Consider the following 57,671-nt stretch of genomic DNA (forward strand, 5'->3'; position numbering starts at 1 on the left):
CTTCGATAAAATAAGCAAGCGGTCCTAGTTTCGTTTTTTGATCCGTGCTCACCTTGTAAGAGGCTTCTGCAATCGCCCCAACTGCAAGAACATTGGCAAAATAAGATTCATTAACCTTTCCAATATCGACAGGACGAAGATTTTGGTGTTCTAAAATAGAAATGGCTTCATATGGTTCCAAAGGAATATGAAGTGCCCTGGCAAAATCATTGACAGTTCCGAGGGGAATGATTCCTAGTTTGGGCCGGTGAGCCTGATCGGCTAGTCCATTTATCACTTCATTGATCGTTCCGTCCCCACCCATAGCGATAACCGCATCAAAAAAAGAAACGCTTGCTTCCGCTGCAAATGCAGCTGCATCCCCCTCTTTTGCGGTTGTTCTAAACTGTATGTCTTTATATTTGTTTCGCAAGGTTACATCTATTTTTTCTGCGTATTCCTCCGCTTTTTCCTTGCCCGAAGAAGGATTTAAGATAATCATTGTTTTCATGCGAACAACCTCCAATCTATGATAACTTATCTCAGTTATTTACCTTTGATATTCTATTAATAAACCATTTAGAAAAAATTAATGTGAATTACAGGAATAGCAGTCTGTGTTTGAAAAAAACGCTGTATTTCAACCCGACTCCTGTTTACAACCTAGATGAGAAGGAGGTATGATAACAACAGTTTCAGTATTCTGGTGCTGTAGGGCTTTCACATAGCAAAATCATTTCAACCTTTCAGCGATAACAAAGAATAAAGGTCATTCTGATGATCGGGTAGGAGGATACTAGTATGGCAAATCAATATGCAGTCATTGGGATGGGGCGCTTTGGTTCGAGTGTTGCCACCACCTTGTATAATGAAGGAAATGAAGTACTGGCGTTGGACAAAAATGAGGAACATATCGAGGACTATAAAGAGTTTGTTACCCATGCAGTAATCGGGGATTCAACGGATGAGCAAACATTGCGGGCAGTGGGAATCAGAAATTTTGATACGGTGATTGTTGCCATTGGAGATGACATTCAGGCGAGCATTCTTACCGTCCTGATTTTAAAAGAGATGGGAGTTGCTAATGTTGTCGCAAAAGCGCTCAACAAGCACCATGCACAAGTATTGTTCAAGGTTGGCGCGGACAAAGTTATCTTTCCAGAACGGGACATGGGAGAACGGGTTGCTCATCAGCTGATGGCATCGCCAAATGTATTGAATTTCATCGAGCTTTCGGACGATTACAGTATCGAAGAAATCAAGCTGCCAATGAGCATGGCTGGCAAAAATCTGATTGAAATCAATCTTCGTGCCAAATACAATATCACAGTAATTGGCGTTAAAACGGCAGATAGGGTAGATATTTCGCCAGATCCAGAAAAAACACTTCGGGCAGAGGATATTCTGATTGTACTCGGAGAAAATGGCGATCTGAATAAATTCGCCAAACTAAAATAAATAGGAAAGTGGGATGGCAGCGACCAGCCTGCTTTTTTTATTTTAGTTTGAAAATAGAGAAAAAAACTGACCAATGAATAGAATGAATCCGTTTCAATCTTTAAATTTTAGCAATCCTATACAGTTTCCATTATATAAGTCTATAATAAAAAAAAGGAAATAAGCTTGATAGAAAGAGACTGTATAAAAGAAGGTGAAGTTTTGAAGCAAAGGGATTTATTTTTGGCGTTTTTCCGCGTAGGGATCCTCGGATATGGCGGCGGGCCGTCATCGATTCCGCTTGTACATAAGGAAGTAGTCGATAAATATAAATGGATGGACGCAGATGAGTTTGGGGATATTCTTGCTCTGGGAAATGCGCTTCCAGGTCCGATTGCGACAAAAATGGCTGGCTATATCGGCTTTCGAGTGGGGGGAGTTCTTGGCATGGTCAACGCTCTTTGTGCCACGATGATCCCAACCATTATTTTGATGATTTTCCTGCTGACTGCTCTAAACTCATACAAGGACCAACCTTGGGTAAAAGGAATGGCGGAAGCGGTCGTCCCGGTTGTTGCTGTCATGCTTGGCGTCCTGACATGGGATTTTATCAAAAAGTCGGGAAAATCGAAGCTGGGCTGGACATGGACAGGTGTTTCGCTGATTGCCAGTCTCGTGCTGCTTCAGTTCCTACATGTCCATCCGGCAATATTAATTTTGATCTTGCTAGTTGGTGCTTTAGTAAAAAAAGACTCCTCCCCATCTGAACAGAAACAAATGGGAGGAGAGCGAAAATGATCTTTTTCCAAATATTTTTGGCTTTTTTTATTCCGGGTATTTTAGGCTATGGGGGTGGGCCTGCCTCGATCCCTCTGATTGAAAATGAAGTCGTTGACCGATATGACTGGATGACGGTCAACGAATTTAGTGAAGTACTGGCGATGGGCAATGCGCTTCCGGGGCCGATTGCAACCAAGATGGCTGGATACATTGGCTATTCAGAAGGGGGGATTCTCGGTGCCGTTGTCGGCGTGTTTGCAACAGTAGCACCCTCTTTGATATTAATGATCACCCTGCTCGGACTACTGATGAAATTCAAGGACTCTCCGCGTGTCAAAAGACTGACAATTGTCGTTAGACCAGTTATTGCAGTGCTTATGGGAGTGATGACCTATGATTTTGTATTCTCCTCCTATGAAGGGATAGGAGTAACCCAAACTATCCTGATCGGCGGAATTAGCTTCGTTCTGATGGAAAAATGGAAGATTCACCCCGCTTATGTCATCGCTAGTGCGCTCGTTTATGGGGCACTTGTCCTCGTGTAAAGAAAAGTCCTCTCTGAGGGGCTTTTCTTTTTAATAGCTTTCTCCCTGGTCATTTGGGTAAAATAGATGGGAATCAATTAAACAGTAACCGAGGGAGATATATGGAAAAACGAAAGAATACATCTAGACATTTAGCGGCTATTTCGCTGGCGATTATGGGAGTAGGGTTCCTTGCAATGATTCCATTTCAGGAGTCGCTGATCGGGAAATTATTGATGGGGGGCTTTGAAGCCGGTCTTGTTGGCGGGCTAGCCGATTGGTTTGCAGTGACGGCGCTGTTCCGGCATCCTCTCGGCATCCCAATCCCGCATACGGCGCTTTTGCCGAAAAATCGTGATAAGGTAACGGGTGCGTTAATCAATATGCTTGAGAATGATTGGCTCACAAAAGAAAGTATCATGGAAAAGTTCAAGCAAATTCCTATTTTGGAAAAAATCATCGAAACAGCTGAGAAGGAGTTTCATTCTGACGCTGTGAAAAATAGCATTCATCGATTTAGTCTGGAGATGGCTAGAAAAATAGATGTTGAACGGTTCGCCCCGATGATCGAAAAAGAAATCAAAGACATGCTGCTGTCAGCCGATAGTTCCGATTTATTGCAAAAGGCAGGAAGTCATATCCTGGAAAAAGAATATGATTCGGCTGCATTCGACTATGTTTTGCAAGAAACAGAAAAATGGGCAGCTGATGCTGAAGCGAAAATGGTTCTAGGCAAGCTCGGAAAACAGGCCATTGATACAACCGAAGCTGATGGTCTCTTGAAATTTGCCATTCAATCATTCAGCAATATGATTACCGAAGAAAAAGTAGGAACGATTTTACAATCCTTCATTTTAAAAAGAATGAAAAATCTGCAGCAGGATGATAATCGATACCGCCATATGATCCTGGATAAACTCCGCAAAGAATTGGGAAGCATTAGTGAACGGGATGCTCTGATGGCTGAAATTCAGTCCTGGAAAGATAAGATGATCGAGGAAATGAATATGACCGGACAAATTAAGGGAGTCCTGGCAAAATCAAAGGAACGCCTAGTAGCGGAAATCGAAAAGGATCGTTTTATGGATGACATGGTGATCCCAGTAGTGAATAGGTTTTTCGACGAAATCAAAGCAGATGAAGGAAAGGTAACTGCAATCGAAGGCTGGCTACATGGAAAAATTGCAGAACAGATTGACAGGAACCATTCGAAAATTGGAAAGTTGGTCAAGGAAAATTTGGATCAGCTTGATACCGAAACACTCATTGACATGATGGAAAATAATGTAGGCAAAGACTTGCAATGGATCAGGGTCAACGGTGCGGTGTGCGGCTTCCTGATTGGAATAGGCTTAACCATATTCAAATTTATTGTTCTGTAAGTAGTGATCAAAAATAATCGGAAACACGTTGACGTCGTAGATATAGTCAGAAAGGATGAAAGACATGAATCAACCAGCAAAAGAGGCTCAACAGCATCACGGCACTGAGAAAATTTGGAGCAAGGATTTTCTGCTTATTTTTTTAGCGAATTTCTTTATCTTCATGGGATTTCAAATGACATTGCCAACCATTCCGCTGTTCGTCGAGCAGTTAGGTGGTAATGACCAATTAATCGGCTTCGTCGTTGGTGTTTTTACATTTTCCGCATTACTCGTGCGGCCATTTGTCGGCAGGATGCTGGAAACGAAAGGGCGAGGAATCATCTACCTGACAGGACTTGCCATCTTCGTTGTATCTGTTGGTTCATTTGGATTTGCTTCGGGAATGGCTTTGCTATTTTTCATGCGAATCATCCAAGGAGTTGGCTGGGGATTTTCAACAACCGCGTCTGGCACAATCGCAACGGACCTCATTCCGCCGAGGCGGAGGGGAGAAGGAATGGGGTTTTTTGGACTCTCCGGGAATGTCGCATTGGCGATGGGACCGATGCTTGGACTTGCTTTAGCTGCCGCTATTTCTTTTAAGCAATTATTTTTAATCAGTGCGGCTCTTGGTCTAGCGGCATTTCTCCTCGCATCAAGGATAACTTATAAAAAGGTGGAGAAAGCCGAAAAGGATCAGGAGAAGCGCAGATGGGATATATATGAGAAGACTGCCCTGCAGCCATCCTTGCTGTTGTTGTTCATAACGATCACCTTTGGAGGAATCGCTTCCTTCCTGCCGCTCTACTCGGCTCAGAAGGGAATCGCTGGGATTGAGTGGTACTTTTTTATTTATGCGGTGACGCTAATGCTATCAAGATCTTTTGCCGGACAACTTTATGATAAAAGAGGCCATGGTGCTGTTTTTCTGCCTGGGACATTTTTGATCATGATCGCGATGATTCTATTGGCTTGGCTTCCAAACAGCCTGGTGATGTTCATTGCGGCCGGCCTATATGGATTCGGTTTTGGATCTGTCCAGCCCGCATTGCAGGCTTGGGCTGTCCAGGAGGCACCGATGAACAGGAAAGGAATGGCGAATGCCACCTTTTTCTCCTTTTTCGATTTAGGTGTCGGAGTTGGGGCAATGGCTTTCGGTCAGATTGGCCACTGGCTTGGATATGGAAGTATCTACATCGCTTCCGCTGTTTCCGTTTTCGTTTCGATTCTGCTCTATATTTTGATGATGAAAAAACCAGCTAGAGCCTAAATTTCTTGTTTTTAAAAAATAGGAAGAGGGGTATAAAGGAATATAGGCACATAAAAATGTAGGGGGAATCTAGATGTATTTCAAGTCATATTTTGATGACCAGCTCGCCCATATGTCATACTTCATAGGCTGTCAGAAGACGGGACAGGCGCTTGTTATCGACCCGGCAAGGAATATTCAGCCTTATTTGGATACAGCCAATAAAGAGGGATTTACGATCACTGCCGCAACGGAAACCCATATTCATGCAGATTATCTGTCAGGTGCAAGAGAGCTCGCCCACCACCATGGAGTTAAGCTGTATGTATCGGATGAAGGGGATAAGGACTGGAAGTATCAATATGTTGACCAGTATGAGCATGAATTAGTTACGGAAGGATCAACCTTCCATATCGGGAATATTTATTTTGAAGTGATCCATACCCCGGGACATACCCCGGAAAGCATCTCCTTCTTATTGACGGATAAAGGTGGCGGTGCCAATGAACCAATGGGCATGTTTACGGGCGACTTCCTGTTTGTCGGCGACGTCGGCCGTCCTGATCTTCTCGAAAAAGCAGCAGGAATCAAAGATACATCCGAGGCTGGCGCTCGCCAGATGTTTGCGTCCCTCCGGAAAGTGGAAAAGCTGTCTGACTTCTTGCAAGTATGGCCAGCACACGGAGCAGGAAGCGCCTGTGGAAAATCACTCGGTGCCGTTCCGATGACCACTTTAGGTTATGAGAAAAAATTTAATTGGGCTTTCCAGATTAAAGAGGAGAATAAATTTGTGGAGGAGCTGCTAGCCGGTCAGCCAGAACCTCCGAAATACTTCGCCCAGATGAAGAAACTGAACAAGGAAGGTCCAGAATTGCTCAGACAGGAAGAGACACCTAAAGTGTCGCCGTCCGACACTAAAGTGTCGCCGTCCGACACTGGGAATGCAGTAGTCGTAGATACCCGGCCGGCAAATGAATTTGCCGCAGGGCACGCGGAAGGAACAATAAACATCCCGTACAATAAATCCTTCACAAACTGGGCTGGCTGGCTATTAAGCTACGATCAGGACATTGTATTGATTGCAGATCCAGAAGAACTAACTGAAGTGAAAAAATCCTTGCAGTCCATCGGGCTTGATCAGGTAACAGCATACATTGATTCGAAAGAATTAGCCGGCAGTCTGGAAGCATACAAGTCCGTCACCGCCAGCGAGGCAAAAAAAATGATGGAGGACGATACCTACTTTGTCATCGACGTCCGCAACCAGAGTGAATGGGATAGCGGCCATATCCCTGGTGCCCATCATATCATGCTCGGAAACCTGACCGACAAGCTTGACGAAGTGCCAAAAGACAAGAAAATCATTGCCCATTGTCAGTCAGGCGCACGCTCCGCGATCGGAACAAGCCTGCTTCTGAAAAATGGTTATAAAGATGTGCTCAATCTCGAAGGCGGCTTCAACGCTTGGGAAGCAGAAGGGCTTCCAGTTAAAAAAGAATAACACGAAAGCCAGCTCATTCTGTGAGCTGGCTTTTCTGTATGATAGACTTTAGATAACTGATTATGTAATAGAGGGGATTGCCGTGAAAATATTAGTGATTGAAGATAATGAGAGTGTGTGTGCAATGATTGAGATGTTTTTTTTAAAAGAGGGAATGGAAGGAGAGTTTGTGAATGATGGCCTCAAGGGGTATGAGGCATATAAGAGGGGGAACTGGGATTTAATGATTGTCGACTGGATGCTGCCTGGGATGGATGGGGTCAGCTTGTGCCGGAAGGTCAGACAGGAGGGCAGTGAGATTCCGATCATTATGCTGACAGCGAAAGATAGCGAGTCGGACCAGGTTCTAGGACTTGAGATGGGGGCGGATGATTATGTGACGAAGCCATTTAGCCCGCTTACTTTGATGGCGAGGATCAAGGCTGTTACGCGCCGGTATCATAAGCAAGATAACAGTGATGTCGGGACGAGCCATTTGAAAATCAACAAAGATACACGGGAGGTAAGCCTCGACGGCAAACCGCTAACGAATTTGACGCCAAAGGAGTTCGACTTGCTCCTCCTCTTCGTCCAGCATCCGCGTCAAGTATTTACTAGAGAACAGCTACTCGAGCGTGTTTGGGGTTATCAATATTACGGAGATGAACGGACGGTGGATGTCCATATTAAGCGGTTAAGGAAGAAGCTGGGTAGTGCTGACCAACCGTTCTTCCACACGGTTTGGGGAGTCGGCTATAAATTCGATGAAAGTGTTGATGTGCATGAAGGTTAAGTATATTTATCAGCAATTCCTCAGCCATATCAGCATCATCATTGTTGCTTTCCTGATCCTGAGTCTTGTTTTTACAAAGTATGTGGAAACATTGGTCTATAAAAACAAGACGGAGGAGCTTGTTTCCTATGGCGAGAATATTCTGCGCGACCTGGATCGGGGTGTGGAACTACCGGATCAGGTGATCAATCAATATGCACGAGTTCTGTTTGGCCGCGATATCCAATTCAGTGTGTTTGATGAAAATATTCAGCTGCTGAATCCCATCAAGTGGAGAGGCCCAGCAATTGAATTAACGGAAAAAGAGTGGAGTCAGCTTACAAACGGGAAGCCAATTGTCAAAAATTATGACTTGGAACGGTATAACCGTGCTGTGACCCTTGTGGTTTTGCCATATTTAGATCGTGGGCGTTTTGTTGGTGGTATTCTCCTGACCTCGCCAATTAGCGGGACACGGGAAACGATTGCCGAAATCAATAAGTATTTGTTTTATACGATGCTGATCGGTCTGTTCGTCTCTTTCTTGCTAAGCTGGATTCTGTCGCGGATTCACGTCAACAGGATCAAAAAGCTTCAGGAAGCTACATCCACAGTCTCAGCTGGGGACTATACGGTAAAAGTACCGAGTTCCGATTTTGATGAGATTGGCGAATTGGCAAAGGATTTTAACAGCATGGTTGACAAGCTGAATGAATCGAAATCGGAAATTGTAAATTTGGAAAATCGGCGCCGCCAGTTCATGTCCGATGTGTCCCATGAATTGAGAACACCGCTTACTACCATTAGCGGAATCGTCGAAGGACTAAGGAATGATATGATTCCCGAGGCGGAAAAAGAACGGGGGATCAATCTTGTCAGCCAGGAAACGAAGCGGTTGATTCGCCTCGTCAATGAGAATCTTGATTATGATAAAATACGCTCCAATCAAGTGCAGCTACATTTAGAGGATATCGAGCTGGTAGAGGTGTTTGAAATCATCCAGGAGCAACTTGAATTGCAGGCGGGGGAGCGCAATAACCAAATTAGAATAGAAGTGGAGGATTCGGCAAAAGTTTATGCAGATTATGACCGCCTTGTCCAAATTTTGATTAACATTACGAAAAATAGTATCCAGTTCACTGAAAACGGGATGATCACGCTACGAGGAAGGATGAAGGAGCAGATGACTGTAATAGAAATTGAGGATACCGGTATCGGCATTGACCCGGCTGAAATTGAAAAAATTTGGCATCGGTTCTACAAAGCAGATCTCTCGAGAACGAGCAATCCCTTCGGGGAATTTGGGCTAGGTTTATCCATCGTCAAGCAGCTAGTACAGATGCATAAAGGAAAAATTAAAGTAGAGAGCGAACACGGCAAAGGGACAAAGTTTGTGATTGAACTACCTTTTCGGTAAGATATAAAACGAGCTGAAGGAGAGGATGAACGAGATGGTGCGATTCGGAGTGGTAGGAACAAATTGGATTACGGAAGCTTTTATAAAAGGGGCAAGCCATCATATGGATTTCAAGTTGGCTGCAGTGTATTCCCGTACGGAGGAACGTGCTGCTAAGTTTGCAGACAAGTTCGGTGTGGAAACTATTTTTACGGATTTGGAAGCGATGGCCAAAAGCGATGCGATCGATGCCGTCTACCTTGCCAGCCCCAATTCTTTGCATGCCAGCCAGGCGATTATCTTTATGAAAAACGGCAAGCATGTTTTATCCGAAAAAGCGATTGCGTCCAACAGCCATGAACTTGGCGATATGATCAAAACGGCAAAAGACAATCAAGTGGTATTGATGGAGGCGCTGAAATCAACCTTAATGCCAAACTTCAAGGCAGTCCAGGAGAATCTGGACAAAATCGGTCCGATCAGAAGGTACTTTGCAAGCTATTGCCAGTACTCCTCTCGCTATGATAAATACAAAGAAGGAATCGTACTGAATGCTTTCAATCCGCAATTCTCTGCTGGTTCGCTGATGGATATCGGAATTTACTGCATATACCCGCTCATAGTGTTGTTTGGAGAGCCCAGGTCCGTTCAGGCGAATGGCTACCTATTAGAGTCTGGTGTCGATGGAGAAGGCAGCCTGTTATTGAAATACGATGAAATGGATGCGGTCATCCTGTTTTCAAAGATCACGGATTCGACGCTCCCTTCAGAAATACACGGAGAGAATGGAAACATCTGCATTGATAAAATCAGCTCGCCTGAAAAGGTGGAAATTTTTTACCGTGATGGCAGAAGAGAAGATCTATCAAGAAAGCAGCTAGCAGATCAGATGTTTTATGAAGCAGAGGAATTCATTACCTTAATTCAGCAAGGGAAAATGGAATCCAAAAACAATTCGCTCGAAAACTCGCGAATCACGATGAAGATTCTCGATGAGGCTAGGCACCAAATGGGAGTCAAATTTCCAAGCGATCACTAAAAAGGTAGGCAGGTTGTTTTAGCACCTGCCTACCTTTTTAGTAATTTAAAAACTTTACGCAAACCGGATCTGGAACCTTTATATCAGACTGTAATAAAGTTAACCTGCCTGTTTCAACATCACGAGAGTAGAGCGCGACATTGCTGGAGTTCTGGTTTGCGGCAATCAGGAAGTTTTCGCTTGGATCAAGCACAAAATCCCTTGGCCAATCTCCTTCTGTTGACGTATCTTCAATAAAAGTAAGCTTAAAGCTTTCTGGATCCACCAGGAAAACAGCAATGCTATTATGCCCACGATTGGCTGCGTAGACGTATCTTCCATCAGTTGAAATATGGATCGCGCTGCCTTGGTTGTTTTCGGTAAAATCTGCTGGCAGGGTGGAGATCGCTTGCATCTGTTCGAAGCTGCCATTTTCCCGCTCGTATGTTAAGACAAGAACCTCTGAACTGAATTCGGTCATCAAATAAGCGATTTTCTTATTTGGATGGAAAACAAGATGTCTTGGACCGCTGCCTGGTTTTACATGCATTCTACTCTTTTCTATCAGCTGGCCATTGTCGAGTTGGTAGGTAATCAACTGGTCGATGCCAAGGTCGATCACGGCAGCGTAATTCCCGTCCGGGGTAAAACCGGCAAAATGGGTGTGCGCTTTTTCCTGGCGCTCATCAGGCCCCGATCCTTCATGGGCCACGCTGGATAAGGTTGCCGAAATCCTTCCTGTTTCAGCGTTCAATAAATAAGAATTTGCAGAACCTTTATGGTAATTGGCGGACAAAAGCAGGGTGTTGTCCGGATTCACGCTCACATGGCAGGGAGATGATCCTGGAGCAAGCTGCGAATTGATGAAAGATAATTTTCCGGATTCGAGAATATCAAAGCCAGCCACTCCCCCGTTACCACCTTCTTTTGCAACGGCGTATAGGAAGCGGTTATCCTCGCTTATGGTCAGGTAAGTAGGATTTTCCAGCGCAGCTGCTGGTGTTACATTAAGAATCTTTTGATTTGCTACATCCAGTGTAAAAGAGTAGATGCCTTCACTGTCCCCTTTTGTATACGTACCGAAATATCCTTTAAATGTTTCGTGATTCGTCATTATGGATTGCCTCCCGTTCTTTCAAATAGTTGTATGTATTCTAGTCTAGCAAAAAACAGGCAACAGACAAAATGTTACGTTCCTAAACCGGAAGGGTAAAATGAGTCTAGATGTCAGATTTTCTGACTAACATCTAGACTTTGAACTTTAAATTGGATATGCTACGGTTAAATAGTTTCACGTGATTTTCGAGGAGGGTTATCATGAGTTTGCAAAAACAGATCATTGCGGCTTTGAATGTGAAGCCACAAATTGATCCCCAGCTAGAAATCAGGAACAGAATTGACTTTTTAAAAAAATATTTGCTTACAGCACAGGCAAAAGGATTCGTACTTGGAATCAGCGGCGGCCAGGACTCCACTCTCGGTGGAAGACTGGCCCAGATGGCTGCAGAGGAATTGCGGTCGGAAGGCAAGGAGGCAAAGTTCGTGGCTGTCAGACTTCCATATGCTGTCCAAAAGGATGAGGATGATGCCCAGAAAGCATTGGAATTTATTCGACCTGACCAAACAATCACCTTCAATATCCAGCCTGCTGTCGATACTTTCAATTCACAATTCGAAGCAGCGATCGGCGGCAAGATGACGGATTTCAATAAAGGGAATGCAAAGGCAAGGATGAGAATGATTACCCAGTATGCTATTGCCGGACAGGAAGGCATGCTGGTAGTTGGGACAGATCATGCTGCCGAGGCAGTAACCGGTTTTTACACGAAATACGGTGACGGAGGGGCCGACTTGCTGCCACTATCGGGCTTGAATAAGCGACAGGGCCGGGAGTTGCTCAAGGCATTGAACGCTGGCCCGGAACTTTACTTAAAAGAGCCGACTGCGGACCTTTTGGACAATAAACCGCTTCAGTCAGATGAGACGGAGCTTGGTGTCAGCTATGAAGCAATTGATGATTACTTGGAAGGAAAGCAAATAGAGGAAGCAGCCGCTGCGAAAATTGAAGGCAGATACCTTGCTTCAGAACATAAACGGCAGATGCCCGCAACCATGTTTGACTCCTGGTGGCAGAAATAACAAGGAACAAGCAAGCTGCGCTGGTCGAAAAAAGCGTAGCTATTATGCATGAAAAGATAGAAGATAAAAAAAGGACGGATGAATTGGCTAACGGGTTCGTTTGATGGAGAGAAAAATGCAAATAACACTGTAAATATCATGCTAAGTAGCATAGATATTTACAGTGAATTGGCAATATAAATGGTAAGTAAAAACGCTCAGATTTCTGAGCGTTTTTTGATGTAGTTTTTTACTATACTTATTGAGCTAACGCACCCGTTAGTTTAAGTGCACTTATTCACAAACTTAACTTTAAATAATATGCTCAATGCATGGTAGCAATCTGAGAAGATCCATAACCTGTATAAAGCCCACTCAATGAGGGGGGCTTTTTTACCTAACCTACCATTTTTTTAGTAACCCGCCACCTTCGCACCTAGTATCATTGCCTCCTTCACAGCTCGCAAAAAGGTAATAATAACCTGAAGATGTCACTGTCCAATAACCCCAGTTACCACCTTCCTTTACCGCAAGAAGTTCTTTTGAAACTGGTGCACCAGCTGAGTTATAAACCCTAAACCCTACTTGCATGATTCCAGGTGCATCATTATCCCAAGCGTAATATATGGTTTCACCTTTAGCGAAGTATGCTGTGCCAGTGGCAGCATACTGTTGTTGGCCATAGTACATTCTAACCGCTCTACACTTTATATCATCACTGTAACAAGTTGTATAGGCATACGCTGAATTTATCCCAAAACTAAATACCGATAGGAAAGTCAAGAAACACCATAATATTAACCCGGTTTTCTTCTTCATTACGTACAATCACCTCAACATTATTTTATTAAATGTAATATTTCTCCAAATCAATGTAAATTTCCTGCATAATATTTTAAAAAAATCATAAAATATCTAAATCAAATCAAATTGGGAAGGTATTATTTATGAAAAAATTATCGAAAACCTTATTTTTGTTGGGCTTCCTATTCGCTATTCTTGGTTCTATAGCATTTGCCAAGGATGAAATCATTTCTAAATATGAGGGTTTGGGTTATACTTCATCCAAAGAGGCAATAACAAAGTTTGAGAATAAATATAAACACTTAATATTTGCAGACACCAAACTAATTGCTAATGCACCTTTCAAAATTACTCATAATTTCGGCTCATATCAGTTAAAAGATGAGTTCCTAACTTTGGAGTATTTAAATGTAGATTCAAACTCCCTATTCAAAGTTATGGTTTTCCCTGAAAAGAACGCAATTCCTCTTAGTTCACAAGAACAAATAGGAGCATTCAGTGATGGATCCAATTATTCTTATATGCAAGAAGATGACTTTTTGATATTCAGATTCAGTACAAGCAATTACGCTTATGTTCTTTCGACTAACCATTTTGTACGAGAAAGTAGGCTAGGTATACGTTACTTCACAAATTTAGCTGAAAGCATTAAGAAATCGGAATGACTAAACAGGAAAAGCCCCTCTCTGTTGATAACGTTTTTACTTTTGAGGTGGAAACAGTCAAATATAATATGGAATCTCATAGCTAATCACTGATAAAGCACAGGTTAAATCATACAAAAAAGACCGACTTTGGATAAAGCGGTCTTTTTTATATTACCAATTATTGTCTTATTTAACTAAACTGCTCTTTAGTTTAAGAATAACTCTTCACAAACTCTCTCTATATTAACATAAAATTTCCATTTACTTCAAAAATAGTGTCCTGATTAGCACCAGTTTTAGCACTGATTTTAACAACATCGCATAAATTTATGTGATGTTGTTAATTTGCATGCGTATTTATGTGCTAATTAGTATGCTAAATCTGTTAAATCATTGATATAACAACAAAAAAGAGGACACCAATTCATATGCGAATGATGTCCTCAATTAGGTTGTTATTTAATGTTTTCTCCCCAGTAACCGAACCCGTTATGAATTGGCATCCGTCCTTTTTTAGGAATAAGAAAGTATAAAATTCTTAATTAAATATTTTCAATGATGGTTGCTACGCCCATTCCGCCGCCGATGCAGAGGGTGGCCAGACCATATTTTTGTTCGCGTTTCTTCAGTTCATGAATTAGTGTGACGAGAATTCTTGCGCCGCTTGCACCAATTGGATGACCAAGTGCAATGGCACCACCGTTAACATTGACATTGTCCTCGCTCATGCCCAGTTCCTTCATGACGGATAGAGCTTGTGCAGCAAATGCTTCATTTGCCTCAACTAAATCGATATCTGTTAACTCCATGTCAGCTTTCTTAAGAGCTTTCTTGACAGCCTGAACGGGTCCGATCCCCATGATGGACGGGTCAACGCCTGCGGATGCATTTGCCTTGATTGTTACTAGCGGAGTGATTCCTAGTTCTTTTGCCTTTTTGCCACTCATGACGACAACTGCAGCTGCACCATCATTGATTCCAGAAGCATTGGCAGCAGTGACTGTTCCGTCTTTCTTGAAGGCAGGTCTTAACTTGCTAATCTTCTCCAGCGTACTGCCGAATTTAGGATGCTCATCCTGATCGACGATGATAGGGTCACCTTTTCGCTGTTTTACTTCGATAGGGATAATTTCATCCTTAAAGCGCCCAGACGTTATTGCGGCTTCTGCCCTATTCTGGCTTTTGACTGAGAAAGTGTCCTGTTCGCTGCGTGAGATATCATACTTTTCGGCAAGATTTTCAGCAGTAATTCCCATATGATAATCATTGATTGCACATACGAGTCCATCGCTAAGCAAAGTATCTACAAGCTTTTGGTCGCCCATTTTAAAGCCTTCCCGGGCACCATTGAGAACAAAAGGTGACAGGCTCATGTTTTCCATTCCGCCAGCGACGATGATGTCCGCTTCACCGGCTGCTATTGCCTGATATGCCAAGTGAACAGCTTTCAACCCTGATCCACAAAGTTTATTAATCGTCATCGATGGACATGTGTCAGGCAATCCCGCTCTTAATGCAGCCTGTCGAGCCGGATTTTGACCTAGTCCAGCCTGAAGGACATTTCCCATAATGACTTCATCGACCAAATCAGTGCTTACATTCGCTCTTTCCAATGCCGCTTTAATTGCAGCAGCTCCGAGGTCAACTGCAGCTACCTTCGACAAAGCCCCGCCAAACGTTCCAGTAGCTGTTCTTACCGCACTTGCAATCACTATTGTATTTTCCATTTTTCTTGCCCCTTCCGAATTGAAATTAGAAAGGAGGATCTGCTCCTCCTCTCCTGTTATCATTATACTAGTCCCGTTAACTTGTAAACTGCAATGATGAAGAACACAGCCAAAGTTTTTATGACAGTGATAGCGAAAATATCTTTGTAAGATTGCTTATGAGTCAATCCTGTAACTGCAAGCAATGTGATGACTGCTCCGTTGTGCGGGAGGGTATCCATTCCTCCAGACGCCATTGAAATGACCCGGTGCATAACCTCTGGGGGAATATTAAACTCATTGATTGCTTTCATATATGTTTCTGACATTGCACTCAAAGCAATTCCCATTCCGCCTGAAGCAGATCCAGTCACACCGGCAAGGGTAGTCGTCGTCACTGCTCCGTTAATCAGAGGATCTGTGAAAGTAGTAGAGATACCTTTGCTGACAACCGAGAAGCCAGGCAAAGAGGAAATAACGCCGCCAAAACCATATTCAGCTCCCGTGTTCATTGATGCAAGCAAGGCACCGCCAATTGCTGCGTTGATTCCAACTTTAAAGCCTCCGGTAACCTTTTTCCAGTTATAGAGAAGGGTAGCCAAGATTCCAAGGATTAAGGCTAGCTCAACGGACCAGATTCCGACCACTCCGGACATTTGGACTGTTCCGTATGATTCAAGGCCAATTTTGGAAAAATCAAAACCGTTCGGATACCATTTTGGCAGATTCACTGTGAAGAACTTGTTGGCAACTCCTACAAGGACCAATGGAACGAATGCCAAAACAGCTCTATAGGTGTTTGTTTTAGCTGACATATCAATGGTGCTGCCACCATCCTCCAGTGCATCAGCTTCCGCAGCAGCGGCAGATTCGGCATTATCCATTCCATAGAATCCTTCTCCTTGTCTGGCCGCTTTTTTCCGGAGCGTTTCCAGGTAGAGCATTCCTAATGTAAACACAAGAATTGCTCCAAGGATTCCAAGTACAGGTGCCGCGTAAATATCAGTACCAAAAAAGCTGGTTGGAATTACGTTTTGAATCTGTGGTGTTCCAGGAAGTGCATCCATTGTGAAGGTAAAAGCCCCAAGTGCAATGGTACCTGGGATTAATCTTTTCGGAATGTTCGCCTCTCGGAATAAATTTTTAGCAAATGGATAGATGGCGAAAACGACAACGAACAGGCTGACACCACTGTATGTTAAAATTGCGCCCATTAGAACAATGGCCAGGATAGCGCGCGTGCCGCCGACTAATTTAATGATGGATTTGGCGATTGACTCCGCTATCCCAGACATTTCAACGACTTTACCGAAAATCGCTCCCAGCAGGAATACCGGGAAGTAGCTCTTGATAAATCCGACCATTTTCTCCATGAAGATGTTGCTGAAAAAAGGAAGCACATGGCTTGGGTCCGTCAGCAGTACAGCCAAAAGGGCGGCAATTGGTGCAAAAAGGATAACAGAAAATCCTTTATAAGCCGTAAACATCAGTAAACCCAAGGCCAAAAGGATAATAAATAGCTCCATTGGAAAACTCCTCTCAAATACATCGTTTTTTTTATTAAATTGCTAGATTGTGAAAACCAGAAGTCGTGATATCTTTTAAACCCATTGGCTCATCGGTGAAAATCTTGCTGTCCATCAATTTTAAGCTTTTCGCAATCAATGGCCTGAATCCCATTTGGGACAGAACATCTTTTTCTAAATGGATGCCTGGGGCGATTTCTGTCAGTGTTAATCCCTCAGGCAAAAGTTCAAAGACGGCACGCTCGGTGATATAGATAACCTTTTTGCGATTTTCCCGTGCTACTTCTCCGCTGAACGTAATTTGTTCGACTTCTTCAATGAATTTCTTTGCTTTGCCTTCCTGGAGAATTTCCAGCTTCCCACTGCCTGTCGCTACCTTCAAGCTTCCGGCAGTGAACGTTCCGCAAAATGCAATCGTCCCAGCATTTTGGGTAATATTGATGAATCCGCCGCATCCGGCGATTTTAGGTCCGAACTTTGAAACATTAATATTTCCTTTTGTATCACATTGAGCGAGGCCAAGGAATGCGGCATCAATTCCACCGCCATCGTAATAGTCAAACATGTACGGCTGGTCAATGATGGCCTCTGGTCCGATCGAGCAGCCAAAGTCCAATCCGCCAGCAGCTGTGCCGCCAATCGCACCTGGTTCAAGCGTAGGAGTGAACAGATCATTCATTCCTTCTTCCTGCAGGACATTTGCGATAATTTCAGGAACACCAATTCCATAATTGATTACTTTAATATCTTCGTTCAATAGCATCGCGGCACGGCGGGCAATCACTTTGCGCTCGTTGAGTGGATATTTTTTTGTTGACTGCTTGTGAACGACATCGCTTCGGTAAAAGTCTTCGTTATGCTGCGTGCCAAAGGTTTGCATATGGTTTGCCAGGTTTTCCGCAATGACCACATAATCGACGAGTATCCCTGGTATAGCAACAAGCTTAGGGTCGATCGAACCATTTTTGACCATCTTTTCTACCTGGACAATTACTTTCCCGCCGCTGTTGCGTGCATTCATGGCAATGGAGAGGATTTCCAGGGTAAGCGGTTCCTTTTCGAAGCTGATATTCCCATTTTCATCAGCAACCGAACCTTTCAACAACGCGAAATCAAGTTTCTGAGTTTTATAGGCAAGATAGGGACTACCATCGAAATGTACCTTCTCGACTATTTGTTCGCTGGTGGTTTCATTCAGTTTGCCGCCATCAATATCCGGATCGACAAATGTTCCAAGGCCGACATGTGTAATAGTGCGCGGCTTACCAGCTGCTCCGTCACGGAACATTTGTGAAATTACACCTTGCGGCAGGTTATAGGCTTCGATTTTATTATTTACTACTAGTGGCTGGAACTTTGGAGCGAGACCCATATGTCCGCCAATGATTCTTTTTACTAATCCTTCATGGGCATAATGATTCATGCCGCGATCCACTCCATCACCATTCCCGGCTGCATAAACCAGGGTAAGGTTTTTAGGGGAGTGGTTTTCAAGGAATCTTTTTTCTACTTCTATATAAATCTCTTCTGCAACTCCTACGCCGATAAACCCGCCTAAGCCAACAACCGCATTGTCGGTAATCAGATTCGCTGCATCCTGTGATGAAATGATTTTAACAGAAGACATATTCAACACCTCATTGTCGTTTTCTCATTCTGTCTAAAAGTATGATTAAAGCCTTAAACCGCCATTTACTTCAAGAACGTGTCCATTAACATAGCTCGACTCGTCACTAGCTAGGAACAATACAGCATTCGCAATTTCCTGCGGCTGCCCAAGACGTCCGAGCGGAGTTTTATCCCTGATTGGCTGAAGGACTTTATCAGGTACAGTAGCCATCATTTCTGTTTCTACATAACCTGGTGCAATCGCATTGGAGCGTACTGCAGCACCTTTGCGCGTGAATTCTTTCGCCCATGTATAGGTCATGCCGATTACACCGGCTTTTGTGGCTGCATAATTCGTCTGACCAACGTTTCCATAAACGCCAACAACGGAGGAAATGCTAATGATGGAGCCTTTGCCATTTTCCATTATGATTGGAGCGACTGCCTGAGTCAGGTTGAAGACACCTTTTAGATTCACATCTATAACTGCATCCCACATATCCTCCGTCATTTTTTGAATTAGCGCATCTCGAGTGATACCGGCATTATTTACAAGAACATCCACTTTCCCTACTTCATTTTTCACATTTTCGACAAATTTCGCTACCTGGTCACGATTCGTCACGTTTACTTGAACTTGCTGTACATTCGGCAAATCATATTCGCCGATTCCCATATCGAGTGAATAGATTCGTCTAGCTCCTTCGCGCGAAAGCGTTTCCACAATCTGGCGACCGATGCCACGTGCTCCTCCTGTAACAATAGCAACTTTATCTTCCATTCTGTTCATAATGTAAGCCCCCTACGTAAATTAATATGAGTACACTAATAATGTAAGCGGTAACACAAATAAAAGAAAATACATATAAATCATAGTATGAATAACTTTTGGTTATGGAATAAAAAAAGAGTGAAGGTTGGGGATCCTTGCACTCCTGCGGAAATAATGACTTATTGCTTTGCTATATTTTCTTTAATATATTCAATGAATTTCCTTGCGGCAAAAGAGATGTATCGCTGCTTTTTTACAATGACGGCAATCCGCCATTTCATTTCCGGATGATCGATTCGGATTTGCTTAATATTTTTGCTGTTGAATCTTGCGAGGATGGGCCGCGGCAAAATCGAAATTCCCTGGTTAAGACAGACCAACTCCGTAAGAAAGTCCCACTGCGAGCTTTTAAAATAAATATTCGGTTCAAAGCCGGCTTCCCGGCAAGCTTTAATGACATGATGGTGGAGAAGAAAGGTGTCATCCAGGAGAGCAAAGGTTTCATCCTTCAAGTCCTCGAATACTACTGTCTCCTTTTCAGCCAGCGGATGATCGTTATGGACGATTAAAACAATCTCATCCACCGTCACAGGAATGTATTCAATTTGGTCAGAAAGCTTAGGCAAAATCACAAGCCCAAGGTCGACAAAGCCTTTTTCCACCATTTCATACACGGTCACAGCCCCGTTTTCAATGATTGAAAGATTGATACCAGGATATTTTTTTCTGAAATTCGCAATCAGTGGAGGGAAATAGCTTGTCCCGATGACAGGAGGAATGCCAACACTCACATTTCCGGTCCTTAAATTTTTAGTATCCTGAATCGCTTCCGTGATGGAATCCATCTCCAGGAGCAGTTTTTGGCCCTCTTCGAAAAGCTTTTCTCCTACATCAGTTAATGCCATTTTATGCTCGGAACGATCAAAGAGCTGGACTCCGAGTTCCTCTTCCAGTTTTTTTATCATTTTGCTTAAAGCAGGCTGAGAGAGATGCAGATTCTTCGCTGCAACTGTAAAACTGTTATCCTTTGCGACTTGCACAAAATAAGCCAATTGCCGTGTATCCATCTTGACTCCTCCGTATCATTCCATGCTATCGTTATTGTACCATACGCTGTCCGCTGCTTTTGAAGAAAAAAACAAAAAGCCCTCTGCCGGTTTGGCAGAGGGCTTTCTATATATGAAATGGTTAAACTGCTTTATGCGCTGCTTCTGGTGTTTGTTTGAAGACAGCCTTGCGAATGAAAGGAACGACCCAGCGGTCCAAGCCATATTTGCCAGCATTGAAGCCTGCAAACAGGAGGATAAATCCGAAGAAGATGTCCGTTGGGTTATGGGATACAGTGCCGGCCAGGAAGAAACTGAAGTTCATCACAAGCCCGAAGAACATTGCTGCAGTTGTTAAACAACCTAATATCAGTCCAAGACCGATAAGGAACTCTCCAAGCGGCACGATAAAGTTGAATAAATCAACGTTTGGAATTGCAAAGTTTTCCAAGAAATTCACATACCATCCATACACCATATGTCCATCTGGACCTTTCACTGGATTGGCGACAGCGCCTTTCAAAAATCCAGTTGCGTCAAAACCTTCACCAGTCAATTTTCCCCATCCAGCAGTCATCCAGTTGTAACCGAGCCAAACACGAATCACAGTCAACAGGCCAGCAGCAATATTGTTTTCTCTTAACCAATTAGCGAACATCTAAATCGCTTCCCTTCACAATATAATGATTACACTTATAAAATATCAAAGTAATGAAGGGAAATCTGTGAAAAAAGTGTGAAGTCACACATCATCCATAATGTTTTGAACATTTTTTGACAACTATTTCCCTTTTTTGGATAATATACCCTAAAGGGTATAAGGTCTTTTTCTTGTCACGTAGATAGGGAATGGATAAAATAATCATTAGCAACCAGGAAAGGGGAAAATAATGAGCGAACTATTGTTTAAACAATTTGCTTTAACGAGACAAAAATTTTTGCAGGAGATTGAAGGATTAAACCGTGAGCAGGTGAGTTTTCAACCGGAGGGCTTCAATAATAATATCCACTGGAATACAGGCCACGTGCTGACGGTGACAGAACAGTTCATGATGGGTTATCCAGAAAAATCGAATCATCTTCCGGGAAGTTACATAGAGCTTTTTGGCAATGGAACACGTCCGTCAGACTGGACTGGGAATGTTCCATCCGTTGAGGAATTGGCTAATCAATTGAAAGCGCAGCTCGAAAGAATCAATGAGGTACCGTCATCCATGCTCGATCAAAAACTGGAACAGCCAATTTTCGGATTGGAGACGCTTGGGGAGCTAGCTAATAGGAGCTTGTTTCACGAAACCTATCACCTTGGCCAAATTCATGCGATGAAAAGACTAATAAAATAATCACAGTTAGATGGCAATGTGAGAATTGTCCATAAAGAAAATGGCTCTGCTTATGCAGCGCCATTTTTAAGTTGTGCTCTCGTTCCAATCAGAATATAATCCACTTCCATTGCAACCTGGACATTCATACGGTGCCGTGTAATAAACAAATTCATTCGCGGAAAAAGCGTAGTAACCCTTGCCATGGCAGTCAGGGCATTTATTTTGATCCTTCATATTGGTCAGGTGGTTTTCGTATCTAGTATTTCTCCATTGATTAAGCGCATTGAATAAACTCAAAATCATACACCTCCAGTTCTATGCATAGTTTGGCGAAAATTACTTATTTTTATGTATAGTTTATGGAGAAATTTAGTTTTTGCCCCGGGTACGAGCACATAGTGTTACTGAAAAGGGTCTGGAAAAAAGCTATTCATAGAGAAAATAGGTAAAATTCCGAAAAAGGTCTTACTGAGCGAATTAATTGACCAGTATAAAAAGACGTATTAATATCTCGAAGTGGACTATTTTCATTTCGAGACATATTTTAATCGAAATGCCAAAAATAAGATAGATAGGTGGAATTACATCATGGCAAAAGTTTTATACATCACAGCACATCCACTGACTGAAGAACAGTCATTCAGTTTGTCAGCTGGCAAAGCCTTTATTAACACATACAAGGAACAAAATCAGCTTGATGAAGTCTTTCATCTGGATCTATTCAAAGAAAACATCCCATACATTGATGCCGATGTTTTAGGCGGCTGGGGCAAACTGCAAAAAGGCACTGAATTATCCGCACTAACTGCAGAAGAACAGGCCAAAATCGGCCGTCTTGCAGAGCTGGTTGACCAGTTCACAGCAGCAGACAAATTTGTTTTCGTGACACCGCTATGGAACTTCTCATTCCCGCCAGTCATGAAAGCATACCTAGATGCAGTCGCAGTCACAGGCAAAACATTCAGATATACACAAGAAGGCCCTATTGGTTTAATGACCGATAAAAAAGCCCTTCACATCCAGGCTCGCGGCGGATATTACTCAGAAGGACCAGCTGCGGACATAGAAATGGGACACCGGTACATCGAAACAATCATGAACTTCTTCGGCGTACCATCAATTGAATCCCTGATTCTTGAAGGTCACAACGCAACCCCTGAAAAAGCACAGGAAATCAAAGAAAACGGAATTGCGCGTGCGAAGGATTTAGCCCATACATTCTAATAAAAGATTGACAAGAACAAGCTTAGACATCCAAAAACAAAAGTGTTGATAGTAACCAGAAAAAGCTGTGCAGATTCTCCTGTACAGCTTTTTCTCATTTAGGATGGTTTTCTAGTAGAAAAAGCTTGTTAAATATTCGAATAAAACATACTAATTAATTGCAATACAATATGAATGGAGGAATGTTTTTTGATAGTGAAAACCCGTGTGGAATCGTTGGAACTACAGATTCTGAGAATGCTGAATTCCAGAATGAGCCTGACTCCGAAAGAACATAGTAACTATCTTTATTTGGAAAAAGGATATGAAGGCGAAGTGATTTTTGATCATTGGATGGAGGAGGTAGAAAATGGCTTCCTGGTTTTGAATGATTTGCTTTTGGAACATAGAAATACCAAGTTCCAAATCGATTCCCTATTCTTGTCAAAGATTATTCGCATGTTCGAAGTGAAAAACTTTGAGGAGATTATTTTATTGAAGGCGATAGATGGTACACCCACAATGGAGTGGAAATAAGCAATCCGCTCATACTAATGGAACGAGCAGAATCTCTCCTGCGAAGGATGGTCCGAGACCTTGGATACAACATAAAAATTGGATCAACACTAGTCTTCGTGAACCCCCACTTTGCCCTCTATCAAGCACCGCGTAATTTACCAATTATCTTTCCAAACCAGATTCCAAGACTTCTTAAAAATAAATCTGCAAAAACAATTTGCTCCAATAAAAGATACCCACATAAACCTAGCGGAACGGCTGCATTCCCTGCATACCCAAGATTCACCATACTCACGGCTGCCTGAATATAGTTTCAACAAATTGAAAAAGGGAATAACATGTTCTCATTGTCATAGCATCAATACGATCGTTACTCGAAAAACACTATTATGTAGCAATTGTGGGAAACGGGAAAATGTACATGATGCAGTATTGAGAAGTATTAAAGATATCCAATTACTTTTTCCGGAAGAAGCTTTAGTCATTGTCTAGCCTATTTAGCACCATGCAATAGGATGTAATTTTGTGGTTTAATACAGGCTTTTATGAGGGGTACGATAAGGGGGTATGATAAAATATACAAAAGGGGGGTTTTTAGATGGACAGTTTAGAGCCCAACGTACACTCAACTGACTGTGGGGACAGCTGCTGCGCCTCAGTGCGAAAAAGCCATCACTCTGAAAAAACGAAGAAAAATCTCGTTAATAGATTGAATCGGATAGAAGGACAAATTCGCGGTATTAAAGGGTTGATTGAAAGAGATACGTATTGTGATGATGTGATCACGCAAATTTCTGCAACTCAGGCGGCATTGAACAGCGTAGCAAAGCTGCTGCTTGAAGGGCATATGAAGTCTTGCATCGTTGAACGGATTCAGGAAGGTGACAATGAAGTGATTGATGAACTGCTGACGACGATTGAGAAACTGATGAAAAAATAAGAAGCTAGTTTGTTGTGCTTTCCAGAGCATATTCTGTATAATGATGCTAATTGAATATTCCTTCGGGGTCGGGTGAAATTCCCAACCGGCGGTGATGAAGCATTTGCTTCTTAGTCCGTGACCCGGTTAACATTTGTTAAACGGTGGATCTGGTGAAACTCCAGAGCCGACAGTTACAGTCTGGATGGGAGAAGGGAAAAACAAGGATAGCAAAAGGGACGATTATCCCCTTTTATATCCTCTTGTTTGATATTGTCTTTTTACGGACCCCGAAGCCTATTGTTTCGGGGTTTTTTCTTTTAACGAGGAGGAAAAAAGATGAAGCATCAAGATTATATGGCCCTTGCGATCAATCTTGCAAAAGCAGCGGAAGGACAAACCTCCCCAAATCCCCAGGTTGGCGCTGTGCTCGTAAAAGACGGGGAGATCATAGGTTTTGGCGCCCATTTGCGGGCAGGTGAGCCGCATGCCGAGGTTCACGCTATTACAATGGCAGGGGAGAAAGTGAAGGGAGCAAATCTTTACGTGACTCTTGAGCCGTGCAGCCATGTTGGGAAGACACCGCCCTGTTCGAACCTTGTCATAAAGTCGGGCATCAAAAAGGTATTTGTGGCTTCGGTTGATCCAAACCCCCTCGTTGCTGGTGCAGGAATTACCAAAATGCGGGAGGCTGGCATAGAAGTGGAGGTTGGGTTATTAGCGGAAGAAGCCATAGCCCTGAATAACGTATTTTTTCATTACATAAGTACGGGACTCCCATTTGTAACCTTGAAGTCTGCCACGAGCCTTGATGGCAAAATTGCGACAGTGTCGGGAGAGAGTAAATGGATCACAGGTGAGGAAGCGCGAAAGGATGTTCATCACTTTCGCCATACACAGGATGCTATTCTTGTAGGTGTCAACACCGTTATCAAAGATAATCCAAGCCTGACAACAAGGCTGGAAACTGGCGGAAAAAATCCCGTTCGGGTGATTTTGGATTCGACTTTGAGAACACCAATGGAATCAGAGGTAATTCGTGATCACGCAGCTGAGACGATCATCGTCACAGCTGCTGGTGCCAAACCTGAAAGGGCAAAACAATTCGAAGACCAAGGCATCAAAATCATCAAGCTAGAAACTGCGAAAGTCGAAATAAACGAAATGCTGAAAAAATTGGGGGAACGCGGGATCACTTCTCTGTTTGTGGAAGGCGGTGCCGAAGTCCATGGCAGTTTTTTAAAAGAGAAGGCCTTTCAGCAGGTGATTACTTATATTGCCCCTAAGCTGATTGGTGGCAGAAATGCTCCGACAGCCTACGGAGGCGAAGGCATCGTTCGTCTGGAAGAAACAGTTCCCTTGAAAATTACCGATGTAAAACAAATCGGCGAGGATATCAGGATTATTGCTGAGCCGATCTAGAGGGAGGTTTTCATATGTTTACAGGAATTATTGAGGAAATTGGGACAATTGCCAATATCCAGTACAGCGGAGAATCGTTTATGCTGACAATCGACGCAAAAAAAGTACTGACAGATGTACAAGTTGGTGACAGTATTGCAGTGAACGGGGTATGCCTGACGGTCACCTCTTATACAGAAAATAGGTTTACCGTAGATGTGATGCCTGAGACAGTAAAAGCCTCGAGCCTGAAAACCGCCAGGCGGGGTTCAAAGGTAAATCTGGAAAGGGCGATGGCAGCGGGAGGCCGCTTCGGCGGTCACTTTGTCGCCGGACACGTGGATGGCGTCGGGATCATCAAAGGAAAGACCCAAGTTGAAAATGCAGTGTATTATGAAATCCAGGTGGAACCGGATTTGCTGAAATATGTCATCCTAAAAGGCTCCGTCGCTGTTGATGGAACAAGCCTAACCGTTTTTGGAATATCAGAAGACAGTTTGACCTTGTCACTGATCCCGTTGACCCTTGCTGACACGGTACTAGGCTTTAAGGATAAAGGCGATATCGTCAATATTGAATGTGACATGATTGGCAAGTATGTGGGGCACTTCTTGAGTGATCAGCTCGCAGCAGCTCCAAAAAGAGAAAGCAAGATTACAGCCCGATTTTTAGAGGATAACGGGTTTATGTGAGGATGATGAAAATGTTTGATCCAATTGAAGAGGCGATATATGAACTAATGCAAGGCAATGTCGTCATCGTTTGCGATGATGAGGACCGGGAGAATGAAGGAGATTTTATTGCGCTTGCTGAAAAAGCAACACCTGATGTCATTAACTTTATGGCGACGCATGGCCGGGGGCTGATCTGTGTTCCAATTGAAACAGAACTGGCACAAAAGCTTGGCCTGATGCCGATGGTGTCGCACAATACGGATCCTCATGGTACCGCGTTTACGGTTAGTGTTGACCATAAGTTTTCCACGACAGGTATTTCTGCGTTTGAGCGCTCAGCCACTGTGCTTAGTATGCTTGATCCAGAGTCAAAGGCAGCTGATTTCAAACGTCCAGGCCATGTATTTCCGCTTGTTGCCAAAAAGGGTGGCATCTTAAGGCGTGCTGGCCATACAGAGGCGGCGGTCGATCTGGCGAAAATGTGCGGAGCCAAGCCGGCCGGCGTAATTTGCGAAATCATGAATGAAGACGGCACGATGGCACGAGTGCCGCAGCTCCGCAAGATTGCCGACCAATTCGATTTGAAAATGATCACCATCAAGGATCTTATCCAATACCGCAATCGTAAAGACAAGCTGATTCAGCGCGAGGTGGAAATCAATCTTCCGACGGAATTCGGGATATTCAAGGCTATCGGGTATTCGAACGTTGTGGATGACAAGGAGCATATTGCCCTTGTGAAAGGTGATATTGATCCAGATGAGCCGGTATTGGTTAGGGTTCACTCAGAATGCCTTACCGGAGACGTATTTGGTTCCTATCGCTGTGACTGCGGTCCCCAGCTGCATGCTGCACTTACTCAGATTAATGAAGAGGGACGCGGTGTGCTTTTGTATTTGCGCCAAGAAGGCAGGGGCATCGGCTTGCTGAACAAGCTGAGGGCATATAAGCTGCAGGAAGAGGGCTACGATACGGTAGAGGCCAATGAAAAACTCGGCTTTGGTGCTGATCTTCGCGAATATGGGATTGGAGCACAGATATTAAAAGACCTTGGCATCAAGCAAATGAAGCTACTCACGAACAATCCAAGAAAAATCAGAGGGTTAAAGGGTTATGGACTAGAAGTAGTCGACCGAGTGCCCATCCAGATGCCAACAAGGAAAGAAAACGAAAACTACTTAAAAACAAAACACAGCAAACTTGGTCATTTACTTAAATTTTAATAGGGGGATTCAAATATGAACAAAACATTTGAAGGCAATTTAGTCGGAGCAGGTCTTAAGATCGGCATCGTTGTCGGACGTTTCAATGAATTCATCACCTCAAAGCTTTTGGGCGGGGCACAGGATGCTTTAAAAAGACACGGCGTCAATGAAAAGGATGATGTCGAGGTTGCCTGGGTTCCTGGTGCTTTTGAAATTCCATTGGTGGCGCAAAAAATGGCAAAGAGCAATAAATATGATGCAGTCATCACGTTAGGAACCGTCATTCGTGGCTCCACTCCGCATTTTGACTATGTTTCCAATGAAACGGCAAAAGGCGTGTCAGCCGCCGCTATGAACACAGGGATTCCTGTCATCTTTGGTGTCCTGACAACCGACACAATCGAACAGGCTATCGAACGAGCCGGCACAAAAGCAGGCAATAAAGGCTGGGATGCAGCAATGTCTGCAATCGAAATGGCAAATTTGCTGAGGGATATGGATCGCTAATCTCTTTAAAAAAAGCTGCAGACAACGTTGTCTGCAGCTTTTTTCTGCGGGAACGACGAGAAAATGTTTTTAAACATTTAAAATCCTTGCCTCAATTTGTTAATAATTTGTTCATATTTTCTGGTTAAGATGAAAACAAGATAAAAAATGGAGGAGGAAATACCATGAATGAATTCGAGCAGGAATCCCGGAACCATGAAACAGAACCGGTAAACGAGCAGGAATCCCGGAACAAAGAGTGGGAACCGGACAAAGAACAGCAAACCCGAAATCAGAACTTGGAGCAAACGAACGAGCAGCAATCCCGGTACAACGGATCGGAACCGGCCAAAAAGTCTAATAAAATGAAAAGCATTTTATCATCTGTCATGGCTGGAGTAGTTGGTTCGGCCATAACACTTGCGGCTGTGAATTTTACTGAAATGGATGCTGGGCAAAATGTTCAGCCACAGACAGCGGCAGAAAGCAGTTCGAATGTTGTAGCGACCCCAACCTCTGCAAAAAGTACAGGTTCCATTGCGGACATCATTGAAAATTCTTCTAAATCGATTGTAGGCATCAGCAATATCCAGCAGCAAAACAATCCTTTTTCCCGCACTCAGGGAAATGTCGAAACTGGGTCTGGTTCTGGGGTTATTTTTAAAAAGACGGGCAAGGATGCCTTCATTGTCACCAATAACCATGTAATTGAAGGAGCAACCAAAGTAGAAGTTTCCTTGTACAATGGCGAAAAGGTTGAGGCGCAAGTTGTTGGAGCTGATGCGTTAACTGATTTGGCAGTGATTAAAATCGAGGACAACAAGGCAGTGAATGCCCTCGAATTTGGCGATTCTTCCGCCTTAAGGCCTGGTGATCAGGTTCTGGCTATTGGAAATCCACTCGGACTGGACTTATCGCGGACTGTTACTCAAGGAATCGTAAGCGCGGTTGACCGGTCGATCTCCGTTCCGACTTCAGCCGGTGAATGGGTAATGACCGTTATCCAGACCGACGCAGCCATCAATCCGGGGAACAGTGGCGGCGCATTGATCAATACAGATGGAAAAGTGATTGGAATCAATAGCTTAAAAATTTCGCAGAATGGGGTGGAAGGCCTCGGCTTTGCCATTCCGAGCCAGGAAGCTTTGCCAATCGTCAACCAACTTATCGAAAAAGGCAAAGTTGAACGTCCTTATTTAGGTGTTAGCCTTGCTGATTTGGAGCAAATTCCTGAAATGTATCTCGAAAATCTGCCCGCCAATGTCAACTCCGGCACGATGGTGACAAGCGTTGACCCAAATTCTGCAGCAGCCAAAGCGGGCCTTCAGGAACAGGATCTTATTGTCGGCATTAATGATGTACCAGTAAAAAGTGCCAGTGATCTAAGAAAATATATGTATACGAAGCTGAAAAAGGGTGACAGTGCTCAAGTGAAAATTTACCGTGACGGCAAGCAGCAAACTTTAAAGGTTGTGCTGACTGCTTCAAGCATCTAATAATGGAGGGAAATAATGATTGCTTTTATGAAAAAAAACAAATTAATGCTGATTTCTGCTGTAATTACCTTAGGAATTATCCTGATCTTTGCGACAGCTTTTTCAAAAACAGAAACAGCAGCGAGCGTCAATGGGGAAAAAATTACCAAGGATGAACTGAACACAAAATTAACAGAGTTGTATGGCGCAGATACATTGGACTCGATGATCACCAATAAAGTGATTGAAATGGAAGCTGACAAGCAAAAGGTAACAGTAACCGGAAATGAAATAGATGAAGAGCTGACAAAGCTCCAGGAATCCTATGGTGGGGAAGATGCGTTTGCAGCGGCACTTGAGCAGAATAAAGTATCAATCGACAAAATCAGGGCGGATATCCAAACGTATTTGCTCGCTGAAAAAATGATCAAACCTTCCATCAAGGTAACGGAAGAAGAAATGAAAACATATTTTGCGGAAAATAAAGCTAATTTTGACCAAAAGGAACAGGTAAAAGCAAGCCATATTTTAGTCGAGGATGAGGCAACGGCCCAGAAAGTCAAGAAAGAACTGGACAGCGGTAAAGACTTTGCTGCATTAGCCAAAGAATATTCAACGGATGCAAGCAATGCGGATAAAGGTGGAGACCTGGGCTATTTCGGAAAGGGCGAGATGGCGAAGGAATTTGAGGATGCAGCCTTTGCGATGAAAGTGGGAGAAGTCAGTGCCCCGGTAAAAACGGACTTTGGCTACCATATCATCAAAGTTGCCGATAAAAAAGCAGCAAAACCGGCGGTATTTGAAGACCATATGGAAGAAATCAAAGCATCCTTATCCGACCAAAAAATCCAAGCAGAATATCCAAACTGGCTTAATAAAACAAAAGCAGACTATCAAATTCAGACATATTAATTTTCAAAAAAACCTCTTTTAGAGGTTTTTTTGCATTTTAAAATCCAAAACGATATTGGGAAATTTTAAAAATGATTCTTTGTGCATATGACATTTTTTTCACATAGCAATGGACCCTATTCTTAAAAATTCAAAATGATTCATTTAGCATATTGTAGTTATCTAAAAATTTAAAATATAATAAAAATTGTAATACCATATCAATGCCGAGGAGTGGTTGGATGAAAGGAAAAAAAGCAATCGGAGCCGCACTATTAAGCATGACAATGGGACTATCTATGTTCGCAGCTGGGGTATTTGGACAGGCACCAGAGACGCAGGACTCCTATCGAATTTTGGTTCATGGTCCATCAGCGGAAAAGGCTAAGGCGAAAGACCAATATGGAATTAGATGGGATTTTGGAGAAACCGGTTTTACCACGACGGTAAATGCTCCGCAATATCTAGCACTATTAAAAAACAAGAATCTAAAAGTAGAACCAGTTTCTCAGGTTCTGCTGGAAGCGAAGCCAGGATCAGGTGCTCAGGCTGCACCTTCCGACCGCACACCTTGGGGAATGGAAGCAATCTACAATGATAGCAATTTACAGGCAACATCCGGTGGCAGCGGGGTTAAAGTAGCCGTACTCGATACGGGAGTCAACGTAAACCATGCCGATTTGGCTGGCAGCGATGAGCAATGCAAGGATTTTACGAACCGAAGATCCCCGTTGGTAAATGGGACTTGTACGGATAAAAACGGCCATGGTACTCATGTAGCCGGAACGGTACTGGCAGATGGAGGATCAGGAAATGGAATTTATGGGGTAGCTCCTGAAGCTGATCTTTGGGCCTATAAAGTGCTAAACGATCAAGGATCCGGTTATTCTGATGATATCGCCGCCGCCATCCAGCATGTTGCAGATGAAGCTGCCCGTACGAACTCGCATGTCGTGCTCTCGATGTCTCTTGGTTCGAGCAGCAAGAGTACAATGATTGCGGATGCAGTGGATTATGCCTATGGAAAAGGGGTTCTGGTTGTTGCAGCAGCTGGAAACAGCGGTCCGAATGCGGATACCATTGGATACCCGGGCGCATTGACAAACGCAGTTGCAGTCGCAGCACTTGAAGATGTTCAGGAAAACGGTACATACCGTGTCGCTGACTTCTCCTCCCGCGGAAATCCCGCTACTGATGGGGATTATCTAATCCAGGAACGGGATGTGGAAGTATCTGCACCAGGAAGATCAATTGAATCAACCTGGTACGACGGTTCCTATAACACCATTAGCGGAACATCCATGGCAACTCCGCACGTGTCCGGATTGGCAGCGAAGATCTGGGCGGAAAATCCAAACATGAGTCACAATCAGCTTCGCGCCGAGCTACAGAATCGGGCAAAAGCGAACGATATCCAAGGTGGATCGGGTGCAACATCAGGCGATGACTATGCGTCAGGTTTCGGTTTCCCACGAGTGAAGTAACGATCGCGAAAAAAACCGCCGAATCGGGAGTGAGCGCCGATTCAGTGGTTTTTTGTTTTTCGATAACTGGAAAAAGGAGCCCGGAAATTCCAATTCGCCAAAAATTAGTTTTTCGCCAATAAGTAAGTGGTTTTCGCCAATAAAACAATATTATCGCCAATAAAATCCGGAAATCGCCAATATAATTGTGAAAACCGCCAATAAAATGATTCAAGCATGAACAAGCGGTAGAATTATATTGAAAACTAGACTTGATCCTCGGAAATAACCGATATTGCAGCTTTATATAGCGAATTTTTCCCAGTCAGCTTTCTTAAAACTTCCTCTTACTGTAAAAGTTCTCTGTAAAATAAGGTTCATGCTTTGGTCCGAAGGCGACGCCGACACCAAGCAACTTGAAGTCCGGCTTCAGGATATTCTCCCGGTGCCCGAGTGAGTTCATCAAACCTTCATGGGCGAAAATGCTGCTGAATTGGCCGTATGCGAGGTTTTCCCCGGCGACGGAAAAGACAATATCGTCTTCAGCCATCCTGTCAAAAGGCGACTGGCCTGCAGGATTCGTATGGCTGAAATAGGAGTTCTCCGCCATATCGACACTGTGTTTGCGGGCCGTAACCTTAATTGGATCGTCCCAAGTAAGGATGCCTAAACCATGAACGACCCTTGAAGCATTCGTCAAATCAAACAACTGGTATTCAAAACCTGCTCTCAACGCGTCACTCGCTTTCGTATAAAAACCTGCCTTACTTTGCTCCAGTTTTTCACTGATCATCTGGATGGCTGTTACGGTATTGTTCCTGTGTTTATCATAAAAGACAGTCACATAGCTGTCATCAATATGGTAAACGTCATAGTCTTGATCATTCTGGAACTGGTAATAAACAAGCCCTTTTCTGATTTCCTTGAGTGGTTCCCCAAGTGTCTGACGAACGGTCTCTTTCGCAGCGCCATATTTGATGCCATTTTTAGCAGCAATCAGGTCCTGATTAGTATACAGAGCATTCACTACTCCGTCCTTGCTATAGGAAACCATCGTGAAGTTCTGAAAATTTTCATGATAGGCATGCCACTCTGTACCGTACTCATTCATGGAAATCCGTTTCGGGGCGCCAAGCTGTTTTTCAACTTCGACCTTTTTATCCCCAATTCTAATATTATGGATGGTGAATGTTACCTCTGAAGGTGTTGCCAGTTCTGGTTTAGATACTTTAGGCAAAATCTTTTCATCCTGCGTTAATTCCTCTTTTTTCTCATTGACCTGCCAGATCAGTTGGTTCAATCCGCTATTCAGCTTCTCAAGCACAGACGCAAGTTCTTGGTTTTCTTTTAAATTCTCTATTTTAGTTTGAATATCTTTATTCTCAGTAATGTATGGCCATGAAAAGTAGGCCAGCGCCCCGATAATCAGAAGCGAAAAAAATTGTCTCAAAGCCGATGATCCCCTTCCTTTATTCCTTATCCCCAATATATACCCATTTATCCATTATAAAAAGCATAGTGTTACCCAAACTAATTATGAAGTGTTTTAGAAAATGTTCATAACTGTGATAAAAAAAGTCTATATCACACTGTAATAATACTATAATTATAAGTATTAACTTTGCTACAGGAGATTACCCTTTCGCTTGAGGAATGGAGAACGAAAGTGAATCCTAAGCGGGAGACTATTTTATAGAGGAAAGAAGGAAAAATGTATGGAAAACTGGATTGATATTTCGCAGGTTTTACACGATAAAATTCCTGTCTGGCCTGGCGACACGCCATTTGAATACCAAGTGAGCTGGGGTATGGAAAAAAGCGGTTCGGTCAATGTCGGGCAGGTGACGATGAGCACTCATACGGGCACACATATTGATGCCCCTTTTCATTTCGAAAGCGATGGGAAAAAGGTCATTGATTTGGACTTTCAACTCTATATTGGAGTTGCACTTGTAATCCATGTGGATAAGCCAGCCAGTATCGGGCTTAAAGAGCTTGAAGGCATTAATCTAAGCGGAGTAAAGCGGCTGCTGATCAGAACCGATGCATGGCAGGATAAAACAGCTTTCCCGGAATCAATCCCTCATATCGAACCGGAATTGGCTGCATATCTGTCTGAGCAGGGAGTACAATTACTCGGACTCGATTTGCCATCGGTCGATCCACTGGACAGTAAAGAACTCAATGCGCATCATGAACTGAACAACCATGGAATCCATATTCTTGAAGGCCTTGTACTGAATCAGATTGAACCGGGTGACTACGAACTCGCCGCCCTGCCGCTCCCGCTCGAACAGGGAGACGGGAGCCCGGTTAGAGCGGTGATTCGAAAAATGAAATAAATTTGCAGGTTTGGCGGATTACAAGTATATTTGTAACTTTAGGAGTACTGACCTACATTATTGTTCGAACGATTTTTACCTGGAAACAATATAGAAACCAAGGAAGAGTATCCATAATATCGAATAACCGCGGAACTGGCGACTTTATTCCGCGATCTGCCATCCTGATTCCGCGATAAAGACGATTAATTCCGCGAAACTCGCACCTGATTCCGCGAAAATCAATGATAATTCCGCGAACTGGTAATTATCATTGATTTTTTCCAGTACTCTCGTTCACATTTTAGTAAAATAACATCCATCAACTCGTCTGTTTCTAGTGCTATACTTTTTGTATGTTAAAACTTTCACATATTAGATAATCAATACAAAAAGACGGGTGAGCAATATGGATCAAAAAAAGGTTATCATCATAGGCGGTGGAATTACTGGGCTAACTGCTGCGTATTATCTCCAAAAGAAAGCAAGGGAAGAAGAGCTGCCGATCGAAGTTAAATTGATCGAGGCTAGCGGCCGTCTTGGCGGGGTTATCCGTACTGAGACGAGGGATGGTTTTGTCATTGAAAGAGGTCCTGATTCAATCATTGCCCGAAAAAAAAGTGCGTTGAGGTTGATTGAAGAAGTAGGTCTCCAGGATAAAATCATCTCGAATACGGCGGGGAGATCTTATATTTACGCAAGGGGCAGGCTGCACACCATGCCTGAGGGGTCGTTCATGGGAATTCCCACAAAAGTCACCCCGTTTGCGTTGTCCGGGTTATTTTCCCCTCTGGGCAAATTACGAGCAGCAGGAGATTTTATTTTGCCAAAAGGGGAACCGAAATCCGATCAGTCATTAGGTGTATTTTTCCGGCGACGGCTCGGAAATGAGGTCGTTGAAAACCTAATAGATCCTTTGTTGTCCGGAATTTATGCAGGCGATATAGACGAGCTGAGCCTGATGGCTTTGTTCCCCAATTTCTATGAAATCGAACAGAAGTATCGCAGCCTAGTGATTGGTTTGAACAAATCGATGCCGAAGCCTCCGAAAACTGCCAAAAAGCCAGGATCGAAAAAAGGGATGTTTATTTCCTTGTCAACCGGTTTGGAGGAATTGGTCCGCCAGGTGGAAAGGCGTCTTGAAAAAGGGTCCGTTTTGAAGGGAAAAGCGGTGAACAAGGTTGAGAGGACAGGATCGACTTATCAAGTCTATCTCGAAACGGGGGAAGTGGAAACGGCAGATAGTGTAGTGATTGCGACAGATCACTTCCACGCCCAGCGGATGTTGTCGGCATATCCATTCATGGAACCGTTTAAACATATGCCAGCCAATTCTGTGGCAAACGTGGCGATGGCATTTCCAAAATCAGCGATCGAGAAGGATATCGACGGAACAGGATTCCTGGTGTCGAGAAACAGTGATTTTCGGATTACTGCCTGTACGTGGACACATAAAAAATGGCCGGGCACATCACCTGACAATATGGCGCTTCTCCGCTGCTATGTCGGCAAACCGGATGACCAGGAAGCGGTCAATCTTACAGATGACCAAATAACCGAATTGGTATTAAGAGATTTGAATAAAACGATGAATATTAAGGCAAAGCCAGAATTCACTATTGTGACCAGGTGGAGAAAAGCGATGCCGCAATATACAGTTGGCCATCTTGAAAGAATCGCAAAGGTGAAAGCGGAGCTTAAACAAGAGCTTCCAGGCATTTTTCTTGCTGGCGGTTCTTATGAAGGTGTTGGGATACCTGGATGCATCGACCAGGCAGAAGCGGCTGTGGGAAATGTGATGGAATACTTTAAGGAATGTTTTTAAGCTGGAGTCTGCATAAGGATTTTTATAAAAAAAGATGCGGCTTCCATATGGGAGCCGCATCTTTGAAAGGGAGCATATCTGTTATTTCTATTCGTTAAACCAGAGTGGATCGTTATTATCGACCTCGCCATTATAGTTAATGACAATCTCTTCGCCTGCGCGAATATCCCGATAGGCATAAAAATCAAAAGTATGTTTGCCAAAATTGATTTCATAGATTGCATTTGGCTCATAGGAATGATTGAACAGCATCCCGTAACCCAACAAGATCGCTGAATGGTTTATACCGTACTCAAATGCATAATCGGCTAACGCGGTTTTCTCGATGTGCACATGCTGATCATTAGGATACGAGAGAACAGGAGCCTCGTGGATCAGATCGCCCTTTGCAATATTTTGAGTGGCAAAAACGCCTCTATTAAACTCGCCATCGCTTATTTCAGAAGTTTTTATTTGAATCACTTTACTCACCTATGGATTATGACTTTCTTTCAGCATGACGGTTATTTGCGATAATTGCAAATTAATTTTGGTATTGGTTGTCCTATGTTCATTGTTTCCCGTTATCTTTTAACGATTTTTGATGGATTATTGATCTTGTATCCAACGGAAACATCTAGCAGCATCGATTCATCTTCGACGTCCTTGCCTTTTGGAAGACTCTTTTTCACAATTTTGCCGTGGAATTCAAGTTCCTGTCCGGGCACGAGTTCGAGTTTTTTCAGTGTTTTGCTGTGTGAACCCCAAGCAAGTCCAATCTCAATTGGTTCTTCCTGATCAATCCGAACATCTTGGAAGACAATAACCTCCTCATTGTCTTCATTAAAGTGATTCCAGCTTAAGGCAAATTGCTTCACCTTTGCTGTAAAAAAGACTTTATCTTCTGGCAGTACCAATTTAGAGGCTGTTTCTTTTTGTGCTTTTATTTCCTTGTTTGCTGCGGGCTTGACGTTTTTTTCCGGTTTAGCCGACGCTTGTGCAGAGGCAATTTCTGCTGTTTCAGAAACGGTTGTCTGTTCCATGCCTCCTGTATCTGCTTTTGGCGCGTTATCAGGCTGTTCTATTATTTCCTTTCCAAAGTTTGAGGATTGCATTTCCTTTAAATATGCAGGGTGGATGCATGTCAGAGTCCCATCAGGAAATTCAACGACAAGCGTATTGTATTCAGCCGTTTCACCGAAAACTTCATACCCCTTTATCTTTACAAGACAATGCTGGTATCTGTCTTTGTACCAAAACTCTTTCTTCGCGCTCAATCCCCATTCCTTTACCTTCTCAAGATATGGAGCTTCTCCCTCAAATGTTTCAAACATGCCTTTAGGCGGGATGTACCGAGACAAAGGAGATTGTTTAGAGGTTGTTGTTGAAATTGCCATTTGTCCACTTCCTTTCAAGTCTATTTTACTCTCCCGGAAAGCAGAAAAAAAGTTTCCTCCCTTGTGATTTTGGTCATTTTCCAATGACACAGAAAAAATAGGGGGAAACCTTGGATAAAATTTTTATTAGATTTCGAGTGAGAAAAGCGTGATCTGTCCTTCGTTAATCCGAGCTGACGAGAAGTAAGTTTCCATAATTATGATAGTTTCCGCCATAGTGTGGCACTAGCTATGATCGAGTCACTTTCAATGATAGAATAGGCAGCGCTTGTAATTGCCTCTGGAAGGTTTTTCCCTGTGCCTTTATATTGATTGAATGCAGCATCAGAAACTCCGTTGGATGAAAAGCTGTACCCTAGTTTTTCCAGCTTTTCAACAATCAGCATTGCATGCACCAGATTCTGCTCTGGATTAAATTCAGAGTCATTGATGAATACACCTTTCTCATAGTCAAACCAGCGATCCCATCTGTTTAGCTTCCAACCTAAAATCCTCCGTGCAATTGCATCCGTTTTTTTCATGATTCTTCCTCTCTTCCTGAATGTTGTTATATAACAACTAATTTTATTAAAGTATATTACATAACAGACAAAAGATGCAATGCCAATTTTTAAAAAAAGAAAAAAAGAACTGCAGAGGAGCCTACAGTTCTTTTTGGTACGTTCCCGCCGGCAATTGTGTCGGGGAAAGATAGCCGATCCCTGCTCCGATGAGGGCGGGAAGAATCCAGCCAAGACCTATATCGTATAACGGGAGGTAGTCGATGAATAACGTTTTAACGGATTGGAAGATCGGAATATTTAGACCGGGAATATTTGCTGCTAATGCACTGTATCCATCAAAAAAGCTGACAAGAAAGGTCATCGCCATCGCGGCAGAGTAAACGTTCTGCTTATTGCCGAACAGAGGGGATAACAGCGTCAATAGGATGAGAATGATTGCTAAAGGATACAAGAACAATAAAACCGGTACAGCAAATTGGATAATATTGTTTAAGCCAAAGTTTGCTATTGCAAAAGAGACGAAGCTAAGAGAAAACACGTACATCCTGTAAGAAATCTTCGGAAACGCATCATGAAAGAATTCGCTGCAGGCTGTGATAAGGCCAATGCTAGTTTTTAAACAGGCAAGCACAATGATGATCGCAAGAAGGACGGCACCGAAAGAGCCAAAATAATGCTGGGCGACTGCTGCAAAAATTTGGCCGCCATTTTCGAATGTTCCAATAGCTGACACACTTGATGCACCCATAAAAGTGATCAGTCCGTAGATCAGCATCATCAGCGACATTGCGAAAATCCCTGATTTGATCGTTGCTTTGGCAATTTCCTTTTTGTCCGTAATCCCTTGTCTTTTAATCGCATGTATGACGACAATCCCAAATGCCAAAGATGCCAGAGCGTCCATCGTATTATACCCTTCTTTAAAACCGGTCATGAAGGCAAGCTTCTCGTACGCACCGGTGGGTTGACCGTACCCTCCCATTGGATTAAATATCGAAAACCCGATTAAAAGAAATAGAAATACGAGAAACGCTGGGGTCAAATATTTGCCGATGTATTCCATGACCTTTGCTGGACGGAGCGAGAAGAAATAAACAATGGCAAAAAAGACGAAACTAAAAATCCCTAGCCATAAATCAGCCTGGCCAGAAGCGATATACGGCTCAAATCCGACAACAAACGGAACTGTCGCAGTCCGTGGAATGGCAAAAAATGGTCCAATGGTTAAGTAAAGAACGGTGGCAAAGGCAATGCCGAAAACTGGGTGAACTCTGCTGGCCAAATCACGCAAGCCGCTGCTCCCAGAAATTCCAATTGCTACTATTCCTAAAAAGGGAAGTCCAATCGCTGTTACGAGGAACCCGATTAACGCAGGCCAGAAATTGGTGCCGGCAAGCTGGCCTAATTGAATCGGGAAAATTAAATTTCCAGCGCCAAAGTACATGCCAAATAGCATGGTGCCAATAAGCGCATAGGTTGAAAACGAGATTTTTTGCTGCAATTCCACGGCCTCCTCTTGATGGTAATTGTGCATTCTTCTGTTAGGATGGAGGTGTATCCTTTAATAGAAAAAGAGAGAAAGGAACGATCACAAAGAATAAATCCAAAAGAAGAATAATACAAATTACTATATATTCTAAAACTTCACAAGTCAATCAAATATTTATCTAGTGATCACAAGTGGTCCATTTTTAGTAAGGATAATCGTATGTTCACATTGTGCGACATAGCTGTTTTCTGTAACAAAGGTCCATTCATCACCTTCGTATTGGAAGACTTCTTCCTCAGCAGTGGAGATGAAAGGTTCAAAAGCAATGACCATGCCATCTAATAAGAGCTCGTCATCCCAAGGTTCATGGTAATTGTAAATATGGTTGGGAGCCTCATGAATGGTCCGGCCGATTCCATGTCCGGTAAGATTTTTTATCACTTTAAGTCCGTTCTTCCGTGCAGTCGCCACAACCGCCTTGCCAAGTCCGCTTTTCTTTGAGCCTGGTTTTGCCTTCTTTAAGCCAGCTTCAAAAGCCTCGACAGCTGTTTCGCAAATCTTTGTTAAAATCGGGTCCGCTTTTCCAACGACAATGGAAATTCCCGTATCAGCAAAATAATTGTTTTTTGATCCGGAAACATCAATATTGACAAGATCGCCTTCTTTAATGACACGGCTCCCTGGAATCCCATGGGCAACTTCTTCATTTACACTGATGCAAGTATAACCCGGGAAATCGTACTCGCCCTTCGGAGCAGAAATTGCTCCATTCTCCTCAAACATCGCAGCCGCGAGCTCATCCAGTTCCTTTGTAGTAATCCCGGGAACGGTCCTTTGCACCAATTCATCCCGAATCTTGCCGACAATCCTGCCAATTTCCTTTAATCCGTTAAAATCTTCACTAGTTTTTGCAATCATGATTTACTTCCTTCCATTAAATAAACTATTTCATTAGCGTATCCCTTTTTTTCATGAAAATCCATTTATCCGGCTCTGCTGGTTTGGAATAATGGATAAAATGTAGTAGTCTGATAAAACAAACATAGCAGAAAAAAAACATACATCACTTTATCCTCGATCTAATACTTTATTATAAGTTACAATGATTCTAGATAGTCTTTAGGAGGTTATAAGAATGCTTGAATATTTTATAGGCTTACATCCAGTAATCCAGGCTTTGATCGGGACATTGTTTACCTGGGCAATGACTGCTCTGGGAGCCGCTATTGTGTTTACAACGAAAAATCCTAATCAAAGGTTTTTGGATAGTATGATGGGTCTTGCGGCAGGCGTTATGATTGCTGCAAGTTTCTGGTCGTTGCTTGCTCCAGCGATTGAGATGGGGGAGGGGGGAAGCCTGCCTAGCTGGGTACCAGCTGCAACCGGATTTCTCTTAGGCGGATTGTTCTTAATGGTCGTAGATAAATTGATGCCCCATTTGCATCCTAATTTATCAGTGGAGAAAGCTGAAGGAATCCATCCTGAAAAGAAGAGACGAAGCACTTTGATGGTGTTGGCGATCACCTTGCACAACATTCCTGAAGGACTCGCTGTCGGTGTGGCTTTCGGGGCAGCAGCTGCAAGCTTTCCTTCAGCGTCACTCATGGGTGCGATCGCACTAGCGATAGGGATCGGTATCCAAAACTTCCCGGAAGGTGTCGCAGTTTCGATGCCACTTCGGCAAACAGGTATGTCTAGAAAGAGAAGCTTCATGTACGGCCAGTTCTCTGGTATGGTCGAGCCAATGGCCGCAATGGCCGGAGCTGCCGCGGTCCTATTTATCCAGCCACTTCTCCCGTATGCATTAAGTTTTGCGGCCGGAGCGATGATTTTCGTAGTAGCAGAAGAAGTAATCCCAGGATCCCAGGAAAACGGCAACAGCGATCTAGCATCATTAAGCCTGATGTTTGGATTCGCGATCATGATGATCCTTGACGTAGCATTAGGATAAAAATTGGAGGCAAGATAATTTAGGGGTGAAAAAGTGATCAGCTTTGCTAATGTCGCAAAGAAATATGACGATGAAACGTATGCCGTAAAGAATTTTACTTTACATATCAACGAAGGGGAACTGCTAGTCCTGATTGGACCTAGCGGTTCGGGAAAGACGACGACTTTAAAAATGATCAATCGGTTGATTCCGCTTACGGAAGGCTTCATAAGAATCAAAGATCAGATGATTAGTGACTATGATATTCATGAGCTGCGCTGGGATATTGGCTATGTGCTTCAGCAAATCGCGTTGTTTCCGCATATGACAATCGAAGAAAATATTTCGGTTGTTCCGGAAATGAAGAAATGGGGACAGAAAAAAATCAGTGACCGGATCAATGAATTGCTGGAAATGGTCGGACTGGACCCAAAAACTTATCGTAAAAGGCTGCCGCATGAACTTTCGGGAGGACAGCAGCAAAGAATTGGTGTTGCCCGGGCACTTGCTGCAAATCCGCCGATTATTTTAATGGATGAACCATTCAGCGCATTGGACCCATTGAGCAGGGAAAAACTCCAGGATGACCTGATTCAGCTGCAAAACAATATAAAGAAAACAATTGTGTTTGTTACCCATGATATGAGCGAGGCATTGAAGCTTGGTGACAGAATTTGCCTGATGAGGAATGGAGAGATTGTCCAGATAGGGACTCCGCAAGAGTTGATCCAACAGCCTGCAAATGATTTTGTTCGAGAGTTTGTCGGGATTGACCAGGCTGAGGAAAGGATGATCGATCTCAAGGGAGTTATCAAGCCGGTAAATCATGAAGCCGTGGACAACTTGCCCGTCATTGCTTCTCGGGTACGTTTAAACGAAATCCTGGCTTTGCTTGGCGAGCATGAACAGCTGGCGGTAAAAGAAATGGCTGAAATAATTGGCACCATCGACAGACAGGGAATCATCTTGATTTTGGCAAGGCAGATGGAGGTACGAGATGAATAGCTGGACTTCCACATTCATAGATCGCAAAGATGAGCTGTTCAGTTCCCTGCTTGAACATATCCAAATATCATTTATCGCCTTGTTCTTTGCTGTCTTAATCGCCATTCCTCTTGGGATTTTTTTAACGAGAAGAAAGCGAATATCAGAAGGAATCATCGGGTTAACAGCAGTGCTGCAAACGATTCCTTCCTTAGCGCTGCTTGGTTTGCTGATCCCGCTTTTTGGAATCGGCAAAGTTCCGGCGATTATTGCGCTCGTGGCATACGCACTGCTGCCGATCTTGCGAAATACCTATACAGGAATAAATGAAGTAGATCCCGCCTTAATCGAAGCAGCTCGAGCGATGGGAATGAACAGCAAGCGGCGGTTGATGAAGGTAGAACTTCCTTTGGCAATGCCGGTCATTATGGCAGGTATCCGGACCGCGATGGTGTTGATTGTAGGAACAGCAACGATTGCAGCTCTGATTGGAGCCGGCGGGTTAGGGGACTTGATTCTGCTCGGAATCGACCGGAATAATACAGCGCTCCTCTTTTTTGGTGCCATCCCTGCAGCCATGCTTGCCATCCTGTTCGACCTTGTCCTTAGAAGGTTCGAAAGAGCTTCCTTTAAAAAAGCGCTTATCATGATTGGGGCAATATCATTATCCGTCATCCTCATGATGGCGTTGCCCTTCCTTGGCGGGAAAAAGGAAGACGAACTAGTCATCGCTGGAAAGCTCGGAGCAGAACCGGAAATCCTGATTAATATGTACAAGATCTTAATCGAAGAAGAAACGGATCACCCCGTAAAGCTTAAAACCGGTTTGGGGAAAACATCTTTTGTTTTCACAGCTTTACAAAATGGAGATATTGATATTTATCCTGAATTTACCGGCACAGCGATCTCGGAATTTTTAAAAGAAACCGCCAATAGTACAAGCCGTGACGAAGTATATAAGCAGGCAAAAGAAGGAATGAAAAAAGAATTCAACATGGAGATGCTAAAGCCAATGGAATACAATAACACTTATGCTTTAGCAGTTCCAGAACAACTGGCGAAAGAAAATGATTTAAAGACCATTTCTGATTTGAAGTTGATGGAATCATCCCTTAAAGCGGGCTTTACCCTTGAATTTTCCGATCGGGAAGATGGCTACAAAGGAATTCGAAAACTTTATGGTCTAAATCTGCCAGACTTGACCACAATGGAGCCGAAACTAAGGTATGGGGCGATAAAAAACGGAGAAATCAACCTCGTGGACGCTTATTCGACTGACAGTGAACTAAAGCGGTATAAATTAGTGGTACTGGAAGATGATAAAAATCTATTCCCTCCATATCAGGGAGCTCCGCTGCTAAGGGCAGAAACTGCAGAAAAATATCCGGAAGTCGTCAAGGCACTCAATAGACTCGCAGGTAAAATCACGGACGACGAAATGCGGAAAATGAATTACCAGGTGAACGTTGAAGGAAAATCTTCTGAAGAAACCGCCAGGGAGTATTTAAAAACAGCAGGATTAATCGAATAAAAATACAAGAGCCCCTTGCAGCTGATGCAGGGGGCTTCTAATAAAAAGTTCTAAAGTATTTTCGTGGATGTAACAGAAAAAGGAATGGAAATCCTAGAAAGACTATCCGAAATTCATCTGGAAGAAATAAAGCGAATCGGAATGTTTAAGGAACAGCTTTAGAGGAAAAGGAAATGCCTACTGATAAAAGGCTGACCAAGGCACCAAAAGCTTTTCTTAAAAAAATCTATTCAATTGCTTTAGCTTGTGTTCTTTTAATCTATACAAATGGCCTGGGCGGCCGACGCCGTAGGTTAAAGATTCTTCAAGGATGCCCAGGTTCGTTAAAAATTTCAGGTATTTACGGACGGATACTCGTGAAATAACGGTGATTTCTGAAATATCATCGGTCGAAAAAGGCTGGTTCGCTTTCGTTTGAATCACTTTTAGGATAGATTCCAAAGTGCTGGTTGTTAACCCTTTTGGCAGGTTTTCTATTGATGAAGCTGCGAATTTTTGCTCGGTGCTTAATATTTGTCCATCAATATCTTCCTGTCTAAGCATAGGATGATTCTCAAAAAAATGGTGTTTTTCTTTATATTGTAATAAGGCCTGGTTGAATCGATTGAACTCAAATGGCTTGATTAAGTAATCCAGTGCTCCGTACCTTAGTGCAGTTTGAATATTCTCTTTATCTGTGGCCGCTGTGATCAGGATGACATCGACTGAGATGTTCTTTTTTCTTATAAAACGGAGCAAATCGATTCCCGTAGCACTTGGCATATAAACGTCAAGCAGGATGAGGTGAACCCTTTCCGTTTCAAGAAATTCTCTAGCGTCCTTTACTGTATGGACGATTCCAGCAAGAGTAAACCCATGCACTTTTTGCAGATAACGCTTGTTTAATTCTGCGACCATCGGATCATCGTCGACAATTAGTACCCTGATCATTTCCCCACCTCTTTTGCTTTATATGGAATTTTTACATAAAAATTCGTCCCTAGTCGTAACTTTGAATCAATAATTAACTCGCCCCCGAGAGCTTCGATGCTTTTTTTAACTAGGTACAGACCAAACCCGCGGTTTTCCCCTTTTGTCGAGTATCCCTTTTTAAAAACTTCTTTTTGCAGTTCATTTGCGATACCTGGGCCAGAATCAGAGACTTCGATTAGTAACCAATTATCTTCGTATGACAAATGAACTTCGAGTGTTTTGTCTTCGCTGTCTGTCATTGCCTCGATGGCATTGTCGAGAAGATTCCCTAAGATCGTAATCAACTCGTGAGTCGTCTTATTTTCTGCCGGCTCAGGAATAATGCTGGTACATTCTATCGAAAGGTCCACTTTGGCTTCTCGGGAATAACTTATTTTTCCCATGATAAAGCCTGCGAGGGCAGGATCTTTGAGATGCTGAGTAATGCTACCGAACTCTTGGTTCCGAAAATCAACCAGTGTCCGGATAAACGCGGCCAGTTGATTGTACGATTTTAATTGTACCATGCCTGATATAACATGAAGACGATTCAGGAACTCATGCGATTGTGCCCGAAGTGCTTCGGCATACGTTCTGACACCGGTCAGCTGTTCTGCTAACTGGTTTACTTCTGTTTTATCACGGAAAGTGGAAATTGCTCCGACAACCGCGCCATTCACAAAAAGTGGAACCCGGTTGACTAAAATGGAAACGCCGTTAATCGTTTGTTCTTCATCCAATTCTGGCTGTCCCGTTTTTAAAACTTGATCCAGTCTTGTTGATGGCATATAGTCATAAATTTTCATTCCGATCGGTTTTTGTGATAGACCGGCTTTTTTAAAAATTTGCAAAGCTGATTTATTTACCAATGTAATGGTAGATGTATGATCAACAGCAATAATTCCTTCGTGTACAGATTGCAGCATGGTACTTCTTTCCTCAAGAATCCTCGAAATAGCAAAAGGTTCAAGACCAAGGAGAATTTTCTTTATATATTTGGCCAAGATGATTGCCCCGATGATCCCAATTAACAGACCAAAAATGGTGACAATGAGAATGTTCTTATGGCTGGTTTCAAGGGCTGTTTCCAGACTGCTTAGCGAGATGCCAACTGCCGCTGCGCCAATTTGTTTATTTTTATCATTGTATATGGGGGTAAAAGCCCGTACTGATTGTCCAAGAGTCCCGCGTGAAACGGAGACATATTCCTTTCCTTTTAGGGCAGCTTTTTCATCTCCGCCTACAAATGACTTGCCTATCATCTCCTCATTCGGATGAGTCAGGCGAATTCCATTCATATCCATAATAACGATGAACAGAACATCTGTTGCTGACTGGATTTCATTTGTGTAATCTTGGACGGCACGAGCGGCTTGATTGTCTTCTAAGGCATGAATGACAATATTAGACTTGGAGACAGTCCTCGCAACAATTAACGCCTTTTCTTCCTGGGTTTTTCTTATGTTTTTACTAACAGAATTGCTGATCAATAGGTCGGTAATCATCAGGGATATCAAAACGACTAAACAAACGAAGAAAATGATGATGATGCTTAATTTAAACCGAAACCGCTGTCTTTGCACGCGAAATCCCCCACATTGCTTTTATTAGCTGCTAATTTTCATTGTATAGAAAGGATGGAATTGGCGAAAGCAAACTTAACTGATTATTTTATTTTTTCTCTTTCTTTAATTACAAAACAGTTTTTAAAGTTTATTAAACTAGATTCCGTGTTCACGAAATTGTAATATATTAATATTCCAAGAAAATGTAATCGTTTTCAAAATTTCTCAAAGGGGAGGGAATTGGCTTGAAGATTAACTTTAAGAGTCTTACTACACAGGTGATTATTGGTATTTTTCTCGGTATTATGATCGGTTTTATTTTTCCTGATATCGGTTCGCAGTTGAAGGTGCTTGCAGACATTTTTATTAAACTTGTTAAAATGGTTATTGCTCCAATTATTTTCCTGACGATTGTCATTGGAATTGCAGGAATGGGAGACTTAAAAAAGGTCGGCAAGATTGGGGGAAAGGCGCTAATTTATTTTGAAATTGTTTCGAGTATTGCCCTCGCAATCGGAATAATCGTTGCGAATGTCATCAAAGCAGGAAATGGCATTGATGCGAAAGCAGGAGAAGGGGATGTATCACAATATACAAAGGCAGCAGAGGAAACTAGCCATGGATTCATGGATTTCATTCTAACAATCGTACCGGATAGTTTCATAGGTGCATTTACCGGAGGCCAACTTCTGCCAGTGTTGTTACTTGCTATCCTATTCGGCACTTCCCTGGCACATATTGGCAAAAAGGGGAAGCCGATTTTAGAGTTTTTTGAAAGAATCGCCGATGTCTTCTTCGGAATTGTTAATATCATTATGAAGATCTCTCCACTTGCAGCTTTTGGAGCCATGGCCTATACAATTGGCGAATTTGGCATTGGTTCCCTCTTTTTCCTAGGTAAATTGATGGGTTCTGTCTACCTGACAATGGCTATCTTTATTTTTCTTGTCCTTGGAGCGATTGCAAAGTTTCATGGGTTTAATATCTTTAAATTCATTGTGTATATTAAAGAAGAAATTCTACTCGTCATTGGGACATCATCATCGGAAGCAGCTTTGCCGAAAATGATGGAAAAACTCGAGAAATATGGCTGTTCCAAGCCCGTTGTAGGACTTGTGCTTCCAACTGGTTATTCCTTCAACCTTGATGGAACATCCATCTACCTTTCGATGGCGGCACTATTTATTGCTCAGGCCTATGGGGTAGACTTGAGCATCTGGCAGCAGATAACCCTCCTAGGAGTGTTGATGCTTACCTCAAAAGGGGCGGCAGGCGTAACAGGCTCCGGCTTCGTGACACTTGCAGCGACACTTGCGGTATTTCCATCCATACCAGTCGAAGGAATGGCGCTTATCCTCGGAGTAGACCGCTTCATGTCAGAGGCCAGAGCTATTACAAACTTAATTGGCAACGGTGTCGCAACCGTTGTGATCTCTAAGTCTGAAGGAGAGTTCACACCCGTAACAGAGGCAGTACATTCCAAGGTATCGGCATAAACCTTGAACATTTATCCAAGCAGGCAGCCTCTTAGCTGCCTGCTTTACCCATTTTTTGAATGAAAGTTACATAGATTATTTGATTTTCCAAAAAGAACTAGATTGACAGAACGGAAAGGTTGTTGTAGCCTAGTTACTATAATTAAATATTTAACCTCACTTTTGCTAGTGAGGTAGAGGCGCGATATTTAACAGTCTTTGGCGGAGTTTGAGAAGCTTTGATGCCATGGAGAAGGAAATGTCGCCGAAGCGGGCAATATTCTCATTGTTGTTTGCTGGGTCTGCAGTTAAGAACTGCAGGACTGTCTCAATGGACTCCCCAGTTTATTGAGTTGTGCTATCTCGTTTTGGGAAAAGAGAGGACTTTAGGGCATCTGTCAATAATGCGACCTGAGTTTATCTCAGGTCGCTTTTTGTTGTGTGTAAAACGCTCTAACTAAACCAAGGAGGAACGAACATGAGAAAAAAGGGGTCATTATTTTTAGCATTGCTGCTTTCAGCAATGATTTTACTTGCAGGGTGTGGTGCTGGTAACGATTCTGCATCAGGCTCATCTGACGACAATACATTTAAGATAGGCCTTGAAGCTGGTTATGCTCCATTCAACTGGACTCAGAAGGATGATTCAAATGGCGGAGTGAAGATATCAGGAACTTCTGAGTATGCAGGCGGGTATGATGTCGAAATCGCAAAGAAAATCGCTGATGGTTTAGGAAAAGAATTAGTTGTCGTTAAAACGGAATGGGACGGACTAGTTCCATCATTGACTTCAGGCAAGATTGACGCAATTATCGCAGGGATGTCCCCAACAGCAGAGCGTAAAGAGACAATTGATTTTTCGGACAACTACTATAAATCGAATCTAGTAATGGTTGTTAAAAAAGGTGGAAAATACGAAGATGCGGCTTCCATCCAGGATTTTAAAGGTGCTAAAGTTACTGCTCAATTAAATACCTTCCATTATTCCGTAATCGACCAAATGGAAGGAGTGTCCAAAGAGACAGCGATGGACAACTTCCCGGCAATGAGGGTTGCGCTTGAATCTGGAATCATCGATGGCTACGTTTCGGAGCGTCCGGAGGCTGTCAGCGCTGCCGCTGCAAACGAAAACTTTGCGATGGTGGAATTTGAAGATGGATTCAAAACTTCAGAAGATGATACTGCTATTGCTGTTGGACTTCAAAAAGGCAGTGAGTTAACGGACAAAATCAACGAAATTTTAAAAGGCATCTCAGAGGATGAGCGTACAAAAATAATGGATGCTGCTATTAAGAATCAACCTGCAGCAGAATAACATTCCATAAAACCGGCTGTACTACTATACAGTCGGTTTTATGGTGAAAGGAGAAGGGAAATGAGTTTAGAGTGGATCGTTAAGATCGTTTCAGAAAACTGGCAAATGTTCCTTCGCGGAGCCGGAGTTACCCTTTATATTTCCTTGATCGGTACAGTTGTGGGGGCTATTATTGGTTTAATCGCAGGGGTAATCCGTACAATCCCCGCTCCGGAGCACGGAGTGAAAAAATGGTTTCTCCTTTTCGTGAACTTTTTACTGTCGGTATATATTGAGTTTTTTCGGGGTACCCCGATGATTGTTCAGGCTATGGTCATATATTATGGGTCTGCGTTAGCATTCGGTGTGAATATAGAGGTAATGGCTGCCGCTCTTATTGTTGTTTCCATTAATACAGGGGCTTACATGGCAGAAATTGTTCGCGGTGGAATTGTATCTGTTGATAAAGGACAGTTTGAAGCTGCGCAGGCAATAGGTATGAATCATCTTCAAACGATGATGAATGTTGTCCTTCCGCAGGTGGTTCGCAATATCCTGCCGGCAACTGGCAACCAGTTTGTAATCAATATTAAAGACACTTCCGTTCTAAATGTAATCTCCGTTTCAGAATTGTATTTCTTAACAAAATCAGTCGCAGGTAACAACTTCAGATATTTCGAATCATTTTTTGTTGCATGTGTGATCTATTTTGTCATGACCTTCGCTGTAACACGAATTTTACTTTACTTTGAAAGAAGACTAGAAGGACCAGATAACTATACAATGGTTCGTGGCGAAGAAATGCAACCAGCGAAGTAATGAAGGAGGAGAGAGTGTGGAAACAGTAATTGATATACAGCATCTTAACAAATCCTTTGGCACTCATGAAGTTCTCAAAGACATCAGCTTCTCAGTCAATAAAGGAGAAGTCATGACGATCATTGGCTCCTCGGGATCTGGAAAATCAACTCTTCTTCGCTGCATTAATCTATTGGAAAAACCAAGCGGTGGAGAAATTATCTATAACGGAGAGAATATTCTAGATGATAAGCATGATATTCCAACCTATCGCAGACATTTAGGAATGGTATTCCAGCAATTTAATTTATTTACGAATCACAATGTCTTGAAAAATTGTACAGTTGGCCAAATCAAAGTATTAGGCCGTTCAAAGGAAGAAGCCGAAAAGGTAGCAATGAAATACTTGAAGATTGTTGGCATGGATCAGTATATTAATGCCAAGCCAAAGCAGTTATCAGGCGGCCAAAAACAACGGGTAGCAATTGCCAGGGCGCTATCTATGGAACCGGACGTCCTGCTGTTTGACGAACCAACTTCGGCACTGGACCCAGAAATGGTTGGCGAAGTCCTTAAAGTAATGAAGGAACTTGCGGTGTCCGGCCTTACGATGCTGATTGTAACGCATGAGATGGAATTCGCGAAGGAAGTATCAGATCGTGTCGTTTTTATGGACAAAGGGATTATTGCAGAGGAAGGAAGTCCCGAACAAATCTTCAATAATCCACAGCAAGATAGAACGAGAGAATTCTTGAAACGTACTTTTAAAGTGGTCTATTAAATGTAAACTAGCGATTAACTTAAGTGAAACAGGAAACCCGTTAAAGGTTTCCTGTTTTTGTTCTATTGAAGATTATCTACCCCTAAAAATTGCTTTATAAACCAGAACCAGAACCAGAACCAGAACCAGATCCGGAACCAGAACCAGAACAAGAGCCAGAACCAGATCCGGAACCTGAACCGGATCCAGATCCAGATCCGGAACCAGATCCGGAACCAGATCCGGAACCGGAGCCAGAACCAGATCCGGAACCTGAACCGGATCCAGAACCAGAACCAGATCCGGAGCTAGAACAAGAACCAGAACCTGAGCCAGAACCAGCTTCAGCTTCAGCTTCAGGAGTTCTAGTCGATCCTGGGTTTCTCATCAGGAACCGATCAAGACCTGAATCTCTTGCTCCTCTAAGAAGCCTTGACATTTCTTCTTTTCCCATAAAAGTAAATACCACCTTTTCAATAAATGTCCTTAATAGTTAAGGTAGTGTATTTTATGTGGTTCTTTATTTATTGGTACTAAACTTACATGGAATTCATTATCATGTACGCCCTTTTTTTCATAGGATAAAAGCAAGGGAGGCTATGATTTCAGATGCATGATGAGATACCTAAACTGAATATTATTATGGATCGTGAGCACCTGACATTTTTAGAAAGGAATATTTGGCATGAAGAGCCTATTTCTTGCCAATTAGTTGCCAATAACCTTTCTCATGATGCAGGTATTACTTATCGTGGAAATCACACACGGAAGTTCCAGAAAAAATCTTATAAAATTAACTTTGGGATATATAATGAAGAATTTGAAGCTCGTGAAATGCATCTTAACGCAGAATTTTGTGATCCATCTTTCATTCGCAATAAGTTATCTTTTGATTTTTTCAAGATGATTGGGAGCATTTCCCCTAACTGCAACCATGTTTTAATCGAGTTGAATGGAGAGCCTGCTGGAATCTACTTACAGCTTGAATCTGTCGATGATGTATTTCTGCAAAAGAGACATCTGCCATACGGCCCCATTTATTATGCATCAAATCGACAAAGTAATTTTTCATTATTAACCACAAAAGGAGAGCCAAAAGAATCACTAACCTCAGGGTATGTTCGAAAATTAGGAAAGGAAGAGGATGACTTAGATTTAGAAAGGCTGATAATAAAAATTAACTCCATCCCGAGAAATGATTTTGGCGAAGAAATTTGGGAATACCTGGATGTGAAAAAATATTTGACTTGGCTTTGTGGGGCAGTTTGTACACAGAACTATGATGGATTCATTCAAAATTATGCACTTTATCGACATGGTCAAACTGGATTGTACGAAAACATCCCTTGGGATTACGATGCAACATTCGGTAGAAATTGGAATGGGAAAGCAATGAAATACAATCAAGTTCCTATAGAAGGATTTAATACGCTAACTGCAAGGATTCTTGATGTGAAGGAATTCCGTATTCAATACCGACTTCTGCTCGAAGAAATAGTAGAGGAGTATTTCACAGTCAAAAAAATAGAACCAATGATTACAAATCTTTATAACAAGTTACGACCCCATATAGCATTCGATCCATACAAAATGACTGACATTGAATTATTTGAGAGAGAACCAGAATTCATTTTGCAGTTTATCTTAAACCGCAATCATTATCTTAGGGACCATCTTGATGAACTAATATAAAGATGAAGATGGAGGTTCCCCATGTTCTCACACTTTTTCTGCTTTCATCCTTATTCAACCTTCACGTTTCGTACTAATGTAAATAAGATAGTAAGAAATGAATGTAGGGCAAGAGGATGATAAGGATGAAAATTTGTGTCATTGGTACAGGATATGTGGGATTAACTACAGGTACCGTTTTATCGGACTTGGGTCACGATGTTTATTGTGTTGATAACGACAAAACAAAAATAGAGAAGTTAAACGAGGGGAAAGTTCCCATTTACGAACCAGGTTTATCGGCACTAATCGATCGAAATAAAAAGAGAGGCAGGTTGCATTTTTTATCAGATATTCATTATGGGATTAAAGAATGTCCAATCATTTATATCACTGTAGGCACTCCTGCTAATGAAGACGGAAGCCAAAATCTGACTGCGATTAACGATGTCATTGATTCAATCGGACAGTCGATTCACTCTCATAAAACAATTATCACGAAAAGTACTGTAATACCAGGAACAAATGAATGGATCCATCAAACCTTAATGGAAAAAGGAATCGACTCTAATATGTTTGATATTGTATCGAATCCAGAGTTTCTAAGAGAAGGAAATGCTTTGGCTGATATGTTGAATCCTGACAAAATCGTCGTCGGGGTAAAGAGGCAAAAGCCAATTGAAACAATAAAAAAATTGTATACGAAAATACATGCGCCTTATATTATTACTTCTTTAACGGGAGCTGAAATGATTAAATATGCCTCGAACGCTTTTTTAGCAACAAAGATATCGTTTATGAACGAAATGGCCCGTATTTGTGATGCCTATGATGTGGAAATTTCCCATATTGCAAGTGCATTAGGAAGAGATAAAAGAATTGGTCCCTATTTCCTCCATGCAGGGTTAGGATACGGTGGATCTTGTTTTCCAAAAGATGTCCGTGCTTTAGAATATGCCGCGAAACAAAAGGACATTATTCCCGAAATAGTAATGGCGGTTCAAAATGTAAACGATTCTCAAATTAATTTGTACCTTGAAAAATTAACGAATGAATTGACGAACCTCAACGGGAAGAAGATTTCTGTTTGGGGGTTAGCTTTTAAGCCTGAAACGGATGATACTCGGGAATCAAGATCATTGCTATTAATCAAAAAATTACTCGAAAAAGGGGCTGAGATTCACGCATTTGATCCTATTGTCCAGTTATCCGATCCTGCGATTACTGTATACGAAGATATGTATGAAGCGGTCAAAGAGTCAGACGCCTTAATCATCGCTACCGAGTGGAGCCAGTTTAAAAGCGTAGATTGGAAGAAGGTAAAGGACTTCATGAAGGGAAATATTTTAGTGGATGGACGGAATATTATTGACCGAAATCACGTAGCCGGTTATCAATTTCATTATATTGGGGTGGCCAGATAATGAGGATTATCGTTACAGGAGCAGCTGGATTCATTGGATCCCATTTATGTGAGAGGCTATTAAAGGATGAGCAGAATATGGTGATCGGCATCGACGGTTTTATCGACCCTGCTCTAAAACAAGTAAAACGAAGAAATCTTAAAAATTTGCTGCATCATCCTCGTTTTACGTTTCTTGATAAAAATTTATTGGAAATTGACTGGGGAAAAGTAATGTCGAAAGATGATGTGATTTGTCATTTGGCCGGAATGCCAGGAGTGCGCTCTAGTTGGGGTAATAATTTTCCATTGTATGCAGAATCTAATATTCTCGTCACCCAACGGCTGTTGGAAGCTTGTAAGGATGTTTCTATAAAGAAGCTAGTCTATGCTTCTACTTCTTCCGTCTATGGAGAAAAGAGAGGGATGGTTTCGGAAAATAGTTTTCTTTCTCCTCTTTCGCCTTATGGAGTAACAAAGCTAACGGGAGAATACTTATGTAATGTCTACAGTGAAAACGACGGCATTCCAATCACGATCCTTCGGTATTTTACTGTTTATGGACCTAGACAGCGGCCAGATATGGCTTTTCATCGGTTCATTGAATACATGTTAAAGAATAAGCCCATCCCTATATACGGTGATGGCAAACAAACGCGTGATTTTACGTATATTGGGGATTGTGTGGAAGGAACGGTTGCTGCTATTTATGGGGACCATGTCATCGGTGAAACAATTAATATAGGAGGAAAAGAACGAAAATCCATTTTAGAAGTGATCAAGGTATTAGAAGAGCTGACTGGCAAAAAAGTGGCCATGGACTTTATTGGGAAAACTCGAGGGGAACCGCGACATACTTGGGCTGATATCACAAAAGCAGAGAAGCTTCTGCATTACCAGCCAAAAGTATCTTTAAAAGAAGGATTACTTAATGAAGTAAAGGATATACAAGCACTCTATAAGGAGGTGGGGGAATGAGGCTCGCTTTAATTTGCACAGAAAAGCTTCCTTCACCTGCTGTAAAGGGTGGAGCTATCCAAATGATGATCGATGGTGTCACCCCGTATCTCAAGGATAACTATGAATTAACGATTATTTCAGTCTCTGATCCATCCCTCCCTGATAATGAAACACGTAACGGTGTGCAATACATCCGTGTACCTCCCCAGCATTACGAAAGGAATATTGCTAAAATACTTGCGGAAAAGAAGTTTCCCATTATTCATGTTTTTAATCGGCCATTAACCATCCCTCTTTATAAAAAAGCCACTCCAACAAGCCGATTCGTTTTAGGACTTCATAACGAAATGCTTTCCGAAAAAAAAGTAACCTTGGAACAAGGGAAAGAAATTATAAGCTTGGTAGATAGGATTGTTACCGTAAGCGAGTATGTAAAACGAACAGTTTTGGAGCGTTTTCCTGAAGCGGAATCCAAAGTGAAAGTAGTCTACTCTGGAGTGAATTTAATGGAATATCCTCCTGTTTGGTCTTCGAAAGGCAAGGAGATCAGAACGGAATATCGAAAAAAATATAATATCGAGGATAAGAAGGTCATTTTATTTGTTGGGAGGCTAACCAAAAATAAAGGCCCCCATCTTCTCATAGCGGCATTTAAAGCTATCGCCAAAAAATATCCTGATGCGGTTCTTGTAATTGCTGGGGGGAAATGGTTTAGCGATGATGGGATCAATCATTATATTCGCTACTTAAAGAAATTAGCAGAACCATTAGGAAACAAAATTATTTTCACAAAGTTTATCGCAGCAAGTGAAATCCCAAACATTTTTTTGATGAGTGATATTTTCGTCTGCTCCTCGCAATGGCAAGAACCATTAGCGCGAGTTCACTATGAAGCATTTGCAGCAGGAATACCTGTCATCACTACAAATAGGGGAGGAAATGCAGAGGTGGTTTCCCATAAAAAAACAGGCTATTTAATTGACAAGTACGATCAAGTTAGCGAATTTGCAAAGGGAATCCATTTTTATTTGATGAATCCCGATAGTGTGGAAATAATTACAAAGGAAGCAAGAAAATTAGTCGAATCAAATTTTCAATTCAAGCAGACGGCAAGTCGATTGATCCAAGTTTATTCCGACTTGTTACCTAATAACGAAAAAAGATTTAGGCAGCAGCTATTCCGTTTTTTCTAATCAGAGTGTTCATACAGAGAAAACCACCCGTCTCAACGGGTGGTTTTCATTTAGGTTAAAATGAAATTTTGTTTGCCTTTATAGCTGTTTTTTCACTGCTATACCATGGTTTTGATGGTAGTTTTTTTCGACCTGACTTTTTCTTAACTTGTGAAACTTTATCAGCAATCCGTGGTATCGATGGCTCGTTCTCAGTGGACTCTTCCCCTAATAAATACCTTACCAACTCACTCAGCGATGAATAATCATCTTCCGCTTTAACTATCGATTGATTTCCTATTTCGAGGTGATTTTTGATTTTATGCTCGATCTCACTCCAAACTTGTGATATATCATTGATGACTCGATCCCAGTGATGATTTTTTTCTGCAATCCGTCTTCCGTATTGTCCCATCTCTTTACATAGAGCAGGATTTGAAAGTAATTTTGATAAATGGTTTGCAAATTCTTGAGGATCTTCTGGGTTTTGGACAATCAGTCCGTTTTTTCCAACTTCAATGACTTCAGAGTTTCCTCCCCGGTTAGTAGTAACAATCGGCAATCCTGCTGCCATAGCCTCATAATGAACTCGTGCCAACGGTTCCTCCCATTGAGAAGGGCAAACAAATATATCTGAAGCGATGAACCAGTTTTGAATTTGATCAGGCGGAACAAAGCCAGTTGTTATGACTGGAATGGTTAGGCGGTCCGCGATAGCTTTTATATAAGCAATGTAATCACTCATACCGTTATCACTAAAACCTTTGCCTCCCATAAGAACCAACGCCACATTTGGGTGCCTTTTAACCAAGAGCTCCATAGCCCTCAGAAGTATATCTGCCCCTTTGTTTGCAGACAGCCTCCCAGCAAATAAAATAACCTTTTTTGATTCTAACTTGTGTTCTCGTCGCATGGAAGCCCTTATTTTCTTGCCTTTATCAGAATAAACAGGAACAAATCGATCCAAGTCCACACCAGAATAAATTGTTTTTATTTTAGGTTTAGCATCAGGATAAAGGTCTGTTATTTCTTTTCCTATATAATTGCTGATGGTTATGATCTTATCTAATTGATCGATTGCTTTCTGAGCTTCCTCAGGATCTATTTTTTCTCGCTTAAACATATCATTGTGCATACTTAAAACGATTCGTGAACGAGGTGCCACTTCCCGTATTGGTAAAACAAGGCGAGGACGATTGAAAATATGAATCAAGTCAAACTTATTGTTTTTAAGAAAATTCACTACGCCTTCTTGGTATGTTTCTAGTAAGCCTCCTGGAACTCTTATATATTTAATCCCGTCCTTTATTTCCTTATCAGGTAATGTTTCATCATCCCGTCCAATTATGGTGATCGAATGGTTTTTTCTTAAAACTGGCAAAGTTCCATGGATATATGTTTGAATTGCTCCTCCTTTTACCGGCGGAACTGGAAGTTTTTCCGTACTAACTATTAAGACTTCCATTTCCGTTTTCCCCCTCTCCATTCTTTACGCACTTGTTCAATTACCGGCCATTTTGTTTGATCCATTTCAATAATCCTTTGAACAACAGAATCCAATTCGCTGTTTAAAGACAGGACAGGATCAATCAATATTTCTTTTACGTTTTTATAATATAAATTAGGCAGCGACAAATCGATTAATAAAATTTCAAGTAAGTCGTCAGAAATCGGATTTGCTTCATTGTATGCATCAAGCATTCCTACAACCCAATTAATATCCCATCTTCCTAAATCATCCATGCTGCCGCCAATGAGTTTGCGTAAATCCCGAATGGACAAATCATACGCTACCCCATCCAAGTCGATAATCCACATCCCACCTGGGCCCATTTGTCCATTTGACCATCCGTAATCCTGGTGAACTAATCCCCATT

The 57,671-nt window shown here is 42.5% G+C and carries 57 protein-coding genes and 2 riboswitches (2 of these 59 only partly in view); of the genes, 35 read left to right on the top strand and 22 right to left on the bottom strand.

Going from position 1 to position 57,671, the window contains the following annotated elements:
- On the bottom strand, nt 1-490 hold the 5' portion of the coding sequence (locus tag J2S25_RS04900) for a diacylglycerol/lipid kinase family protein (protein ID WP_307191369.1). It extends 404 nt beyond the left edge of the window; only the first 490 of its 894 coding nucleotides appear in the window; the start codon lies at nt 488-490; its stop codon lies off the left edge, out of view.
- Between the two features lie 290 nt (nt 491-780).
- On the opposite strand from J2S25_RS04900, the gene J2S25_RS04905 reads away from it, so the two are divergent.
- From J2S25_RS04905 to J2S25_RS04945, 9 genes are all read left to right on the top strand, one after another.
- On the top strand, nt 781-1,437 hold the full coding sequence (locus J2S25_RS04905; protein WP_044390191.1) for a potassium channel family protein: 657 nt from the start codon (nt 781-783) through the stop codon (nt 1,435-1,437).
- 201 nt (nt 1,438-1,638) lie between these two features.
- A complete protein-coding gene (locus J2S25_RS04910) occupies nt 1,639-2,214 on the top strand; it encodes a chromate transporter (RefSeq protein ID WP_307191370.1) in 576 nt (191 codons plus the stop codon).
- Nucleotides 2,211-2,741, top strand: a complete 531-nt coding sequence (locus tag J2S25_RS04915) for a chromate transporter (protein ID WP_307191371.1) — start codon at nt 2,211-2,213, stop codon at nt 2,739-2,741. Before J2S25_RS04910 ends, J2S25_RS04915 begins: the two co-directional genes overlap by 4 nt.
- Before the next feature lie 101 nt (nt 2,742-2,842).
- The gene (locus J2S25_RS04920; protein WP_307191372.1) at nt 2,843-4,102 is read left to right on the top strand and encodes a DUF445 domain-containing protein; all 1,260 of its coding nucleotides are present in this window, start codon (nt 2,843-2,845) and stop codon (nt 4,100-4,102) included.
- Between the two features lie 64 nt (nt 4,103-4,166).
- A complete protein-coding gene (locus J2S25_RS04925; RefSeq protein WP_307191373.1) occupies nt 4,167-5,354 on the top strand; it encodes an MFS transporter in 1,188 nt (395 codons plus the stop codon).
- Between the two features lie 73 nt (nt 5,355-5,427).
- Nucleotides 5,428-6,834, top strand: coding sequence for an MBL fold metallo-hydrolase (locus J2S25_RS04930; RefSeq protein WP_307191374.1), 1,407 nt, complete (start codon nt 5,428-5,430; stop codon nt 6,832-6,834).
- Between the two features lie 82 nt (nt 6,835-6,916).
- Entirely contained in the window at nt 6,917-7,606 is a 690-nt protein-coding gene (locus J2S25_RS04935) for a response regulator transcription factor (RefSeq protein ID WP_307191375.1), read from the top strand.
- The gene (locus J2S25_RS04940; RefSeq protein WP_307191420.1) at nt 7,596-9,002 is read left to right on the top strand and encodes a HAMP domain-containing sensor histidine kinase; all 1,407 of its coding nucleotides are present in this window, start codon (nt 7,596-7,598) and stop codon (nt 9,000-9,002) included. The genes J2S25_RS04935 and J2S25_RS04940 overlap by 11 nt, the downstream gene beginning before the upstream one ends.
- A 34-nt stretch (nt 9,003-9,036) precedes the next feature.
- Nucleotides 9,037-10,020, top strand: coding sequence for a Gfo/Idh/MocA family protein (locus tag J2S25_RS04945; protein WP_307191421.1), 984 nt, complete (start codon nt 9,037-9,039; stop codon nt 10,018-10,020).
- 37 nt (nt 10,021-10,057) lie between these two features.
- On the opposite strand, the gene J2S25_RS04950 is transcribed toward J2S25_RS04945, so the two are convergent.
- Entirely contained in the window at nt 10,058-11,113 is a 1,056-nt protein-coding gene (locus J2S25_RS04950; RefSeq protein WP_307191376.1) for a lactonase family protein, read from the bottom strand.
- A gap of 203 nt (nt 11,114-11,316) precedes the next feature.
- Between J2S25_RS04950 and nadE the strand changes: the two genes are divergently transcribed.
- Nucleotides 11,317-12,138, top strand: coding sequence for an NAD(+) synthase (gene nadE / locus J2S25_RS04955; protein ID WP_307191377.1), 822 nt, complete (start codon nt 11,317-11,319; stop codon nt 12,136-12,138).
- Nucleotides 12,139-12,519: 381 nt separating this feature from the next.
- Here the strand turns inward: nadE and J2S25_RS04960 are convergent, their stop codons facing one another.
- Nucleotides 12,520-12,807 (bottom strand): hypothetical protein, encoded by a 288-nt coding sequence (locus J2S25_RS04960; protein WP_307191378.1) that lies wholly within the window; start codon nt 12,805-12,807, stop codon nt 12,520-12,522.
- 257 nt (nt 12,808-13,064) lie between these two features.
- Here J2S25_RS04960 and J2S25_RS04965 point away from each other — a divergent pair, with 257 nt between their 5' ends.
- Nucleotides 13,065-13,586 carry a hypothetical protein gene (locus J2S25_RS04965; RefSeq protein WP_307191379.1) on the top strand — a complete coding sequence of 174 codons (522 nt, stop codon included), beginning with the start codon at nt 13,065-13,067 and terminating at the stop codon, nt 13,584-13,586.
- Between the two features lie 524 nt (nt 13,587-14,110).
- On the opposite strand, the gene J2S25_RS04970 is transcribed toward J2S25_RS04965, so the two are convergent.
- The 6 genes from J2S25_RS04970 to J2S25_RS04995 all read right to left on the bottom strand — a co-directional run bounded on the left by J2S25_RS04970 (nt 14,111) and on the right by J2S25_RS04995 (nt 20,884).
- Entirely contained in the window at nt 14,111-15,295 is a 1,185-nt protein-coding gene (locus J2S25_RS04970) for an acetyl-CoA C-acetyltransferase (protein ID WP_307191380.1), read from the bottom strand.
- Nucleotides 15,296-15,357: 62 nt separating this feature from the next.
- Nucleotides 15,358-16,800 (bottom strand): GntP family permease, encoded by a 1,443-nt coding sequence (locus J2S25_RS04975; RefSeq protein ID WP_044390212.1) that lies wholly within the window; start codon nt 16,798-16,800, stop codon nt 15,358-15,360.
- A 34-nt stretch (nt 16,801-16,834) separates the two neighbouring features.
- Entirely contained in the window at nt 16,835-18,427 is a 1,593-nt protein-coding gene (locus J2S25_RS04980; protein ID WP_307191381.1) for an acyl CoA:acetate/3-ketoacid CoA transferase, read from the bottom strand.
- Nucleotides 18,428-18,472: 45 nt separating this feature from the next.
- Nucleotides 18,473-19,198 carry a 3-oxoacyl-ACP reductase FabG gene (gene fabG / locus J2S25_RS04985; protein WP_307191382.1) on the bottom strand — a complete coding sequence of 242 codons (726 nt, stop codon included), beginning with the start codon at nt 19,196-19,198 and terminating at the stop codon, nt 18,473-18,475.
- A 161-nt stretch (nt 19,199-19,359) separates the two neighbouring features.
- Nucleotides 19,360-20,247, bottom strand: a complete 888-nt coding sequence (locus J2S25_RS04990; protein ID WP_307191383.1) for a LysR family transcriptional regulator — start codon at nt 20,245-20,247, stop codon at nt 19,360-19,362.
- Nucleotides 20,248-20,368: 121 nt separating this feature from the next.
- A complete protein-coding gene (locus J2S25_RS04995; RefSeq protein ID WP_044390215.1) occupies nt 20,369-20,884 on the bottom strand; it encodes a DoxX family membrane protein in 516 nt (171 codons plus the stop codon).
- Between the two features lie 232 nt (nt 20,885-21,116).
- Here J2S25_RS04995 and J2S25_RS05000 point away from each other — a divergent pair, with 232 nt between their 5' ends.
- A complete protein-coding gene (locus tag J2S25_RS05000; RefSeq protein ID WP_307191384.1) occupies nt 21,117-21,569 on the top strand; it encodes a DinB family protein in 453 nt (150 codons plus the stop codon).
- Nucleotides 21,570-21,635: 66 nt separating this feature from the next.
- Here the strand turns inward: J2S25_RS05000 and J2S25_RS05005 are convergent, their stop codons facing one another.
- The gene (locus tag J2S25_RS05005; RefSeq protein WP_307191385.1) at nt 21,636-21,848 is read right to left on the bottom strand and encodes a methionine aminopeptidase; all 213 of its coding nucleotides are present in this window, start codon (nt 21,846-21,848) and stop codon (nt 21,636-21,638) included.
- Nucleotides 21,849-22,139: 291 nt separating this feature from the next.
- Between J2S25_RS05005 and J2S25_RS05010 the strand changes: the two genes are divergently transcribed.
- Nucleotides 22,140-22,775 carry an FMN-dependent NADH-azoreductase gene (locus J2S25_RS05010; protein ID WP_307191386.1) on the top strand — a complete coding sequence of 212 codons (636 nt, stop codon included), beginning with the start codon at nt 22,140-22,142 and terminating at the stop codon, nt 22,773-22,775.
- A 189-nt stretch (nt 22,776-22,964) separates the two neighbouring features.
- The gene (locus tag J2S25_RS05015) at nt 22,965-23,291 is read left to right on the top strand and encodes a nuclease-related domain-containing protein (protein WP_500684431.1); all 327 of its coding nucleotides are present in this window, start codon (nt 22,965-22,967) and stop codon (nt 23,289-23,291) included.
- Nucleotides 23,292-23,412: 121 nt separating this feature from the next.
- Here the strand turns inward: J2S25_RS05015 and J2S25_RS05020 are convergent, their stop codons facing one another.
- Nucleotides 23,413-23,562, bottom strand: coding sequence for a hypothetical protein (locus tag J2S25_RS05020; RefSeq protein WP_307191387.1), 150 nt, complete (start codon nt 23,560-23,562; stop codon nt 23,413-23,415).
- 309 nt (nt 23,563-23,871) lie between these two features.
- Here J2S25_RS05020 and J2S25_RS05025 point away from each other — a divergent pair, with 309 nt between their 5' ends.
- The 8 genes from J2S25_RS05025 to J2S25_RS05060 all read left to right on the top strand — a co-directional run bounded on the left by J2S25_RS05025 (nt 23,872) and on the right by J2S25_RS05060 (nt 31,808).
- Nucleotides 23,872-24,213, top strand: a complete 342-nt coding sequence (locus J2S25_RS05025; protein ID WP_044396066.1) for a metal-sensitive transcriptional regulator — start codon at nt 23,872-23,874, stop codon at nt 24,211-24,213.
- A gap of 54 nt (nt 24,214-24,267) precedes the next feature.
- Nucleotides 24,268-24,413: riboswitch (FMN riboswitch) on the top strand.
- 118 nt (nt 24,414-24,531) lie between these two features.
- Complete coding sequence (ribD, locus tag J2S25_RS05030) at nt 24,532-25,614, top strand: bifunctional diaminohydroxyphosphoribosylaminopyrimidine deaminase/5-amino-6-(5-phosphoribosylamino)uracil reductase RibD (RefSeq protein ID WP_307191388.1); 1,083 nt, start codon at nt 24,532-24,534, stop codon at nt 25,612-25,614.
- 14 nt (nt 25,615-25,628) lie between these two features.
- Nucleotides 25,629-26,285 (top strand): riboflavin synthase, encoded by a 657-nt coding sequence (gene ribE, locus J2S25_RS05035; RefSeq protein WP_044396062.1) that lies wholly within the window; start codon nt 25,629-25,631, stop codon nt 26,283-26,285.
- An 11-nt stretch (nt 26,286-26,296) separates the two neighbouring features.
- Complete coding sequence (locus J2S25_RS05040) at nt 26,297-27,490, top strand: bifunctional 3,4-dihydroxy-2-butanone-4-phosphate synthase/GTP cyclohydrolase II (RefSeq protein WP_044396059.1); 1,194 nt, start codon at nt 26,297-26,299, stop codon at nt 27,488-27,490.
- Between the two features lie 15 nt (nt 27,491-27,505).
- Nucleotides 27,506-27,979: a 6,7-dimethyl-8-ribityllumazine synthase gene (gene ribH / locus J2S25_RS05045; RefSeq protein WP_307191389.1), complete on the top strand. Its 474-nt coding sequence runs from the start codon at nt 27,506-27,508 to the stop codon at nt 27,977-27,979.
- A gap of 164 nt (nt 27,980-28,143) precedes the next feature.
- Nucleotides 28,144-29,454 carry a S1C family serine protease gene (locus tag J2S25_RS05050; RefSeq protein ID WP_052807096.1) on the top strand — a complete coding sequence of 437 codons (1,311 nt, stop codon included), beginning with the start codon at nt 28,144-28,146 and terminating at the stop codon, nt 29,452-29,454.
- 15 nt (nt 29,455-29,469) lie between these two features.
- Complete coding sequence (locus J2S25_RS05055; protein WP_307191390.1) at nt 29,470-30,345, top strand: peptidylprolyl isomerase; 876 nt, start codon at nt 29,470-29,472, stop codon at nt 30,343-30,345.
- Between the two features lie 221 nt (nt 30,346-30,566).
- On the top strand, nt 30,567-31,808 hold the full coding sequence (locus J2S25_RS05060) for a S8 family peptidase (RefSeq protein WP_307191391.1): 1,242 nt from the start codon (nt 30,567-30,569) through the stop codon (nt 31,806-31,808).
- A gap of 313 nt (nt 31,809-32,121) precedes the next feature.
- On the opposite strand, the gene J2S25_RS05065 is transcribed toward J2S25_RS05060, so the two are convergent.
- The gene (locus J2S25_RS05065) at nt 32,122-33,237 is read right to left on the bottom strand and encodes a CAP domain-containing protein (protein ID WP_044396052.1); all 1,116 of its coding nucleotides are present in this window, start codon (nt 33,235-33,237) and stop codon (nt 32,122-32,124) included.
- A gap of 265 nt (nt 33,238-33,502) precedes the next feature.
- Here J2S25_RS05065 and kynB point away from each other — a divergent pair, with 265 nt between their 5' ends.
- Both kynB and hemY read left to right on the top strand, forming a co-directional pair.
- Nucleotides 33,503-34,129 (top strand): arylformamidase, encoded by a 627-nt coding sequence (gene kynB / locus J2S25_RS05070; protein WP_307191392.1) that lies wholly within the window; start codon nt 33,503-33,505, stop codon nt 34,127-34,129.
- 388 nt (nt 34,130-34,517) lie between these two features.
- Complete coding sequence (gene hemY, locus J2S25_RS05075; protein ID WP_307191393.1) at nt 34,518-35,933, top strand: protoporphyrinogen oxidase; 1,416 nt, start codon at nt 34,518-34,520, stop codon at nt 35,931-35,933.
- A gap of 87 nt (nt 35,934-36,020) precedes the next feature.
- On the opposite strand, the gene J2S25_RS05080 is transcribed toward hemY, so the two are convergent.
- The 5 genes from J2S25_RS05080 to map form a co-directional block, all read right to left on the bottom strand.
- Nucleotides 36,021-36,395 (bottom strand): SET domain-containing protein, encoded by a 375-nt coding sequence (locus J2S25_RS05080; protein ID WP_307191394.1) that lies wholly within the window; start codon nt 36,393-36,395, stop codon nt 36,021-36,023.
- Nucleotides 36,396-36,496: 101 nt separating this feature from the next.
- Complete coding sequence (locus tag J2S25_RS05085) at nt 36,497-37,309, bottom strand: hypothetical protein (RefSeq protein WP_307191395.1); 813 nt, start codon at nt 37,307-37,309, stop codon at nt 36,497-36,499.
- A 197-nt stretch (nt 37,310-37,506) separates the two neighbouring features.
- Entirely contained in the window at nt 37,507-37,830 is a 324-nt protein-coding gene (locus J2S25_RS05090) for a BC1872 family protein (RefSeq protein WP_307191396.1), read from the bottom strand.
- A gap of 121 nt (nt 37,831-37,951) precedes the next feature.
- Nucleotides 37,952-39,313: a branched-chain amino acid transport system II carrier protein gene (gene brnQ / locus J2S25_RS05095; protein ID WP_307191397.1), complete on the bottom strand. Its 1,362-nt coding sequence runs from the start codon at nt 39,311-39,313 to the stop codon at nt 37,952-37,954.
- 162 nt (nt 39,314-39,475) lie between these two features.
- Nucleotides 39,476-40,219 carry a type I methionyl aminopeptidase gene (gene map, locus J2S25_RS05100; protein WP_307191398.1) on the bottom strand — a complete coding sequence of 248 codons (744 nt, stop codon included), beginning with the start codon at nt 40,217-40,219 and terminating at the stop codon, nt 39,476-39,478.
- Between the two features lie 217 nt (nt 40,220-40,436).
- Here map and J2S25_RS05105 point away from each other — a divergent pair, with 217 nt between their 5' ends.
- Genes J2S25_RS05105 through opuFB form a run of 3 tightly spaced genes read left to right on the top strand, consistent with a single transcriptional unit; the run spans nt 40,437 to nt 43,746 of the window.
- Nucleotides 40,437-41,252, top strand: coding sequence for a ZIP family metal transporter (locus tag J2S25_RS05105; RefSeq protein WP_307191399.1), 816 nt, complete (start codon nt 40,437-40,439; stop codon nt 41,250-41,252).
- A 33-nt stretch (nt 41,253-41,285) separates the two neighbouring features.
- The gene (locus J2S25_RS05110; protein ID WP_307191400.1) at nt 41,286-42,236 is read left to right on the top strand and encodes an ABC transporter ATP-binding protein; all 951 of its coding nucleotides are present in this window, start codon (nt 41,286-41,288) and stop codon (nt 42,234-42,236) included.
- Entirely contained in the window at nt 42,229-43,746 is a 1,518-nt protein-coding gene (opuFB, locus tag J2S25_RS05115; RefSeq protein WP_307191401.1) for an osmoprotectant update ABC transporter permease/substrate-binding subunit OpuFB, read from the top strand. The genes J2S25_RS05110 and opuFB overlap by 8 nt, the downstream gene beginning before the upstream one ends.
- Nucleotides 43,747-43,962: 216 nt before the next feature.
- Here the strand turns inward: opuFB and J2S25_RS05120 are convergent, their stop codons facing one another.
- Together J2S25_RS05120 and dcuS are read right to left on the bottom strand one after the other, a co-directional pair.
- On the bottom strand, nt 43,963-44,676 hold the full coding sequence (locus J2S25_RS05120) for a response regulator (protein ID WP_307191402.1): 714 nt from the start codon (nt 44,674-44,676) through the stop codon (nt 43,963-43,965).
- Nucleotides 44,673-46,280 (bottom strand): DcuS/MalK family sensor histidine kinase, encoded by a 1,608-nt coding sequence (gene dcuS / locus J2S25_RS05125; protein WP_307191403.1) that lies wholly within the window; start codon nt 46,278-46,280, stop codon nt 44,673-44,675. Before dcuS ends, J2S25_RS05120 begins: the two co-directional genes overlap by 4 nt.
- 227 nt (nt 46,281-46,507) lie before the next feature.
- Here dcuS and J2S25_RS05130 point away from each other — a divergent pair, with 227 nt between their 5' ends.
- The 4 genes from J2S25_RS05130 (at nt 46,508) to J2S25_RS05145 (ending at nt 50,610) form a co-directional block, all read left to right on the top strand.
- A complete protein-coding gene (locus tag J2S25_RS05130; protein WP_307191404.1) occupies nt 46,508-47,758 on the top strand; it encodes a dicarboxylate/amino acid:cation symporter in 1,251 nt (416 codons plus the stop codon).
- A gap of 166 nt (nt 47,759-47,924) precedes the next feature.
- Nucleotides 47,925-48,106, top strand: a riboswitch (Lysine riboswitch).
- A 109-nt stretch (nt 48,107-48,215) separates the two neighbouring features.
- Complete coding sequence (locus tag J2S25_RS05135; RefSeq protein ID WP_307191405.1) at nt 48,216-49,052, top strand: transporter substrate-binding domain-containing protein; 837 nt, start codon at nt 48,216-48,218, stop codon at nt 49,050-49,052.
- A 60-nt stretch (nt 49,053-49,112) separates the two neighbouring features.
- A complete protein-coding gene (locus tag J2S25_RS05140; RefSeq protein WP_044396020.1) occupies nt 49,113-49,850 on the top strand; it encodes an amino acid ABC transporter permease in 738 nt (245 codons plus the stop codon).
- Nucleotides 49,851-49,866: 16 nt separating this feature from the next.
- A complete protein-coding gene (locus tag J2S25_RS05145; RefSeq protein WP_307191406.1) occupies nt 49,867-50,610 on the top strand; it encodes an amino acid ABC transporter ATP-binding protein in 744 nt (247 codons plus the stop codon).
- Nucleotides 50,611-50,704: 94 nt separating this feature from the next.
- Here J2S25_RS05145 and J2S25_RS05150 read toward each other — a convergent pair whose 3' ends face one another.
- Nucleotides 50,705-51,043: a hypothetical protein gene (locus tag J2S25_RS05150; protein WP_307191407.1), complete on the bottom strand. Its 339-nt coding sequence runs from the start codon at nt 51,041-51,043 to the stop codon at nt 50,705-50,707.
- A 155-nt stretch (nt 51,044-51,198) separates the two neighbouring features.
- Here J2S25_RS05150 and J2S25_RS05155 point away from each other — a divergent pair, with 155 nt between their 5' ends.
- From J2S25_RS05155 to J2S25_RS05170, 4 genes are all read left to right on the top strand, one after another.
- Complete coding sequence (locus J2S25_RS05155; protein ID WP_307191408.1) at nt 51,199-52,281, top strand: CotH kinase family protein; 1,083 nt, start codon at nt 51,199-51,201, stop codon at nt 52,279-52,281.
- A 125-nt stretch (nt 52,282-52,406) separates the two neighbouring features.
- Entirely contained in the window at nt 52,407-53,684 is a 1,278-nt protein-coding gene (locus tag J2S25_RS05160; protein ID WP_307191409.1) for a UDP-glucose dehydrogenase family protein, read from the top strand.
- Nucleotides 53,684-54,640: an NAD-dependent epimerase/dehydratase family protein gene (locus tag J2S25_RS05165; RefSeq protein ID WP_307191410.1), complete on the top strand. Its 957-nt coding sequence runs from the start codon at nt 53,684-53,686 to the stop codon at nt 54,638-54,640. The genes J2S25_RS05160 and J2S25_RS05165 overlap by 1 nt, the downstream gene beginning before the upstream one ends.
- Nucleotides 54,637-55,815 (top strand): glycosyltransferase family 4 protein, encoded by a 1,179-nt coding sequence (locus J2S25_RS05170; RefSeq protein ID WP_307191411.1) that lies wholly within the window; start codon nt 54,637-54,639, stop codon nt 55,813-55,815. Before J2S25_RS05165 ends, J2S25_RS05170 begins: the two co-directional genes overlap by 4 nt.
- A 55-nt stretch (nt 55,816-55,870) precedes the next feature.
- Here J2S25_RS05170 and J2S25_RS05175 read toward each other — a convergent pair whose 3' ends face one another.
- Together J2S25_RS05175 and J2S25_RS05180 are read right to left on the bottom strand one after the other, a co-directional pair.
- Nucleotides 55,871-57,259 carry a glycosyltransferase family 4 protein gene (locus J2S25_RS05175; protein ID WP_307191412.1) on the bottom strand — a complete coding sequence of 463 codons (1,389 nt, stop codon included), beginning with the start codon at nt 57,257-57,259 and terminating at the stop codon, nt 55,871-55,873.
- On the bottom strand, nt 57,247-57,671 hold the 3' end of the coding sequence (locus tag J2S25_RS05180; RefSeq protein WP_307191413.1) for a CotS family spore coat protein. The gene runs 682 nt beyond the window's last position; 425 of the gene's 1,107 nt are visible here — the last part of the coding sequence; its start codon lies off the right edge, out of view — the gene reads right to left on this strand; it ends in the stop codon at nt 57,247-57,249. The genes J2S25_RS05175 and J2S25_RS05180 overlap by 13 nt, the downstream gene beginning before the upstream one ends.

Source organism: Mesobacillus stamsii (genome assembly GCF_030814065.1).
GTDB classification, from domain to species: Bacteria; Bacillota; Bacilli; order Bacillales; family Cytobacillaceae; genus Mesobacillus; species Mesobacillus stamsii.

Excerpts from the sequence above, each read along its gene's own strand:
- J2S25_RS05165 (WP_307191410.1), top strand. The coding sequence starts at position 53,684 with ATGAGGATTATCGTTACAGGAGCAGCTGGATTCATTGGATCCCATTTA.
- J2S25_RS04945 (WP_307191421.1), top strand. The coding sequence starts at position 9,037 with ATGGTGCGATTCGGAGTGGTAGGAACAAATTGGATTACGGAAGCTTTT.
- nadE (WP_307191377.1), top strand. The coding sequence starts at position 11,317 with ATGAGTTTGCAAAAACAGATCATTGCGGCTTTGAATGTGAAGCCACAA.
- J2S25_RS04970 (WP_307191380.1), bottom strand. The coding sequence starts at position 15,295 with ATGGAAAATACAATAGTGATTGCAAGTGCGGTAAGAACAGCTACTGGA.
- J2S25_RS04980 (WP_307191381.1), bottom strand. The coding sequence starts at position 18,427 with ATGTCTTCTGTTAAAATCATTTCATCACAGGATGCAGCGAATCTGATT.
- J2S25_RS04965 (WP_307191379.1), top strand. The coding sequence starts at position 13,065 with ATGAAAAAATTATCGAAAACCTTATTTTTGTTGGGCTTCCTATTCGCT.
- fabG (WP_307191382.1), bottom strand. The coding sequence starts at position 19,198 with ATGAACAGAATGGAAGATAAAGTTGCTATTGTTACAGGAGGAGCACGT.
- J2S25_RS05020 (WP_307191387.1), bottom strand. The coding sequence starts at position 23,562 with ATGGTGAATCTTGGGTATGCAGGGAATGCAGCCGTTCCGCTAGGTTTA.
- J2S25_RS04925 (WP_307191373.1), top strand. The coding sequence starts at position 4,167 with ATGAATCAACCAGCAAAAGAGGCTCAACAGCATCACGGCACTGAGAAA.
- J2S25_RS05150 (WP_307191407.1), bottom strand. The coding sequence starts at position 51,043 with ATGGGAAAAGAAGAAATGTCAAGGCTTCTTAGAGGAGCAAGAGATTCA.
- J2S25_RS05105 (WP_307191399.1), top strand. The coding sequence starts at position 40,437 with ATGCTTGAATATTTTATAGGCTTACATCCAGTAATCCAGGCTTTGATC.
- J2S25_RS04930 (WP_307191374.1), top strand. The coding sequence starts at position 5,428 with ATGTATTTCAAGTCATATTTTGATGACCAGCTCGCCCATATGTCATAC.
- J2S25_RS05155 (WP_307191408.1), top strand. The coding sequence starts at position 51,199 with ATGCATGATGAGATACCTAAACTGAATATTATTATGGATCGTGAGCAC.
- J2S25_RS04940 (WP_307191420.1), top strand. The coding sequence starts at position 7,596 with ATGAAGGTTAAGTATATTTATCAGCAATTCCTCAGCCATATCAGCATC.
- hemY (WP_307191393.1), top strand. The coding sequence starts at position 34,518 with ATGGATCAAAAAAAGGTTATCATCATAGGCGGTGGAATTACTGGGCTA.
- J2S25_RS04960 (WP_307191378.1), bottom strand. The coding sequence starts at position 12,807 with ATGTACTATGGCCAACAACAGTATGCTGCCACTGGCACAGCATACTTC.
- J2S25_RS05050 (WP_052807096.1), top strand. The coding sequence starts at position 28,144 with ATGAATGAATTCGAGCAGGAATCCCGGAACCATGAAACAGAACCGGTA.
- J2S25_RS05140 (WP_044396020.1), top strand. The coding sequence starts at position 49,113 with ATGAGTTTAGAGTGGATCGTTAAGATCGTTTCAGAAAACTGGCAAATG.
- ribH (WP_307191389.1), top strand. The coding sequence starts at position 27,506 with ATGAACAAAACATTTGAAGGCAATTTAGTCGGAGCAGGTCTTAAGATC.
- J2S25_RS04950 (WP_307191376.1), bottom strand. The coding sequence starts at position 11,113 with ATGACGAATCACGAAACATTTAAAGGATATTTCGGTACGTATACAAAA.
- J2S25_RS05060 (WP_307191391.1), top strand. The coding sequence starts at position 30,567 with ATGAAAGGAAAAAAAGCAATCGGAGCCGCACTATTAAGCATGACAATG.
- map (WP_307191398.1), bottom strand. The coding sequence starts at position 40,219 with ATGATTGCAAAAACTAGTGAAGATTTTAACGGATTAAAGGAAATTGGC.
- J2S25_RS05025 (WP_044396066.1), top strand. The coding sequence starts at position 23,872 with ATGGACAGTTTAGAGCCCAACGTACACTCAACTGACTGTGGGGACAGC.
- J2S25_RS05090 (WP_307191396.1), bottom strand. The coding sequence starts at position 37,830 with ATGAAAAAAACGGATGCAATTGCACGGAGGATTTTAGGTTGGAAGCTA.
- J2S25_RS05040 (WP_044396059.1), top strand. The coding sequence starts at position 26,297 with ATGTTTGATCCAATTGAAGAGGCGATATATGAACTAATGCAAGGCAAT.
- J2S25_RS05085 (WP_307191395.1), bottom strand. The coding sequence starts at position 37,309 with ATGGCAATTTCAACAACAACCTCTAAACAATCTCCTTTGTCTCGGTAC.
- J2S25_RS05120 (WP_307191402.1), bottom strand. The coding sequence starts at position 44,676 with ATGATCAGGGTACTAATTGTCGACGATGATCCGATGGTCGCAGAATTA.
- J2S25_RS05160 (WP_307191409.1), top strand. The coding sequence starts at position 52,407 with ATGAAAATTTGTGTCATTGGTACAGGATATGTGGGATTAACTACAGGT.
- J2S25_RS05000 (WP_307191384.1), top strand. The coding sequence starts at position 21,117 with ATGAGCGAACTATTGTTTAAACAATTTGCTTTAACGAGACAAAAATTT.
- ribE (WP_044396062.1), top strand. The coding sequence starts at position 25,629 with ATGTTTACAGGAATTATTGAGGAAATTGGGACAATTGCCAATATCCAG.
- J2S25_RS05010 (WP_307191386.1), top strand. The coding sequence starts at position 22,140 with ATGGCAAAAGTTTTATACATCACAGCACATCCACTGACTGAAGAACAG.
- J2S25_RS05055 (WP_307191390.1), top strand. The coding sequence starts at position 29,470 with ATGATTGCTTTTATGAAAAAAAACAAATTAATGCTGATTTCTGCTGTA.
- opuFB (WP_307191401.1), top strand. The coding sequence starts at position 42,229 with ATGAATAGCTGGACTTCCACATTCATAGATCGCAAAGATGAGCTGTTC.
- J2S25_RS05135 (WP_307191405.1), top strand. The coding sequence starts at position 48,216 with ATGAGAAAAAAGGGGTCATTATTTTTAGCATTGCTGCTTTCAGCAATG.
- J2S25_RS04975 (WP_044390212.1), bottom strand. The coding sequence starts at position 16,800 with ATGGAGCTATTTATTATCCTTTTGGCCTTGGGTTTACTGATGTTTACG.
- J2S25_RS05170 (WP_307191411.1), top strand. The coding sequence starts at position 54,637 with ATGAGGCTCGCTTTAATTTGCACAGAAAAGCTTCCTTCACCTGCTGTA.
- ribD (WP_307191388.1), top strand. The coding sequence starts at position 24,532 with ATGAAGCATCAAGATTATATGGCCCTTGCGATCAATCTTGCAAAAGCA.
- J2S25_RS04995 (WP_044390215.1), bottom strand. The coding sequence starts at position 20,884 with ATGTTCGCTAATTGGTTAAGAGAAAACAATATTGCTGCTGGCCTGTTG.
- J2S25_RS05175 (WP_307191412.1), bottom strand. The coding sequence starts at position 57,259 with ATGGAAGTCTTAATAGTTAGTACGGAAAAACTTCCAGTTCCGCCGGTA.
- J2S25_RS04915 (WP_307191371.1), top strand. The coding sequence starts at position 2,211 with ATGATCTTTTTCCAAATATTTTTGGCTTTTTTTATTCCGGGTATTTTA.
- J2S25_RS04905 (WP_044390191.1), top strand. The coding sequence starts at position 781 with ATGGCAAATCAATATGCAGTCATTGGGATGGGGCGCTTTGGTTCGAGT.
- kynB (WP_307191392.1), top strand. The coding sequence starts at position 33,503 with ATGGAAAACTGGATTGATATTTCGCAGGTTTTACACGATAAAATTCCT.
- J2S25_RS04990 (WP_307191383.1), bottom strand. The coding sequence starts at position 20,247 with ATGGATACACGGCAATTGGCTTATTTTGTGCAAGTCGCAAAGGATAAC.
- J2S25_RS04920 (WP_307191372.1), top strand. The coding sequence starts at position 2,843 with ATGGAAAAACGAAAGAATACATCTAGACATTTAGCGGCTATTTCGCTG.